At 35.3% G+C, this 57,671-nt stretch carries 53 protein-coding genes and 1 pseudogene (1 of these 54 running past the window's edge); 34 read left to right on the top strand and 20 right to left on the bottom strand.

Annotated elements, in window-relative coordinates; translation table 11 throughout:
* From rbsB to AC1Q8M_RS25220, 5 genes are all read left to right on the top strand, one after another.
* Nucleotides 1-331 carry the 3' end of a ribose ABC transporter substrate-binding protein RbsB gene (gene rbsB, locus AC1Q8M_RS25240; protein ID WP_000758975.1) on the top strand. 596 nt of this gene lie to the left of the window's left edge, so 331 of the gene's 927 nt are visible here — the last part of the coding sequence; its start codon lies off the left edge, out of view; the stop codon is at nucleotides 329-331.
* A gap of 34 nt (nucleotides 332-365) precedes the next feature.
* Complete coding sequence (fsa, locus tag AC1Q8M_RS25235) at nucleotides 366-1,013, top strand: fructose-6-phosphate aldolase (RefSeq protein WP_098855741.1); 648 nt, start codon at nucleotides 366-368, stop codon at nucleotides 1,011-1,013.
* Nucleotides 1,014-1,395: 382 nt separating this feature from the next.
* Nucleotides 1,396-3,795: a M6 family metalloprotease immune inhibitor InhA2 gene (gene inhA2, locus AC1Q8M_RS25230; protein ID WP_098365810.1), complete on the top strand. Its 2,400-nt coding sequence runs from the start codon at nucleotides 1,396-1,398 to the stop codon at nucleotides 3,793-3,795.
* A gap of 318 nt (nucleotides 3,796-4,113) precedes the next feature.
* Entirely contained in the window at nucleotides 4,114-4,455 is a 342-nt protein-coding gene (locus AC1Q8M_RS25225) for a hypothetical protein (protein WP_000665754.1), read from the top strand.
* Nucleotides 4,456-4,476: 21 nt separating this feature from the next.
* Entirely contained in the window at nucleotides 4,477-4,806 is a 330-nt protein-coding gene (locus AC1Q8M_RS25220) for a hypothetical protein (protein WP_000964465.1), read from the top strand.
* 16 nt (nucleotides 4,807-4,822) lie between these two features.
* On the opposite strand, the gene AC1Q8M_RS25215 is transcribed toward AC1Q8M_RS25220, so the two are convergent.
* The gene (locus AC1Q8M_RS25215; protein ID WP_000873271.1) at nucleotides 4,823-5,977 is read right to left on the bottom strand and encodes an MFS transporter; all 1,155 of its coding nucleotides are present in this window, start codon (nucleotides 5,975-5,977) and stop codon (nucleotides 4,823-4,825) included.
* Between the two features lie 225 nt (nucleotides 5,978-6,202).
* On the opposite strand from AC1Q8M_RS25215, the gene bdhA reads away from it, so the two are divergent.
* The 6 genes from bdhA (at nucleotide 6,203) to AC1Q8M_RS25185 (ending at nucleotide 12,485) form a co-directional block, all read left to right on the top strand.
* Nucleotides 6,203-7,255, top strand: a complete 1,053-nt coding sequence (gene bdhA, locus AC1Q8M_RS25210) for a (R,R)-butanediol dehydrogenase (RefSeq protein ID WP_000645827.1) — start codon at nucleotides 6,203-6,205, stop codon at nucleotides 7,253-7,255.
* Nucleotides 7,256-7,373: 118 nt separating this feature from the next.
* Nucleotides 7,374-7,718 carry a potassium channel family protein gene (locus AC1Q8M_RS25205; RefSeq protein ID WP_000948035.1) on the top strand — a complete coding sequence of 115 codons (345 nt, stop codon included), beginning with the start codon at nucleotides 7,374-7,376 and terminating at the stop codon, nucleotides 7,716-7,718.
* A gap of 253 nt (nucleotides 7,719-7,971) precedes the next feature.
* A complete protein-coding gene (cerA, locus tag AC1Q8M_RS25200) occupies nucleotides 7,972-8,823 on the top strand; it encodes a phospholipase CerA (protein ID WP_000730997.1) in 852 nt (283 codons plus the stop codon).
* Nucleotides 8,824-8,899: 76 nt separating this feature from the next.
* Entirely contained in the window at nucleotides 8,900-9,901 is a 1,002-nt protein-coding gene (sph, locus tag AC1Q8M_RS25195) for a sphingomyelinase C (RefSeq protein WP_098365811.1), read from the top strand.
* 107 nt (nucleotides 9,902-10,008) lie between these two features.
* Nucleotides 10,009-11,181 (top strand): amino acid deaminase/aldolase, encoded by a 1,173-nt coding sequence (locus AC1Q8M_RS25190; RefSeq protein ID WP_000373758.1) that lies wholly within the window; start codon nucleotides 10,009-10,011, stop codon nucleotides 11,179-11,181.
* Nucleotides 11,169-12,485 (top strand): D-arabinono-1,4-lactone oxidase, encoded by a 1,317-nt coding sequence (locus AC1Q8M_RS25185; RefSeq protein ID WP_098365813.1) that lies wholly within the window; start codon nucleotides 11,169-11,171, stop codon nucleotides 12,483-12,485. The genes AC1Q8M_RS25190 and AC1Q8M_RS25185 overlap by 13 nt, the downstream gene beginning before the upstream one ends.
* 53 nt (nucleotides 12,486-12,538) lie before the next feature.
* On the opposite strand, the gene AC1Q8M_RS25180 is transcribed toward AC1Q8M_RS25185, so the two are convergent.
* A complete protein-coding gene (locus tag AC1Q8M_RS25180) occupies nucleotides 12,539-13,690 on the bottom strand; it encodes a VanZ family protein (protein ID WP_000128016.1) in 1,152 nt (383 codons plus the stop codon).
* A gap of 171 nt (nucleotides 13,691-13,861) precedes the next feature.
* Here AC1Q8M_RS25180 and AC1Q8M_RS25175 point away from each other — a divergent pair, with 171 nt between their 5' ends.
* A complete protein-coding gene (locus AC1Q8M_RS25175; RefSeq protein WP_001268332.1) occupies nucleotides 13,862-14,065 on the top strand; it encodes a hypothetical protein in 204 nt (67 codons plus the stop codon).
* 130 nt (nucleotides 14,066-14,195) lie between these two features.
* Here AC1Q8M_RS25175 and AC1Q8M_RS25170 read toward each other — a convergent pair whose 3' ends face one another.
* From AC1Q8M_RS25170 to AC1Q8M_RS25160, 3 genes and pseudogenes are all read right to left on the bottom strand, one after another.
* Nucleotides 14,196-14,483 carry an antibiotic biosynthesis monooxygenase gene (locus AC1Q8M_RS25170; RefSeq protein WP_000471253.1) on the bottom strand — a complete coding sequence of 96 codons (288 nt, stop codon included), beginning with the start codon at nucleotides 14,481-14,483 and terminating at the stop codon, nucleotides 14,196-14,198.
* Nucleotides 14,484-14,662: 179 nt separating this feature from the next.
* Entirely contained in the window at nucleotides 14,663-15,475 is an 813-nt protein-coding gene (locus AC1Q8M_RS25165; RefSeq protein ID WP_000434794.1) for an undecaprenyl-diphosphate phosphatase, read from the bottom strand.
* A gap of 136 nt (nucleotides 15,476-15,611) precedes the next feature.
* Nucleotides 15,612-16,142 (bottom strand): annotated as a pseudogene (locus AC1Q8M_RS25160) (methyl-accepting chemotaxis protein); the annotation flags it as partial.
* Nucleotides 16,143-16,773: 631 nt separating this feature from the next.
* On the opposite strand from AC1Q8M_RS25160, the gene AC1Q8M_RS25155 reads away from it, so the two are divergent.
* The 5 genes from AC1Q8M_RS25155 (at nucleotide 16,774) to AC1Q8M_RS25135 (ending at nucleotide 20,820) form a co-directional block, all read left to right on the top strand.
* The gene (locus tag AC1Q8M_RS25155; RefSeq protein WP_001105810.1) at nucleotides 16,774-18,054 is read left to right on the top strand and encodes a 3D domain-containing protein; all 1,281 of its coding nucleotides are present in this window, start codon (nucleotides 16,774-16,776) and stop codon (nucleotides 18,052-18,054) included.
* A gap of 112 nt (nucleotides 18,055-18,166) precedes the next feature.
* A complete protein-coding gene (locus AC1Q8M_RS25150; protein ID WP_000154019.1) occupies nucleotides 18,167-18,385 on the top strand; it encodes a helix-turn-helix transcriptional regulator in 219 nt (72 codons plus the stop codon).
* Entirely contained in the window at nucleotides 18,378-18,851 is a 474-nt protein-coding gene (locus AC1Q8M_RS25145; protein WP_001080041.1) for a DUF2178 domain-containing protein, read from the top strand. The genes AC1Q8M_RS25150 and AC1Q8M_RS25145 overlap by 8 nt, the downstream gene beginning before the upstream one ends.
* A 117-nt stretch (nucleotides 18,852-18,968) precedes the next feature.
* Nucleotides 18,969-19,601 carry a class A sortase gene (locus AC1Q8M_RS25140; RefSeq protein ID WP_001041728.1) on the top strand — a complete coding sequence of 211 codons (633 nt, stop codon included), beginning with the start codon at nucleotides 18,969-18,971 and terminating at the stop codon, nucleotides 19,599-19,601.
* Nucleotides 19,602-19,740: 139 nt separating this feature from the next.
* Nucleotides 19,741-20,820 (top strand): YHYH domain-containing protein, encoded by a 1,080-nt coding sequence (locus AC1Q8M_RS25135; RefSeq protein ID WP_001249804.1) that lies wholly within the window; start codon nucleotides 19,741-19,743, stop codon nucleotides 20,818-20,820.
* A gap of 30 nt (nucleotides 20,821-20,850) precedes the next feature.
* On the opposite strand, the gene AC1Q8M_RS25130 is transcribed toward AC1Q8M_RS25135, so the two are convergent.
* Complete coding sequence (locus AC1Q8M_RS25130; RefSeq protein ID WP_000443144.1) at nucleotides 20,851-22,236, bottom strand: peptide MFS transporter; 1,386 nt, start codon at nucleotides 22,234-22,236, stop codon at nucleotides 20,851-20,853.
* 253 nt (nucleotides 22,237-22,489) lie between these two features.
* Between AC1Q8M_RS25130 and brnQ1 the strand changes: the two genes are divergently transcribed.
* The gene (brnQ1, locus tag AC1Q8M_RS25125) at nucleotides 22,490-23,791 is read left to right on the top strand and encodes a branched-chain amino acid transport system II carrier protein BrnQ1 (protein WP_025118275.1); all 1,302 of its coding nucleotides are present in this window, start codon (nucleotides 22,490-22,492) and stop codon (nucleotides 23,789-23,791) included.
* A gap of 141 nt (nucleotides 23,792-23,932) precedes the next feature.
* Entirely contained in the window at nucleotides 23,933-25,654 is a 1,722-nt protein-coding gene (locus AC1Q8M_RS25120) for a DUF2339 domain-containing protein (protein WP_016513637.1), read from the top strand.
* 35 nt (nucleotides 25,655-25,689) lie between these two features.
* Here the strand turns inward: AC1Q8M_RS25120 and AC1Q8M_RS25115 are convergent, their stop codons facing one another.
* Together AC1Q8M_RS25115 and AC1Q8M_RS25110 are read right to left on the bottom strand one after the other, a co-directional pair.
* A complete protein-coding gene (locus tag AC1Q8M_RS25115) occupies nucleotides 25,690-27,237 on the bottom strand; it encodes a DNA-binding protein (RefSeq protein WP_000791513.1) in 1,548 nt (515 codons plus the stop codon).
* Between the two features lie 181 nt (nucleotides 27,238-27,418).
* Nucleotides 27,419-28,810, bottom strand: coding sequence for an amino acid permease (locus AC1Q8M_RS25110; RefSeq protein WP_001164892.1), 1,392 nt, complete (start codon nucleotides 28,808-28,810; stop codon nucleotides 27,419-27,421).
* Between the two features lie 280 nt (nucleotides 28,811-29,090).
* On the opposite strand from AC1Q8M_RS25110, the gene AC1Q8M_RS25105 reads away from it, so the two are divergent.
* The 3 genes from AC1Q8M_RS25105 (at nucleotide 29,091) to AC1Q8M_RS25095 (ending at nucleotide 31,220) form a co-directional block, all read left to right on the top strand.
* Nucleotides 29,091-30,383 carry an NCS2 family permease gene (locus AC1Q8M_RS25105; RefSeq protein WP_098855712.1) on the top strand — a complete coding sequence of 431 codons (1,293 nt, stop codon included), beginning with the start codon at nucleotides 29,091-29,093 and terminating at the stop codon, nucleotides 30,381-30,383.
* Nucleotides 30,384-30,586: 203 nt separating this feature from the next.
* Complete coding sequence (locus AC1Q8M_RS25100) at nucleotides 30,587-30,787, top strand: helix-turn-helix transcriptional regulator (RefSeq protein WP_000301184.1); 201 nt, start codon at nucleotides 30,587-30,589, stop codon at nucleotides 30,785-30,787.
* Between the two features lie 4 nt (nucleotides 30,788-30,791).
* Entirely contained in the window at nucleotides 30,792-31,220 is a 429-nt protein-coding gene (locus AC1Q8M_RS25095) for a hypothetical protein (protein WP_098361498.1), read from the top strand.
* Nucleotides 31,221-31,259: 39 nt separating this feature from the next.
* On the opposite strand, the gene AC1Q8M_RS25090 is transcribed toward AC1Q8M_RS25095, so the two are convergent.
* The 8 genes from AC1Q8M_RS25090 to AC1Q8M_RS25055 all read right to left on the bottom strand — a co-directional run bounded on the left by AC1Q8M_RS25090 (nucleotide 31,260) and on the right by AC1Q8M_RS25055 (nucleotide 39,542).
* The gene (locus AC1Q8M_RS25090; RefSeq protein WP_098284480.1) at nucleotides 31,260-31,697 is read right to left on the bottom strand and encodes a GNAT family N-acetyltransferase; all 438 of its coding nucleotides are present in this window, start codon (nucleotides 31,695-31,697) and stop codon (nucleotides 31,260-31,262) included.
* 14 nt (nucleotides 31,698-31,711) lie between these two features.
* Nucleotides 31,712-31,969, bottom strand: coding sequence for a DUF4022 family protein (locus AC1Q8M_RS25085; protein WP_141532441.1), 258 nt, complete (start codon nucleotides 31,967-31,969; stop codon nucleotides 31,712-31,714).
* Nucleotides 31,970-32,021: 52 nt separating this feature from the next.
* Nucleotides 32,022-33,851 (bottom strand): monovalent cation:proton antiporter family protein, encoded by a 1,830-nt coding sequence (locus AC1Q8M_RS25080; protein ID WP_492334207.1) that lies wholly within the window; start codon nucleotides 33,849-33,851, stop codon nucleotides 32,022-32,024.
* Between the two features lie 221 nt (nucleotides 33,852-34,072).
* Nucleotides 34,073-34,384: a cytochrome aa3 quinol oxidase subunit IV gene (gene qoxD, locus AC1Q8M_RS25075; protein WP_000068425.1), complete on the bottom strand. Its 312-nt coding sequence runs from the start codon at nucleotides 34,382-34,384 to the stop codon at nucleotides 34,073-34,075.
* Nucleotides 34,385-34,987, bottom strand: a complete 603-nt coding sequence (qoxC, locus tag AC1Q8M_RS25070) for a cytochrome aa3 quinol oxidase subunit III (protein WP_000729313.1) — start codon at nucleotides 34,985-34,987, stop codon at nucleotides 34,385-34,387. It lies immediately after the preceding gene.
* Between the two features lie 13 nt (nucleotides 34,988-35,000).
* Nucleotides 35,001-36,935: a cytochrome aa3 quinol oxidase subunit I gene (gene qoxB / locus AC1Q8M_RS25065; protein ID WP_000762374.1), complete on the bottom strand. Its 1,935-nt coding sequence runs from the start codon at nucleotides 36,933-36,935 to the stop codon at nucleotides 35,001-35,003.
* A 33-nt stretch (nucleotides 36,936-36,968) separates the two neighbouring features.
* Nucleotides 36,969-37,844, bottom strand: coding sequence for a cytochrome aa3 quinol oxidase subunit II (locus tag AC1Q8M_RS25060; RefSeq protein ID WP_001176166.1), 876 nt, complete (start codon nucleotides 37,842-37,844; stop codon nucleotides 36,969-36,971).
* 282 nt (nucleotides 37,845-38,126) lie between these two features.
* Nucleotides 38,127-39,542, bottom strand: coding sequence for an amino acid permease (locus AC1Q8M_RS25055; RefSeq protein WP_098361497.1), 1,416 nt, complete (start codon nucleotides 39,540-39,542; stop codon nucleotides 38,127-38,129).
* A 374-nt stretch (nucleotides 39,543-39,916) separates the two neighbouring features.
* On the opposite strand from AC1Q8M_RS25055, the gene AC1Q8M_RS25050 reads away from it, so the two are divergent.
* The 8 genes from AC1Q8M_RS25050 (at nucleotide 39,917) to AC1Q8M_RS25015 (ending at nucleotide 47,607) form a co-directional block, all read left to right on the top strand.
* Complete coding sequence (locus tag AC1Q8M_RS25050; protein WP_000734491.1) at nucleotides 39,917-40,627, top strand: C39 family peptidase; 711 nt, start codon at nucleotides 39,917-39,919, stop codon at nucleotides 40,625-40,627.
* Nucleotides 40,628-40,759: 132 nt separating this feature from the next.
* Nucleotides 40,760-41,935: an amidohydrolase gene (locus AC1Q8M_RS25045; RefSeq protein WP_097822392.1), complete on the top strand. Its 1,176-nt coding sequence runs from the start codon at nucleotides 40,760-40,762 to the stop codon at nucleotides 41,933-41,935.
* Between the two features lies 1 nt (nucleotide 41,936).
* The gene (locus AC1Q8M_RS25040; protein WP_097822391.1) at nucleotides 41,937-42,134 is read left to right on the top strand and encodes a DUF3311 domain-containing protein; all 198 of its coding nucleotides are present in this window, start codon (nucleotides 41,937-41,939) and stop codon (nucleotides 42,132-42,134) included.
* Nucleotides 42,131-43,603 carry a sodium:solute symporter family protein gene (locus tag AC1Q8M_RS25035; RefSeq protein ID WP_098361496.1) on the top strand — a complete coding sequence of 491 codons (1,473 nt, stop codon included), beginning with the start codon at nucleotides 42,131-42,133 and terminating at the stop codon, nucleotides 43,601-43,603. The genes AC1Q8M_RS25040 and AC1Q8M_RS25035 overlap by 4 nt, the downstream gene beginning before the upstream one ends.
* Before the next feature lie 101 nt (nucleotides 43,604-43,704).
* Entirely contained in the window at nucleotides 43,705-45,183 is a 1,479-nt protein-coding gene (gene gerLA, locus AC1Q8M_RS25030) for a spore germination protein GerLA (protein WP_002060757.1), read from the top strand.
* A complete protein-coding gene (gene gerLB, locus AC1Q8M_RS25025) occupies nucleotides 45,184-46,308 on the top strand; it encodes a spore germination protein GerLB (protein ID WP_000802008.1) in 1,125 nt (374 codons plus the stop codon).
* A complete protein-coding gene (gene gerLC, locus AC1Q8M_RS25020; RefSeq protein ID WP_141533098.1) occupies nucleotides 46,292-47,458 on the top strand; it encodes a spore germination protein GerLC in 1,167 nt (388 codons plus the stop codon). The genes gerLB and gerLC overlap by 17 nt, the downstream gene beginning before the upstream one ends.
* Nucleotides 47,459-47,469: 11 nt before the next feature.
* Complete coding sequence (locus tag AC1Q8M_RS25015; RefSeq protein ID WP_000493991.1) at nucleotides 47,470-47,607, top strand: hypothetical protein; 138 nt, start codon at nucleotides 47,470-47,472, stop codon at nucleotides 47,605-47,607.
* Between the two features lie 62 nt (nucleotides 47,608-47,669).
* On the opposite strand, the gene AC1Q8M_RS25010 is transcribed toward AC1Q8M_RS25015, so the two are convergent.
* Genes AC1Q8M_RS25010 through AC1Q8M_RS25000 form a run of 3 tightly spaced genes read right to left on the bottom strand, consistent with a single transcriptional unit; the run spans nucleotide 47,670 to nucleotide 50,024 of the window.
* Nucleotides 47,670-49,070 carry a nucleoside recognition domain-containing protein gene (locus tag AC1Q8M_RS25010; RefSeq protein ID WP_000443602.1) on the bottom strand — a complete coding sequence of 467 codons (1,401 nt, stop codon included), beginning with the start codon at nucleotides 49,068-49,070 and terminating at the stop codon, nucleotides 47,670-47,672.
* Nucleotides 49,048-49,770: a FeoB small GTPase domain-containing protein gene (locus tag AC1Q8M_RS25005; RefSeq protein WP_000033865.1), complete on the bottom strand. Its 723-nt coding sequence runs from the start codon at nucleotides 49,768-49,770 to the stop codon at nucleotides 49,048-49,050. Before AC1Q8M_RS25005 ends, AC1Q8M_RS25010 begins: the two co-directional genes overlap by 23 nt.
* The gene (locus tag AC1Q8M_RS25000; protein ID WP_000252989.1) at nucleotides 49,767-50,024 is read right to left on the bottom strand and encodes a FeoA family protein; all 258 of its coding nucleotides are present in this window, start codon (nucleotides 50,022-50,024) and stop codon (nucleotides 49,767-49,769) included. The genes AC1Q8M_RS25005 and AC1Q8M_RS25000 overlap by 4 nt, the downstream gene beginning before the upstream one ends.
* 509 nt (nucleotides 50,025-50,533) lie before the next feature.
* On the opposite strand from AC1Q8M_RS25000, the gene AC1Q8M_RS24995 reads away from it, so the two are divergent.
* The 4 genes from AC1Q8M_RS24995 to AC1Q8M_RS24980 all read left to right on the top strand — a co-directional run bounded on the left by AC1Q8M_RS24995 (nucleotide 50,534) and on the right by AC1Q8M_RS24980 (nucleotide 53,982).
* Nucleotides 50,534-51,436: a phosphate ABC transporter substrate-binding protein PstS family protein gene (locus AC1Q8M_RS24995; RefSeq protein ID WP_000245112.1), complete on the top strand. Its 903-nt coding sequence runs from the start codon at nucleotides 50,534-50,536 to the stop codon at nucleotides 51,434-51,436.
* 71 nt (nucleotides 51,437-51,507) lie between these two features.
* Nucleotides 51,508-52,398, top strand: coding sequence for a phosphate ABC transporter permease subunit PstC (gene pstC / locus AC1Q8M_RS24990; RefSeq protein ID WP_000676676.1), 891 nt, complete (start codon nucleotides 51,508-51,510; stop codon nucleotides 52,396-52,398).
* Between the two features lie 2 nt (nucleotides 52,399-52,400).
* A complete protein-coding gene (pstA, locus tag AC1Q8M_RS24985; protein ID WP_000994139.1) occupies nucleotides 52,401-53,321 on the top strand; it encodes a phosphate ABC transporter permease PstA in 921 nt (306 codons plus the stop codon).
* A 136-nt stretch (nucleotides 53,322-53,457) separates the two neighbouring features.
* Entirely contained in the window at nucleotides 53,458-53,982 is a 525-nt protein-coding gene (locus AC1Q8M_RS24980) for a P-loop nucleotide/nucleoside kinase family protein (protein WP_063546482.1), read from the top strand.
* A gap of 44 nt (nucleotides 53,983-54,026) precedes the next feature.
* On the opposite strand, the gene AC1Q8M_RS24975 is transcribed toward AC1Q8M_RS24980, so the two are convergent.
* Nucleotides 54,027-57,071 carry an efflux RND transporter permease subunit gene (locus AC1Q8M_RS24975; protein WP_492334206.1) on the bottom strand — a complete coding sequence of 1,015 codons (3,045 nt, stop codon included), beginning with the start codon at nucleotides 57,069-57,071 and terminating at the stop codon, nucleotides 54,027-54,029.
* Between the last annotated feature and the right edge of the window lie 600 nt (nucleotides 57,072-57,671).

Raw genomic sequence — 57,671 nt, 5'->3', positions numbered from 1 at the left:
TTTTGATAGAGCGAAAGGATTATCTGTTATGGAAAACATTTTGCAAGCAAATGGTGATATTAAAGCCGTGTTTGCGCATAACGACGAGATGGCATTAGGTGCACTTGAAGCATTGAAGTCTGCTGGAAAAACAGATGTAGTAGTTGTTGGATTTGATGCAACAGAAGATGCTGTGAAAGCGGTTAACGATGGGCGTATGGCTGCAACAGTCGCTCAAAAACCGGAATTAATCGGAGAGAAGGCGATGCAAACAGCAAAAGAGATAACACAAGGTAAAAAAGTGGACAAATCTATTCCGATTGAATTAGAGCTTATTAAGAAAAATAAATAAATATAAAATGAAAATTAGGAAGGAAGAATAACAAATGAAATTTTTTATTGATACAGCAAACATTAACGAAATTAAAGAGGCAAATGCATTAGGCGTAGTAGCTGGAGTAACGACAAACCCATCACTTGTAGCAAAAGAAGGCGTAGATTTCCATGAGCGTATTCGTGAAATTTGCAGCTTTATAGAAGGACCTGTAAGTGCAGAAGTAATTAGCTTAGAAGCTGATAAAATGATTGAAGAAGGAAAAGAATTAGCGAAGATTGCTCCAAACGTTGTTGTAAAAGTTCCAATGACAACAGAAGGTTTAAAAGCAGTAAAAGCATTCTCAGATTTAGGAATTCGTACAAACGTTACATTAGTATTCTCAGCAGTTCAAGCATTACTTGCAGCTCGCGCTGGTGCAACATATGTTTCACCATTCTTAGGTCGTTTAGATGATATCGGTCATAACGGTATGGATTTAATTCGTCAAATCGCAGAAATCTTTGCAATTCATGGCATCGAAACAGAAATCATTGCAGCATCTGTACGTCACAGCGTTCACGTAACTGACGCAGCATTAAACGGTGCACATATTGCAACAATCCCAGCAAACGTAATTGCTTCATTAGTGAAGCACCCATTAACAGATCAAGGAATTGAGAAATTCTTAGTTGATTGGGAAAAAACACAAGAGAAATAATAGAAAATCAAGAATCCTAGTTTAATTGACTAGGATTCTTTTTTATTTAAAAGAATTTTCATGCAATTTTGCATATTGTCTTTTAAATTTGTTATATAAGATATTTAATATATATCACATAACTCTTTATTTTTCATATTTCGATATAAAGTGAAACTTTAATCAGTGCGGGCTTTGTTCATCAGCACACTGATTATTAGTTGAACCAAGGGATAAACAGATAGAGGGTCTGACCAGAAAACTGGAGGGCATGATTCTATAACAGAAAGTTTAATGTTTATAGAATTATGTCTTTTTATATAGGGAGGGTAGTAAACAGAGATTTCGACAAAAACGCACCGATTTATCTGAATTTTAAGTTTTATAAAAGGAGAGAAATGGAATGAGAAGAAAAGCCCCATTTAAAGTGTTGTCATCATTAGCAATTGCAGCAATTATCGGATGCACATCTGTAATGAGTGCGCCGTTAGCATATGCAGAAACGCCAGCAAAAGAGAAAGAGAATGTGTCTACAACGCCAATTGATTACAATTTAATTCAAGAAGATCGTTTAGCGGAAGCTTTGAAAGAAAGAGGAACAATTAATCCAGCATCTTCTAAAGAAGAGACGAAAAAGGCTGTCGAGCAATATATTGAAAAGAAACAAGGAGATCAGGCGAACAAAGAAATTCTTCCAGATGCTCACTCACAAGAAACGTCTGATTTCACAAAAAAAGTAAAAGAGAAAAAGATGGAAGAAAAGGAAAATGTAAAAAAGACTGAAAAAAATATTAATCTTGAGCAAAAGCCAGAACCAAATAAAAAGCAATTAAATGGGCAAGTTCCAACTTCAAAAGCAAAGCAAGCTCCATATAAAGGATCTGTTCGATCGGATAAAGTATTAGTGCTACTCGTTGAATTTAGTGATTATAAACATAATAATATTGATCAAACACCAGGTTATATGTATTCGAAAGACTTTAGTAGAGAACATTATCAAAAGATGTTGTTCGGTAAGGAGCCTTATACATTATTTGATGGTTCAAAAGTAAAAACGTTTAAACAATACTATGAAGAGCAGTCTGGTGGTAGTTATACGACAGACGGATATGTAACGGAGTGGCTAACAGTTCCAGGAAAAGCATCTGATTATGGAGCTGATGGTAGCAGTGGTCACGATAATAAAGGTCCGAAAGGTGCACGTGATTTAGTGAAAGAAGCTTTGCATGCAGCTGCTGAGAGAGGACTAGATTTATCTCAGTTTGATCAGTTTGATAGATATGATACAAACGGGGATGGGAATCAAAATGAACCTGACGGTGTAATTGATCATTTAATGGTAATCCATGCTGGTGTTGGTCAAGAAGCAGGTGGTGGTAAATTAGGTGATGATGCGATCTGGTCACATCGTTCAAAATTAGCAGTAGATCCAGTAGCGATTGAAGGTACAAAATCAAAAGTAGATTACTTTGGTGGAAAAGTAGCAGCACATGATTACACAATTGAACCAGAAGATGGAGCTGTAGGTGTGTTTGCGCATGAATTTGGACATGATCTTGGATTACCAGATGAATATGACACGAAATATACTGGAAATGGTTCACCTGTCGAAGCTTGGTCGTTAATGAGTGGAGGTAGTTGGACAGGAAAAATCGCAGGAACGGAGCCGACAAGTTTTTCACCACAAAATAAAGACTTCTTACAAAAGAATATGGGTGGCAACTGGGCAAAAATATTAGAAGTAGATTACGATAAAATTAAGAGTGGTGTGGGAGTTCCTACCTATATTGATCAAAGTGTTACGAAATCAAATCGTCCAGGCGTTGTACGTGTTAACTTACCAGGTAAAAGTGTTGAAACGATTAAACCGGAGTTTGGAAAGCATGCATATTATAGTACAAGAGGCGATGATATGCATACAACGTTAGAGACACCTTTCTTTGATTTAACAAAAGGAACAAATGCAAAATTCGATTATAAAGCAAATTATGAGTTAGAAGCAGAGTGCGATTTCGTCGAAGTACATGCAGTAACAGAAGATGGAACGAAGACGTTAATTGATAGACTTGGAGAAAAAGTAGTCCAAGGAGATAAAGATACAACAGATGGGAAATGGATTGATAAATCATATGATTTAAGTCAATTTAAAGGCAAAAAAGTGAAACTACAATTAGACTATATTACAGATCCGGCTGTAACATATAAAGGTTTTGCGATGGACAATGTAAATGTAACTGTTGATGGACAAGTTGTATTTTCTGATGATGCAGAAGGACAGTCTAAAATGAATTTAAATGGTTTTGTTGTTTCTGATGGGACAGAGAAGAAAGCTCATTATTACTACTTAGAGTGGAGAAACTATGCGGGATCAGATAATGGTTTAAAAGCAGGAAAAGGTCCAGTGTATAATACAGGTCTTGTCGTTTGGTATGCAGATGATAGTTTCAAAGATAACTGGGTTGGGGTGCATCCAGGTGAAGGATTCCTTGGTGTTGTAGATTCTCATCCAGAAGCGCTAGTTGGTAATTTAAACGGAAAACCAGCATATGGTAATACGGGCATGCAAATTGCAGATGCTGCATTTTCATTTGATAAAACACCAGCATGGAGTGTAAATTCATTAACACGTGGTCAGTTTAACTATTCTGGATTACAAGGTGTTACAACTTTTGATGATTCAAAAGTATATAGTAACAAGCAAATTGCAGATGCAGGAAGAAAAGTTCCAAACCTTGGACTTAAATTCCAAGTTGTTGGACAGGCAGAAGATAAATCGGCAGGCGCTGTTTGGATTAAACGTTAATAACATAAAAGCACATTCTTCATATGAAGAGTGTGCTTTTTAATTTGTACAGTAAGTTATTATTTTAGTTTATGTAATACAAGTGTTTATTCATGTGTAGTGTATCAAATTATGTGGGGAAAGGAAATATTTCCGAGGAAATTGTCGAAGTATCGTCGGTATTTATAAACTTTCTTTTTAAAAGAAGCGATGTATTATTGCCTTTACGGCTCAATTTATTTACATTGTTATTTGGTTATACACAAAAGTAATATATTGGGCAAAAAAGAATTCTATTCAATAGGGCTCTTTTTATAGATAGAAAGGAGTAAGCGATAAATGAAAGAAGTTATTGAATGTCCACAGTGTGAAGGGGATATTACTGTACAGCATATTATTGATCTCCCGCATCCTTTTTCATTAAGGTGTCCACATTGTAAGGTGAAGTTGAAAGAAATCAGGGTAACACCATGTTTAATATTAGCGATGATTTGTATAATTCCATTGTTTATTATTATTGGAGAGAGTATTAAGGAATTACTAGTAAAATATTTTTCTATTGTAGACAATGTACCAACTGTACTTATTTTCTTTTTATTTTGTTATCCATTGTATTATTTCTATGAAAAATATAATGCTATATTGTTTATTAAATATGGTTTGCTGAAAGTTAAAAGTTAAATTGAATAGGAGATTATCATTATGCTTTGGAAAATATATTTAGTTATTGTAGCAATGTTAGCTATTATTTCGTTAGTAAGGGGTATGTTTCAAACACCAATTCAAAAGTTTGACTTTGTAGTATCTATTATTACGTGGATAGGGCTTTTTGGTTTTGTATTTGATATACAAATATTAACCTCAATTGTTTGGAAATGTATCTTCTTGTTTAGTGTCATTTGGACTTTAACTGCAGTTTTTGTTTTTCGTTTATATGAAGAGCGAGATGAGCCATTACCTTTTATATTTAAATTAATTGGCATTATTCCAACGCTTCCATTATATTACGGATTATATCAATATGCATTTTAAAAAAGACAACGATGGATTATCCCATCATTGTCTTTTTTACTTTGCTTCTTACATAAATCATCCCAGCAAATGTTAATAAAAATGCTGTCCCGATAATGAAGCTGATGCTAGGTGATGCTCCGATTGCGCCGACTGTAAAGGAGCCAGCAACAACTCCTAATGAGAAGAAGGCATAAAATAATCCGAATGCCTTTCCACGATTATCGTCTGTAGTATTTTCAACGAGTAAAGCGTTAATAGACGGAAAGAGGATTGCGAATCCAATTCCATAAATCATCATTACGATAAAGAGCATACCTTTTGTAGCAAATAATCCGAGTAAAGATAATGCGAATGCCATAACTGCAATTCCGATTAGCATTAGTTTCGAACGATTAAATCGATCGTAAATACGATTTGTTGGAAGCAAGAAGAAGAGGATAGCAGTTATACCGAATACACTTAACATCATGCCTGTTGTGGATGCTTTAAGCGCTAATGCCTCAACTTTTACTGGTAACATATAAGTGACAATTCCTTGTGAAAACATTAATGTGAAAGCACCAATATATGCTTGTAATAACGGTTCTGATTTTAAAAGTTCAACCATATCTTCTTTGTTCATCATTTGCGTTCTTGATGTATCTTTTCTTGATACGTTATTTGGTAAGAAGAATAAAGATACGATCGTACCAAGAGCCATTAAAATAGAAATAGTAATGAAGACCCACTCTACGCCAGCTGTTGCTTTCATAATACCGCTGAAAGCAGGTCCTACGATTGCGGCTGTTCCAACAGCAGCACCAGATAGAGCCATTGCTTTTCCTTGTCTTTTTGCATTTGTTTGTTTTGATAAAAATGTAAAGGCAGCAGGAATTAAAAAGCCATCACTAAATCCATGCATAAAGCGCACAACTAATAGTTGTTCACCACTTTGAACAACGGTGTATAACAAGACTATGAAACTCGTAATTCCCATGCTTATATAAAGGATTTTTTTTGCACCAAATTTATCGACAGCGGCTCCAGCAATAATATTACCGATCATATTAGCGAATGAGTACATACCGACAACTAGACCGATAATAAGAGGAGTTCCTCCAAGGCTTTGAGCGAAAGTACTCATAATAGGTAATTGTGAAAATGTATCTAAAAATGCCACGATAACGATAAAGTAAATAAAATATTTCAAGCGATATTCACCTCTCCTATGCTATTATGGCACAATGCTAATTTCACCTGCAATGAAATTGAATTAACAGATGTGGAAAAAAGTACAAAGTGACAAAATATTGAACGTTATTTGTAAAAAATTAGTGGGAACGTGATTGTTTTTTTGAAATATATGGATAGAAGTATTATAATAGAGTTGTAAACTTCACCAGGTTAAGTATATACATAGAGAGGGATGTATAAAATGAAAGCACTACTTTGGCATAATCAACGTGATGTACGAGTAGAAGAAGTACCAGAACCAACAGTAAAACCAGGAACAGTGAAAATCAAAGTTAAATGGTGTGGTATTTGTGGGACAGACTTGCATGAATATTTAGCAGGGCCTATTTTTATTCCAACAGAAGAACATCCATTAACACATGTGAAAGCACCTGTTATTTTAGGTCATGAGTTTAGTGGTGAGGTAATAGAGATTGGTGAAGGAGTTACATCTCATAAAGTGGGAGACCGCGTTGTTGTAGAGCCAATTTATTCTTGTGGTAAATGTGAAGCTTGTAAACATGGACATTATAATGTTTGTGAACAACTTGTTTTCCACGGTCTTGGCGGAGAAGGCGGCGGTTTCTCTGAATATACAGTAGTACCAGAAGATATGGTTCATCACATTCCAGATGAAATGACGTATGAACAAGGTGCGCTTGTAGAACCAGCAGCAGTAGCAGTTCATGCAGTACGTCAAAGTAAATTAAAAGAAGGGGAAGCTGTAGCGGTATTTGGTTGCGGTCCAATTGGACTTCTTGTTATCCAAGCAGCTAAAGCAGCAGGAGCAACTCCTGTTATTGCAGTTGAACTTTCTAAAGAACGTCAAGAGTTAGCGAAATTAGCAGGTGCGGATTATGTATTAAACCCAGCAACTCAAGATGTGTTAGCTGAAATTCGTAACTTAACAAATGGTTTAGGTGTAAATGTTAGCTTTGAAGTAACAGGTGTTGAAGTTGTACTACGCCAAGCGATTGAAAGTACAAGCTTCGAAGGACAAACTGTAATTGTTAGTGTATGGGAAAAAGACGCAACAATTACTCCAAATAACTTAGTATTAAAAGAAAAAGAAGTTATTGGTATTTTAGGATACCGTCACATCTTCCCAGCTGTTATTAAATTAATTAGCTCTGGACAAATTCAAGCAGAGAAATTAATTACGAAAAAAATTACAGTGGATCAAGTTGTTGAAGAAGGATTTGAAGCACTTGTAAAAGATAAAACCCAAGTGAAAATTCTTGTTTCACCTAAATAAGATAGAATCGAAAAAAGTAGCCCTTTTCTAGAAATAGAAGAGGGCTACTTTTTTTCTGTACAGAAAGGTGATAGACTTTCCTGTAACTAAAGGTATTTTGTTTGGAAGGGGAAGTCTAATGCTTTCATTTATATTGACATTGAAACGGATGCTAAAAGCTTGTTTGCGAGCATGGAAAGATAAAGAATTTCAAGTGTTATTCGTATTAACAATTTTGACATTAATATCTGGTACAATCTTTTATAGTACAGTGGAGGGGTTACGTCCTCTGGATGCTTTATATTTTAGCGTTGTGACGCTGACTACTGTCGGTGATGGGCAATTTAGTCCCCAAACTGACTTCGGAAAGATATTTACGATATTATACATATTTATAGGGATCGGATTAGTGTTTGGATTTATACATAAGTTGGCAGTTAATGTACAATTGCCAAGTATATTATCGAATAGAAAAAAAGAGTAAAGCATGTGGGTGCTTTACTCTTTTTTTACATTAGTTTAGACAAGCCTTAATAATAGTTTATTAAAATGAAAGTGTATTCATTCATTATATTCACTATGTATAAAGTTATAATGATATGAACATTTGCATATTTTAATTTAGTGATAGAAATTTCGTGAAAGGTGGGATATTCTAGTCATAGGTTAACCGGACGACATCATAGGATCCTAACAAAATGTTTACAATAATTCAATTATAAAATGGAGGATTTTATATGAAAAAGAAAGTACTTGCTTTAGCGGCAGCTATTACATTAGTTGCTCCATTACAAAGTGTTGCATTTGCTCATGAAAATGATGGGGGACAGAGATTTGGAGTTATTCCGCGCTGGTCTGCTGAAGATAAACATAAAGAAGGCGTGAATTCTCATTTATGGATTGTAAACCGTGCAATTGATATTATGTCTCGTAATACAACACTTGTAAAACAAGATCGAGTTGCACTATTAAATGAATGGCGTACTGAGTTAGAGAACGGTATTTATGCTGCTGACTATGAAAATCCTTATTATGATAATAGCACATTTGCTTCACATTTCTATGACCCTGACAATGGGAAAACTTATATTCCATATGCAAAGCAGGCAAAGGAAACTGGAGCTAAATATTTTAAATTAGCTGGTGAGTCTTACAAAAATAAAGATATGAAACAAGCATTCTTCTATTTAGGATTATCTCTTCATTATTTAGGGGATGTAAACCAACCAATGCATGCTGCAAACTTTACGAACCTTTCGTATCCACAAGGATTCCATTCTAAATATGAAAACTTTGTAGATACGATAAAAGATAATTATAAAGTAACGGATGGAAATGGGTATTGGAACTGGAAAGGTACGAATCCAGAAGATTGGATTCATGGAGCGGCAGTAGTTGCGAAACAAGATTACGCTGGCATTGTAAATGATAATACGAAAGATTGGTTCGTAAGAGCAGCTGTATCACAAGAATATGCAGATAAATGGCGCGCTGAAGTTACACCAATGACAGGTAAGCGTTTAATGGATGCACAACGTGTTACTGCTGGATACATTCAGCTTTGGTTTGATACGTACGGAAATCGTTAAGTATTTGAAAAAGGTCAAATCTCAGAATAGAGTATTTGGCCTTTTTATTACTATACAATACATGGAGGTATGAAACGTGAAAGGTAAATTGCTAAAAGGTGTACTTAGCTTAGGGGTTGGTTTAGGAGCTTTATATAGCGGAACTTCAGCTCAAGCAGAAGCATCTACAAATCAAAATGATACATTAAAAGTGATGACGCATAATGTATATATGCTATCAACAAACTTATATCCGAACTGGGGACAAACTGAGCGTGCTGATTTAATCGGGGCGGCAGATTATATAAAGAATCAAGATGTTGTTATATTAAATGAAGTGTTTGATAATAGTGCTTCAGATCGTTTATTAGGCAATTTGAAGAAAGAATATCCAAATCAAACAGCAGTATTAGGTCGTAGTAGTGAAAGCGAATGGGATAAAACGTTAGGAAACTATTCATCTTCAACTCCTGAAGATGGTGGCGTTGCGATTGTGAGCAAATGGCCAATCGCTGAAAAGATTCAATATGTATTTGCAAAAGGATGCGGGCCAGATAATTTATCGAATAAAGGATTTGTATACACGAAAATTAAGAAAAATGATCGTTTCGTTCACGTGATTGGGACGCATTTGCAGGCTGAAGATAGTATGTGCGGAAAAACTTCACCAGCATCTGTACGTACGAACCAATTAAAAGAAATTCAAGATTTTATTAAAAATAAAAATATACCAAATAATGAGTATGTGTTAATTGGTGGTGATATGAACGTAAATAAGATAAATGCAGAGAACAATAATGATTCAGAGTATGCATCTATGTTTAAAACATTGAACGCTTCTGTACCATCTTATACTGGACATACAGCGACTTGGGATGCAACGACAAACAGTATTGCAAAATATAATTTCCCTGATAGTCCTGCCGAATATTTAGATTATATTATTGCAAGCAAAGACCATGCGAACCCATCGTATATAGAGAATAAGGTGTTACAGCCGAAATCTCCACAATGGACTGTTACATCGTGGTTCCAAAAATATACGTATAATGATTACTCTGATCATTATCCAGTAGAGGCGACTATTTCTATGAAGTAGTTTCAAAAAGTTTCTTCGTAAAGAAGAAACTTTTTTTATTTGCAAACAGGAAAATCATACTTTCTTTCCAATATGTATAAGACATATTGAAAAGAGGAGAGAAAAATGTGGATCGAGGAATTTTTAAAGAAGTTCCATTACCTTGTGCATTTTTGGATGAAGTGGCTTTAGATAGAAATATTCAATCGATTATAGAGTTAAGTGGAAATAAGAAGATTCGTATAGCGAGTAAATCGTTACGTTCTGTTCCGATTATGCAAAAGATTTTAGCTGCAAATGATCGATTTCAAGGTATTATGTGCTTTTCACCTAGAGAGGTTTTATTTTTAATAGAACAAGGATTTAATGATTTATTGCTCGGATATCCTGCTTATGATGAAAGAGCTTTGTGTGAAATTAGTTTGCTAACAAAGAAAGGTTTCATTATAACTTGTATGGTGGATTGTGAAGAGCATATTGTGTATTTAGAAAAAATTGCTGAGAAATCTAGAGGATGTTTTCGTGTTTGTTTGGATATTGATATGAGTAGTCGTTTCTTTCAATTTCATTTTGGTGTACAAAGATCCCCAGTAAAAAATGTGCAGGATGCGTTGAAAGTAGTAGAAAAGGTGAGAAGGTCATCATATTTAATGTTAGATGGTGTGATGGGTTATGAAGCTCAAATTGCTGGGGTGGGAGACCATATACCGAATCAATGGCTGAAGAGTAAAGTGATTTCGTATTTAAAGCAGAAATCAGTGCTAGAAGTGAAAGAAAGAAGAGAATATATTGTAAAAGCAATACAAAAACTTGGTATTGAGCTAAGGTTTGTAAATGGAGGCGGAACAGGAAGCATAAAAACAACTGAGAAAGATAATTCAGTTTCAGAGATTACAATAGGTTCTGCTTTTTATTCTCCGAAGCTGTTTGATTATTATAAAGAGGTGAAATTTCATCCAGCGGTCGGATTTGCTTTACCAGTTGTGCGTAAACCAGTCCCGTTTATTTACACTTGCCTAGGTGGTGGATATATTGCTTCAGGAGCAGTTGGAAAAGATAAAGAGCCTGAAGTTTGGAGACCGAAGGGTGCAAAACTATTAGCTTTAGAAGGTGCTGGCGAGGTACAAACGCCAATTTTTTATAGCGGCGAGGAACGAGTGGATATAGGAGAGTCCATTTTGTTTCGTCATAGTAAGGCTGGTGAATTATGTGAGCGCTTTCCTTTTTTGTATCGTGTTAAAAAAGGAGAGATTGTTGGGGAGTATTCAACATATCGGGGGGATGGCCAATGCTTTCTATAAAGGGACAAAAGTGGAGGAATTGGACAGGGAATGTAGAAGGAACGCCGCATTATACGATGTATCCAGAAAGTATACAAGATGTAGTAGAAGTAGTGGGGCTTGCACGAAAAAAGGGGCGGAAAATTCGTGTTGTTGGTTCAGGACACTCGTTTACACCCCTTGTGCAAACCGAAGAAGTTTTAGTTTCTTTAGATGAATTGAAGGGCATTGTGAATATTGATGAAGAGAAGATGGTCGCTGAAGTGTGGGCAGGAACAAAGTTATATGATTTAGGGAAGTTACTTGAGGAAAAAGGTTATGCGCAAGAAAATTTAGGGGATATTGATTCACAATCTATTGCAGGAGCGATTAGTACGGGGACTCATGGAACGGGTATTACCTTTGGGAGTTTATCAACACAAGTTATAGAGATTACGGCCGTTTTATCTAATGGTGAGAGTATAGTTTGTTCGGAAGCTGAGAACGTAGAATATTGGAGAGCGTTTCAGTTGTCACTTGGAATGTTAGGTATCATTGTAAAGATAAAATTGAAGGTTATTCTAGCGTATTCACTCGTTTATGAAAGTGAAAAACAGTCATTATCTACTGTAATGAACAAACTAGAAGAGTATAAGAAGCATCGTCACTTTGAATTTTTCGTTTTTCCTTATTCTGATGAAGTACAAGTAAAACTTACGAACGAAACAACGAATACAGGCAGTGATTTGAAATGGCATAAACTAAAGGTGGAGTTACTTGAAAATAGGATGTTCTCTTTGCTATCTAAAGGGTGTAAATGGTTTCCTTCTATAAGTAAAGGAGTGAGTCGATTATCAGCTAAGGCTGTACCAAACACAAAAATAATTGGCCCGAGCTATGAAGTATTTGCTACATCACGTACGGTACCATTTTATGAAATGGAGTATAGCATTCCTTCAAAGTATATGAGGACTGTGGTAGAAGAAATCTCAAATCTTATTGAAAAGAAAAAGTATAAGGTGCACTTCCCGATCGAATGCCGCTATGTGAAGGGTGATGATATATGGCTTAGTCCAGCCTATGGAAGAGATTCAGCGTATATCGCTGTTCATATGTATAAAGGTATGAAATATGCTGCTTACTTTGGCGAAGTGGAAAAAATTTTTCTGAAGTATGAAGGGCGTCCGCATTGGGGGAAAATGCATACATTATCGTATGAGCAATTACAAGATATATATCCAGAGTTTCATTCGTTTTTACAGGCGAGGAAGTCTCTAGATGAACTTGGAATGTTTTTTAATCCTTATGCAGAAAAGTTATTTATCCCGCTATTTGCCGGGCAGTAAGACCCCCACTGATTAAAGTTTCAAATTATGTATATGAAAAAGCTGACAAATAATTATTTGTCAGCTTTTTTTAGCGTAATTGCATTTCTTGTATGACTAATATGTTCATAAAATAGTAGTTTATCACGGCTAAATACATGCAGTAAAACATGAATAATAAATAGGCCGTTAATGATAAATAGGAATAACAATGTAACGAGTAATACTAAAGGCTCTGTATGATTTAACATAGAGCTACTAGAAAGAATATAATTGATTCCGCCTAACGCAAAATAAAATATACCGTAGCGAATAAATAGTTCTTTTAATGTAATACGATCTGATTTTCCTTTCAGATGAATGCGGAGCAATGCTTTCCCAATTGTTTTTCCATTTGTAAAGTATGGAATAAGAATAAAATAAATAAGGATTGAACACGTAATGAAAATGAGTTCATACATATTCGTGTAAGATTGCATATTAGAAACGAAGAAAGAATTTCCTTTGTTTTTAACGACAGGTACGACGATAGATAAGAAAATCCAATCAATTTGCATCGCGATAAGGCGACGAATGAATCCGACTGGTTTCGTTTCCAAATCAATATGACTATCTAACTCATTTGTCTTCGGAAGGAAGTACGTAAATATTGGGGCAATGATAAAACCAATTACGCCACCTAATGTATTTAAAAACAAATCATCGATATCAAATAATCGGTATGCACAATTGTATATACCGTATAATCCAGTCACTTGTGTTAGCTCGAAAAATAGTGAAAGGAAAAAGGAAATGCAAATTGTTTGTAAGAAACTACGTCGGAAATAATAACGTAAGTAAATACCGAATGGAATAGTTAATAGAACATTAAATGCAACTTGTAAAAACGCAGACTCTTTTAATAAGTAGAAATAAGTAGCTGGTTTCGTTAAAACTGCCGATGTATGACTACTAATCTCTTGTATGAAATAAAATGGTGAGAGTTGCATGTGTTGTGTATTAGCTGGTTGTAGGCTACAAGTATCAAACGTTTGTGGTAACGGCAAAATAACAAGAAAATAGGCATTTAATAAGTAAAGTAATAATGAGTATAAAATAAATGAGCGCCATTTATTTAAATAACCGTATTTTCGATAATTAAATATTAAAAAAGGGATTAAAAGAAACATTGCTAAAAAGGGAAATAAAATAAATGCTGTTTTTACTGGAAATAAATATGCAGTCAAAGTAAAACTCCTTTCAATGAAAATTCGTTTATCATTATAGCGCCAAAAATATTTAAATACAAAGTTAAAATCTTTCGAAATAGAAATAATTACTGATTTTATAGGAATTAAGTTATAATAAATTTAATATGAGGATATTATGATTATATAAGTTGAGAGAGGGTACAAGAGATGCGATATGAACTTTTTTCTGTAAGTGGGGATCATATTACGACTTTTGAAAGTGCATGGCGTTTTCAGGAGGGAGAACAGATTTTTGTTCATGATGATCAAACAAAAAGAAACTTTATTATTATTCGTCTGACGCATGATGTATTTCAACAAAATAAACATGTTATTCGTTTGTATTGTCAAGAGAAGAAAGTGTATGCATAAGAGAAGCCCTCTTACAGTATGAAAAGTAAGAGGGGCCTTATCTCGTTATTTGTGAACAGCCCGATTGATGAGAGCTGATTAAAGTTCCACTTTATCATTTTTCCCCTCGTAAGGAATAAAAAGAGAAGGGTTAATGTACATAGCTAGCATTTGATTTGGAAGAAAGGATATAGCCTTGTATTTTGTGTTTCAAAGTTACATTTCTTTCTCTTTGAGAAAGCCATGTATGGTAATCTTGTTGTGTTTTCCATAACATACGAATCATATATTCTGCCTTATCATTTGTAGGATGAACATGTGAAAACTCTATGTTAATACAACCGTTCGTTCCGGGAGAAGGATAATATTGTTTAAGCCCATAAAGAAGCTCACTTTCATATCCGTACTTAATATGAATGAGTTTAGTAACAATAAACATATAAACACCTCTTTTACGATAATAGTAGGAAAGATAGCTTTACTATAATAGTGAACTTAAATGATATCATACTATTCAGAAAATTCAAAGTAAATGATAGATTTTAACTTAATACAGGTATAAAAAAGCGAGTCATCTAGTGTAATAGAATGACTCGCTTTCAATTTGTAAGTTTCATTTTATAAGAAAATAAGAGTAAGTACACCTACGATAATACAATAGAAAGAGAAATATTTTAAATTTCCTTTTGCCATAATGTTCATAAACCATTTTAGTGAAATATACGTCATGATAAATGTTGCGATGAATGCAACAACATATGGCACGAATAATGTGTCTAGATTTGGATCATTTGCAATGTCTGTAATGCTTAACAATAAGCCACCTAAGCTAACAGGAATGTATAGTAAGAATGAAAAGCGAAGAGCTGTTTCTTGCTTCATACCAAGTAACATTGCTGCTACGATTGTGGCACCAGATCGGCTTATTCCGGGAATCAGTGCGCAAGCTTGTGCTAATCCGACGATGATTGCATCTTTCATAGAAAGGTCGCCATCATTTTTACGACCGCGTAAATTTCTAATAATCCAAAGGCCGACAGCAGTAATAAGAAGGGAAATCCCAACCATCTTCACACCTTTTAAGTACTGATCGATGTAATCTTTAAATAAAACACCAATAACACCTGCTGGAATGGTTGCAATAACAAGATAAATAATAAAGAAGAAATCTGATTTTGCGTCTTCTGCTCTTGTAAATATATAAGAGAGACCATTCTTCGTTAGACGAATTAAATCATTTCTATAAATAAGTAATACAGCTAATAATGAAGCTGAATTAACAAGTAGTTCGAAGCTAAACCCTTCTATTTTTAGTCCTAGCAAATGTTGTGCTAAAACGAGATGACCACTTGAAGAAATTGGAATTGGTTCTGTTAGTCCTTGGAACAGACCGAGAATTAAATATTTTAAAACGTAGTAAAATTGTTCCATAATAACCTCCTTGTTTATTAGTTGAAAGAAACAACTTTTCCATTATAACAAAGATATGGATGAATATTGAAAAGAAATAAATATTCGAAATAAAATAAAAATCCCTTATAGCAGTATAAGGGATTTTTATTTTTAATTAAGAATTTACTGTTCCTTGAAGACTTTTAGACAATTGAACATCGACTTTTTCAGCATCATGAATATGATTCATAATAGTAGTATTTAATTTTTGGAACATTTGTTGTGTGTTAGCGAATTCTCGTAATATGTCATCATTACAAGATTTTTGGTTTTCAATAGCCTTAATAACATTTGTAGCACCATTTTGTAACGTTTGAATCATAACTAAAATATTTTCAATTCTAGCGTTTGTATCGGCGCTCATTTCTACACCTTCATCGACTAAATGTAAATTATCTTTTGTGTTATCGTATGCTTTTTCAATTTCTTCTTGAATTTTTTTCGTTAAGTTGCCTATGTTTTTTGTACTTTCTGCTGTACTTTCTGCTAGTTTTCTTACTTCATTGGCAACGACAGCGAATCCTTTACCGTGTTCTCCAGCACGTGCGGCTTCAATACTCGCATTTAAAGCAAGTAAATTTGTTTGTGCTGCAATGTTTTGAATGACTTCTACAATTTGCTCGATTTCCTTTGAGCGTTCGCTTAGATGATTCATACTATTAGACGTGCGTTGGGATTGTTCACCTAATTTATTAATTACAATAAGTAAGCGGTGAACGGATTCTTTTCCTTCATTAGAGCAGTCAATAATTTCTGCAATAGACTGAATTAAGCTTTGTTCCTTTTGTAACATTTCATTATTTAACTCATTGGAATGTGTCGTACGTGTTGAAACATTTTCGAAACATGAACTTAATTGTTGAACTAAATTTTGGAGTGTATTGTGTTGGTTATTTACAAGTTGGTGCTCTTGGACAACGCTTTGTACACGATCGTGGATAGTAGAAATAGTCTCTTGTTTTTCAATATCTTTTTGTTTTAATTCTGCTTCTAATTCTTGTATACGCTCTTCTAATTGAGCAATTGTATGTTGGAGTGATTTCTTTTGAGTAAACATGTATTTATTTCAACCGCCTTCGAAAGTTATATTTTCTCTATATTTGGATTTTAGCATCTTTTGTATTTTTTAAATATAGGAATTGTTAAATATTTAAGAATCTATTACATTTTATTCATAATTCTCTTTTTTTTGTCACGAAAAATAAACTGTATTTAATCGTTTTGTAAACAAACTGTAAAATAAATCATGTATAACTGTATAAGAAGGGAGTCGGATTATGAACTATTTTAAGCGAATCAGTAGTCTAGTATTAGCAGGAATTATCGGTCTTTCTAGTACAGTCGCTGTAAAAGCAGAGTCAAACGACGAGAAACTTAACAACATGCAACAGCAATTGCAACAAAACGATGCAGAAATGCAAAAGAAAGAGCAAGAGAAGCAAGCTGTTAGTAAAGAAATTAAAGGTATCGAAAACGAACTACATAATTTAAATAATACAATTGCAAAAAATAAAGAGGATCAAGCTGCTATTCAACGTAAAATCGATGAAACACATAAGCAGATTGAACAAAAAAAGGAAGAAATTGTCGTTTTAGAGGATAAAGTCCTTGCTCGTAAAGATATTATGAGAAAACGTATGGTTTCTGTTCAAAACAGCTCAAATACAAGTTTAGTAGTAGAAGTTGTAGTAGAGTCAAAAAACTTTGCAGACTTCTTACAACGTATGAACGCAGTTTCTACTATTCTAGAAGCTGATAAAGAAATTTTACGTCTACAAGAACAAGATCTTCGTCAAATTGAAGAAGATAAGAAAACAATTGACGAAAAAGAAGCATCTTTAGTAGTAGATAAACAAAAATTAGCAAAAGCACAAGCTGAACTGCAAGATAACTTGAAAAAACGTCAAGATAACTTACAAACAGTTCAAGCTAAATATAATGAGGTTGCAAGTCAACTTAATTTAGCAGCGGAAGAAAAAGCTAAAATTGAATCAAATATGAAGGCAGTACAAGAAACAATTGCTCGTGAACAAGAAGCAGCAAGAATTGCGGCGGAAGAGCGTGCAAAAGCAGAAGCGGCTGCAAAAGCAGAGCAAGAAGCTTTAGCGAAAGCACAAGCAGAAATTGCTGAAAAGCAAAAGCAAGAAAAAGCTAGTAAACCGGCTGAACCAGTTGCTAATAATAATTCGAAGGTAGAACCTGCAAAACCTGCACAACCTGAACCGTCTTCTAAGCCAACTGCTGGCGGGAAAGAACTTTATGTACATGCAACAGCTTATACAGCAGATCCAGGTGAAAATGGCTATGCACCAGGTCAACAAGTATATTCTGCATGGGGAGGCTATAATCTAACTGCAAACCCAGGAATGAAATTGATTGCGGTGGATCCATCTGTTATCCCATTAGGTTCTCGTGTATATGTTGAAGGATACGGAGAAGCAATTGCAGCAGATACTGGTGGCGCGATTAAAGGTCACAAAATTGATGTTTTAATGCCAGATAAAGCTTCGTCTAGTAAGTGGGGCAGAAAAAATGTTAAGCTTACAATTTTAAACTAAAACGTAATCCAACTTTACAATACGTAAAGTTGGATTTTTTTGTAAGAATAATGTTAAGTCGAGTTTACATTTTGTTAAGGATAGCATACAATAATGGTGAGAGGTGGTAAATTTGACCATTTTAAACAGAGTAAAAGAATTAAGAGCTCGTTTTAACTTTACACAAAGCGTATTAGCAGAAAAGGTTGGAGTAACGAGACAAACAATTGCAGCAATTGAAAAAGGGGATTACGTTCCTTCGTTGTTATTAGCACTTACGATTTGTGATGTGTTTCAGTTAAAGATGGAAGATGTGTTTGTTTTAAATAAGGAGGGGGAAGAGGATGAATAGAATTGTTTTTTCTTATATCATAAACGTGCTTTATACTGCTTTAGCATGCTGGACATTTGTTGAATTTTATAGTGTCATTACAGAGTTAGCAGATATAATTAAAAACGAGAAATTCCCATTTGAAGTATGGTTTAATGGAGTACCATTCATTTTATTATTTATTGGAGCAATTATAGTTACAATTTTTTATAGAATTCAAAAGAAAAAATATAAGAATTTATCTTTTTGGATGTATCCATTATTATTTCCACTAGAAGATGAACGTGAAAAAGCGATTACGGATAAAGCTTGCCGAACAACATTTGTATCGTTATGGTTTGTGTTACCTTGTGCAGTTGGATTTTTAACTTTTTCGCCTATTATTAATGAATATCTTCCTGGATACCCATTATATATTATATTTTCGATTTTCTTTATTCAAATGACAGTATTTCACGTATCACTATACAGAAATAAATTAGCTTAAAAAGAAACCTTCTTGCACCGGCAAGAAGGTTTCTTTTTAAGCTAATACTTGTACATATGGCGATATTATTTTATCATTTTATATAGAGTAAGATTTTGTAAGGGAAAGGAATTGTATATGAATAAGCAAAGAATTTATAGTATAGTAGCAATCCTTCTATTTGTTGTAGGTGGCGTGTTAATTGGAAAGCCATTTTATGATGGATATCAGGCTGAAAAGAAACAGACTGAAAATGTGCAGGCTGTTCAAAAGATGGATTATGAAAAGCATGAGACGGAATTTGTAGATGCTTCCAAAATTAATCAACCAGACTTGGCGGAAGTAGCGAATGCATCATTAGATAAGAAACAAGTAATCGGTCGTATTTCGATTCCAAGTGTTTCAGTAGAACTGCCTGTTTTGAAAGCTTCTACTGAAAAAAACTTATTATCAGGTGCAGCGACAGTAAAAGAGAATCAAGTTATGGGAAAAGGAAATTACGCACTAGCAGGACATAACATGTCTAAAAAAGGTGTTTTATTTAGTGATATAGCTTCTTTGAAAAGAGGCGATAAAATTTATTTGTATGACAATGAAAATGAATATGAGTATGCGGTTACTGGTGTATCTGAAGTAACTCCTGATAAGTGGGAAGTTGTAGAGGATCATGGGAAAGATGAGATAACGCTTATTACATGTGTATCTGTAAAGGATAATTCTAAGCGTTATGTTGTTGCTGGTGATTTAGTAGGAACGAAGGCGAAGAAGTAAAAAAGAAGGTGAACTCTTTAAAGAGTTCACCTTCTTTTTTACTAATGTTGAGAAATAATAGAATATTTTGATTGGTATTTAAGTATTCTTCTATTTATGTATAATAAAGTTAGAATTCTATATTTTGGGAGGAACAAGAGTGAGACAACAGGTGAAGAAACTTCTTTTAACAACGAGTATAGCGTTATTGGTAGCCCCAATTTCAGCTTATGCGCATCCAGGGCGTACAGATGCTAATGGCGGACATACGTGTCGTACAAATTGTGAGAAATGGGGATTACAGTACGGGGAATATCATTATCACAATAAACCAGCTTCTAGTAGTGGTGCAACGAGCCCAGCTCCTAGCCAGAATAATAATAGTGCTGTAGAAGCTGAGAGACAAGCAGAAGCCCAGCACAATACTGAGGTTGAAAAACAACGTGCTGCAGAAGCACAGCGTAAAGCTGAAGAAGAGAGACAACGTGTAGCCGAGGAACAAAGAAAAGCTGAAGAGGCACGTAAACAAGAGGAAGCGCAGCGCCAAGCTGATATTGAAAAAGGTCAACTTGAAGGTCAAAAGAATGGAGAAACTGATTTTAAAGCAGGAAAAAATGATGCAGAAGTGCATGTAGCTGGAAAATCTGATGCATATAAACAAGCGTTTAAAGCGACTTATGCAGCCGCATGGTCTTTAGAAGAGCAGAAGAAAACGCATTTTGAAAAAGGAAAAGAACAAGGTTTAGCGCAAGAGACGATGGACGATAGTCAAGTTGCTCCAGAGTTTAAGGTAAACTTTGCAGACGGGTTCAAAGTAGGGAATAAAGAAAGAGTAGAAAAAATTGAAAAAGAGCAAGCTGAATTAGGGGAAAAGACAGGGAAAGAATTAGCTGAAAAGAATCCTGGAAATAGAGAGAAAGAAGTATACGTGAAGGCATATGAAATAGCGTATGAAAAAGGCTATAAATCTACAAAAAAGGCAGTAGAAAAAGCTGGCTATAAGTATGCATTTGAAAACTATGATTTAAAAGTTCCTGCTAAGTATGAAAGAAATGAATTGTTAAAGAAATGGTTTACTGAAGGATTTAAATCGAATAAAAAAGCAGCGGAAATTCGAGAAGAAGGGTATAAAAAGGGAGACAGCTGGTTCTCATTCTTCTATAAGAGTTTCGTACCAAGTGAATATAAAGAACATAAAGAGCTGTACGAACAAGCAATCGAAAAAGGTAAAACAGCATAAAAAAAGATGAGGAGAAATTCCTCATCTTTTTTAATCCATCCATTTCACTAATTTCTTAGAAATTAATAATAAAACACAACCTAATACAATTGCCACAGCGCCAATAACTGTGAATACTTCAGCGTATCCAAGTGAAGTTGTGAAGCTTGCAAGTTGTCCGCCTAAAATGTTGGCGATACCTGAACTTGCTAGCCATACACCCATTAGTAAAGATGCTAATTTTACCGGAGCAAGCGCACTAACCATTGATAGTCCGACAGGTGATAAGAATAGCTCACCTAACGTATGGAAAAGATACGTAAAGACGATAAATAGTAAGTTTGCTTTTTCTGTAATGTTATGTTCATCACTACCTGTTTTTAATGTAGCGATAACGAGAATGATATAACCGATACCGAGCAAGATCATCCCAAGTCCCATTTTAGTTGGGATTTTTAAATCACCGCGCTTGCGAGTTGCAAGTTTTGCCCATAATGCAGAAATGACTGGAGCAAGCAAAATAATAAATAATGGATTGACCGATTGGAACCAAGATGTTGGAACTTCCCATCCGAACACAGAGCGGTCTACAAATTTGTTTGTATATAATGTTAATGAGCTACCAGCTTGTTCAAAGCCAGCCCAGAAGAAGACAACGAAGCATGTTAAAATGACGATAACTGCGGTACGTTGTTTTTCTTTTTTTGTTAATGGTGTATCTCCTACTGATGGTTGTCCAGCAGCTGTTTGTAAATCGCGAGTTGGTTTTTTACCGATATTACCAAGGAAGCGATTTGATAGTGTTGTAAATAAAATTTGTCCAATAATCATTCCGATTGAAGCGGCTAAGAAACCGTAACGGAATCCGTAATGTACAACGCCATCAACTGTTGTTTTGAATAAATTTTCTGATAAAAATCCGCAAACGAGTGGAGCTAAAAATGACCCGACGTTAATACCCATATAGAAAATGGTAAATGCACTATCACGTTTTGGATCGTTCTCTTCGTATAATTCCCCAACCAGTGTAGAGATGTTCGGTTTGAAGAATCCGTTACCGATAATAATAAGCGCTAATCCGAGGTATAGGCCTAATTGGTTTTGCAAGGCAAATAGTGTAAGGTTACCGATTGCCATTGTTATACCACCAATTGTGATCGCTTTTCGTCTACCTAGAAAACGATCTGTTAAGTATCCACCAATCATTGGTGTGAAATAACAGGCTCCAGTGTAAAATCCGTAAATAGAGAGTGCCCATGCGGGACTAAACCCAAGACCACCGCTTACTAAAGCTGTCGTTAAATATAATGTTAATAATCCTCGTAATCCATAGTAACTAAATCTTTCCCACATTTCTGTAAAGAAGAGTAAGTATAAACCTGGAGGATGTTTCTTTTTTCTTTGTTGTTCTCTTTCTAGTTGTATCGCTGATTCCATGTTATTTTCCTCCTGACACAAACAAAAACAAAGTTAATAATTTTGTACATTTAATATTTTACCTTATTAACTATTATAAGTCAATAAAGGTTGATTTTTCAGAAGAAATTGGAAAAAGGGAATAGCTATAGAAGGGGTGTTTCTTTTGTGATAGACTATGGACTATGTTTTCTTTGTAAGGAAGCGGGTTATTTTACTTTTTTTATATGTGGAATTGATTTCATAAGAGATGAAATTAAAGAAGGAGAAAGAAATGAAATTGTTACAGAAAAAAGAAATTTTACTTATTAGTCTTATGTTATTTTCGATGTTCTTTGGAGCAGGGAATCTTATATTCCCACCTTTTCTTGGATATGAAGCAGGAGAACATGTGTGGATTTCATTAGTAGGATTTATTATATCAGCAACAGGTCTTCCTATATTAGGTGTTATCTCTATTGCAAAAGCAGGAAGTTTTCAAACGTTAGCGTGTAGAGTTCATTCTTCATTTGCAATTATTTTTCCATGTATCGTGTATGTATTTATTGGACCTGGGCTTGGTATACCACGTGCGGGAAGTTTAGCCTTTGAAATGGGGCCAGGTCAGTTATTCCCTGAAGCAGGAAGCGGAGTATTATTGTTTTATACAGTTATTTTCTTTAGTATTGTTTACTGGTTAAGTTTATCACCATCTAAACTAATGGGGTTGTTTGGAAAAGTCTTGACGCCGTTATTATTATGTATGATTGCACTTATTTTTATAAAGAGTATGTTTACAACAGTAGGAGATATGAAAGAACCAATAGGGAACTATGGCCAAGCTCCTATGTTTCAAGGGTTTTTAGATGGATATTTAACAATGGATGCGTTAGCTGCTTTAATCTTTGGAATTGTTATTGCAAATGCATTACGTGCAAAGGGTATTGAAGATGATAAAGGTTTGGCGAAATATATGAGTATTGCTGGAATTGGGGCAGGACTATTATTATCTATTATTTATGTCATCCTTGGATATGTGGGGGCAATTAGTGGCTCATTAGGAACATTTGATAACGGTGCGAAAGTGTTAGCACAAGTTATGATTACATTATTTGGACAGGGCGGAGTCGTTTTATTAGGTCTTATTTTTACTATCGCTTGTTTATGTGTTTCAATTGGACTTGTTACGTCTTGTAGTCAATTTTTTGCGATTGCATTTCCGAAAGTATCTTATAAAGTGTGGGCATTTATAGTAAGCGTTGTTAGTATGATCTTAGCTAATTTAGGATTAACGCAAATTTTAAAAGTATCAGTACCAATTCTTGGATTTATTTATCCAATTGCATTAACGCTTATTATTCTAGGGTTATTCCATAAGTATATTGAGAGGTATGCATACGTATATGCAGTAACTGTTTGGGTTGTAGCGATATTTAGTGCAATTGATATTTTAAATAAAAATGTAATGATGAATCAGTGGACGTCAGTATTAAAATACATTCCATTTTATACAGAAGGTGTTGGGTGGATAGTTCCAGCTATTATAGGCGTGTGTGTTGGTGTCATCGTTAGCATTGTTCTAAATAAGAATAAATGAGTAAAAAGGTGTTTTCCTATTTTGGGAAGGCATCTTTCTTTTTTTGGAAAAAATACTATTGAAAATGAATAGACTAAGAGTATGATAAAGATAATTGGTAATATATAGGTTTAATGAGAGTTACGAATAAGGGGGTAGCGTATGAAGAAGGATTTGGATAAGAAAATAGAAGCACTCGAAACGGCAATTGAAACAATTCAAGAGGCACTTGCTGAATTAAAAGTGAAGCAAAGGGAAATAGAAGTAGAAAACGCTCAGCAACATGTTAGTAAGGAAAAGAAAGAATATATTGAAACGGTAATGGAGGAAAAGCCAAAAGAAGAAATAGTTACGATAAAAGAGCCTGTGCAAGAATATGAGGTAAAACAAGTAGATATATCTGTTTTTAAACCAGAGCCATTTAATATTATTAAGTTTTGTCAAACGTGGTTACCGCGTGTATTTGTCGGTATTATGTTGCTTGGAGTGATCTGGTTATTTAAAGCAGGAGTAGATGCTGGTTTATTAACACCAGCAATACGAATTGTGTTTGGTATCGCATTATCTATCGGTTTGTATTATATAGGAGATATTCAAATTAAAAGAGAGCGGCAGGCGTTAGGATTAGTATTGGTTGGAGGAAGTATTTCGGGGATTGTTTTAACGACGTTTGCAGCACATTATTTGTATGCATTTATTCCGGCAAGTATCGCGTTTCTCTTTAATATTGCATGGGTTATTTTAGGGATTTATTTAGCGAAAAGATATAACTCAGAATACCTTACTATCTTCGTAGCGGTAGGAGCGTTCTTCGTGCCATTCTTGTTAAATAGTACGACTCCTAATCCTTATATTTTCTTTGGATACGAGACGATATTAACACTTAGTTTATTATGGTATGGATTGAAAAATCGTTATAAATACTTATATATGATTTCTTACGCTGTCGCGGCCATTGTTCTTTTTGTCTTCTTTGCTGTTATGTCAATATTAGTAGAGAACTTGCAAATACAGTTAACGATTGTATATGGTTTGATTCATTTACTATTATTTTGGCATATGTTTACGGAGAGAAGTTTTATACCAGAACCACGTTTGGCGATATTTAGTGCGAATGCAGTTTTCTTTATACTAGCTATTGCCAAAATACCTGATTTTACAACATGGGGATTGATTATTAGTGCAATTGTGCACGCTGCTATGTTTGTGCTTGAGTATAGGAAGAATAGACATTCTACATTTACAAATCTCTTATTTGGTTTCGCAATGGGAGCATTTAGTTTAGCGATTTTATACGAGTATAGTTTAGTGAATGCAGCGATTGTACTATTATTACAAGGTTTCCTCGGCATGGTCACTTCTATTAAAGCAAAACAACAGATAAAATTGTATGTTAGTGCGACGGTTTACGCAATTGGAATGATACAGACGATTTTTAGCCCGTTTGATGAATTTATTTCGGCAGGTTTTGTTGCTCATCTTATTTTAATAGGAACGTTCTATTATTGCATGAGACAAGCGAAAGAAGTGTTAGCGAGTATGGGTAAGTATGTGTACTCTATAGTGCTCTACTGGTTAATGGTCATTGTATTTATTACAATCACTAGAATTGGTGAAGTTCTTTCTACAGATGGAAGTATAATTAGCGTATCTGTATCGTTATTATGGATGATATATGCGTTATTTGCAGTTTGGTTTGGCCGTTATAGACAGATGAATGAAATATTATATGCTGGATTAATCGTATTAGTAGTAACGGTAGGGAAGTTATTCCTACTTGACTTACCAGAGGTATCGATGATGATTAGGGCAGTGTTATTCCTAATCGTCGGTAGTATAGGTATCGTTATTTCAAGAATGTTTTTCTCGAAGGAAGAGAAGTGAGAAGAAGGCAATCCATGTATGGATTGCCTTTTTCATTATTTCTTATTAATCGTTACAGTTTCATTATATTTCGTTGTTGTATTTTGGCGTAGACGAAGAGTTGCTTGTCCAGTTGTATTTGAATCAATCTGTACATTTACAACTTTCTCAGCAGAGCCTAAGCTGTTTGTTGTGAAAGAGAAGGCACTACTATATCCAAAAGCAGATGGCCAAGTGCCGTTTGTATTTTGAATTTTTGCTACTTGTGTTCCACCAGTAGTGAATATACCTAAAGAATAGTTGTTATAAGTTGTATTAGGTAGTAAGTTGTTTACTTGAATCTTCATTTGGAAAATTTCATTGTTTGGTAGAATGCTAGGATGTGTAACGACGTAGTCGCTTGTTGTTACCGCACCGTTATAACCGTATGAACCTGGTTTAAAAGTATTTGTATTAAACCATTGATAACCCGCATTTGGTGCACTCCAAGGTTCAGGTTGTGGTTCTGTTGATAAGCTTGGCTGTTCAAATGTTTGTAGAGCTGTAGGTGAATCAAGTTGTAAACCATTTACTTGATCTAAACTTGTAAATGTCTCTTTATTCGATAACCAATTTACGATGTTTTCTAATAAAATCGCATCGTTTTCTTCTTTATAACCATCGTAAGTTTTCTTTGTTTGGCCAGAATCTTCACGAACGTACTTTGGCGTAGCATCTTCAACAGGAGAAGAGTCACCAATAAAGGCAGCTTTTCCAAGTCCTACTTTTGCAATTGCAGCATATGGGCCTTCTGCAATACCACCCCCATTATAAACGCCACTATCAACAGCGTTATTCCATTTTGATGGATTTTCTGGAAGGTAAACAAGTCCTTTTGCTAGTTTTGGGTTTGTAATTGCTAGAGTAGAACCAGCATGCATTGCTACAGAAGAAACACCTTTTGTAATTCCGAAAGATTGTTCAGGCGATACAATTGTTTTCGCTGAAACATCACCAAGTGCATTGTAGCGGAAGCGAATACCGAAGTTGTCAGATAGCCAATCAGAGCTTTCTACTCCTTGCATAGCTTGTGAATTTGCTTCTTCATTAGACATTCCTTTTGCTGGATTATCCCAAGCACCGCGTCTATATCCATTAAATACTTCAGAAGAGTCCCAGCGATTTTTATTACGATCCGCATTGTAATGATCGGCAATAAAGAAGATACTACCGCCATTTTTTACATATTGTAACATAGCGTCCTGCTCAGATTTTTTGTAAGGAATATTAGCTTCTGGAACGATAAATACATTGTAACCTTTTAAGTCTTCGTACGTAATAGGTGTTGATTTACGAAGTTCTTTTACGTGATAACCGTTTTTTGCAATGCCATTTCCGAAGTCAGAAAAGCCGCCGTCAATAACCCAGTCAGCTGTCCCAGCAGTTTGACCGTGTGTATTATCGAATAATACTTTCTTCCCATTGTTTTGATTTACAACTTTTGCAGCAATTTCAGGAGCTGGGTCTACAGAGCTTTCGGCATAAGTAGACGGTATGAACGAGGTCCCTATACTTAGTGTAATTGCTGTTGCTAAAGAAAATGTAATCCATTTTTTATTCTTCATAGAAGAATCCCCCTAATAATAAATATATGTGCTTTAATAATGTAATTTATTTTTCTGTAAAAATAAAGACGGAAAACATAAAAAATATTAAAAGATTGTAAAAATACCGTGAATTTTGTTGAGAAATATTTATATAGATATAAAAGCACCCCTTCCAAGTAATAAGGAAGGGATGCTTTGCTTAACTAATTTTTGAGTTAGGTGTTTCATCAATCTTATGAAACCCTTTCATGTAATATACGATTGCTAAGCCGATAAGCCAAATTGGGCCGACAATCAATGCAATTCGTGTATCTTCTGAATACGCCATTATACCTAGTACTAATACAAGGAAAACGAGTGAGAAATATGAGCTTAATGGGTATAAAGGCATTTTATACGATAACTTTTGTTTATTTTGAGTAGGTAAGCTTTTACGGAATTTAATTTGAGCAACTAATATAATGCCCCAAGTCCAAATTGCGCCGAAAGTTGAAATGCTAGTAAGCCATGTAAATACCTTTGCAGGTACGAGATAGTTTAATATAACACCAATGAGTAAAACGATAGCAGTTGCTACAATTCCTTGGCTTGGAATGCCATTTTTATTTAAACGACCAAATCTTTCAGGAGCTTTTTTCTGCTGAGCTAATGTAAATAGCATACGGCCTGTACTAAATAAACCACCGTTACAAGAAGAAAGAGCTGCTGTTAATACGACAAAGTTAATAATACCTGCTGCTTTTGCGATACCAATTTGCTGGAATGTTAATACGAATGGGCTTCCTTTCTCACCAAGTTCGTTCCATGGATAAATTGCCATCATAACGAATAGAGCTCCTACGTAGAACAGTAATATTCTCCAAAACACGTTATCAATTGCTTTTGCGAGTGTTTTCTTCGGATTTTGAGCTTCACCAGCTGTAACACCGATTAATTCAACGCCTAAATAAGCGAATAGTACCATCTGCATGGAGAGTAGTAATCCAGAAAAACCATTTGGGAACCAGCCACCATGTGACCAAAGATTTGAAATACCAGTAGCGATACCACCGTTTCCGAATCCGAATAAAATAATACCAGCGCCGACAACTATCATACAGATAATTGTGACAATTTTAATGAGAGCAAACCAAAACTCAAGTTCTCCAAATACTTTTACCGATAAGAAGTTAAAAGCGCTCATTAACAATAGAGCAAGTAACGCCCAAGTCCAGCGCGGGATATCTGGAAACCAGTACTGCATGTAAATGCCAGCTGCTGTAATTTCAGCCATACAAGTAACAACCCATAAGAACCAGTAATTCCAGCCAGTAATATAACCAGCGAGTGGGCCGATATAATCATATGCATATTTACTAAAAGAACCGGCAACAGGTTGTTCAATTGCCATTTCCCCGAGAGCTCGCATGATGAAAAAAATAACGAGTCCGGCAATCATATAGCCTAGTAAAATAGAAGGACCGGCTAGTTTAATAGCGGAAGCAGATCCTAAAAATAGCCCAACGCCAATAGCTGAGCCAAGTGACATTAAAGTAATATGTCGTTCTTTTAAACCACGATTTAAAGTTCCAGATTTGTTTGTGTGCTGCATAAGAAGAATCCCCCTTGTAGAGTGAACAATATTTGAATGCGTTTACTAAATATTTAACTATTTCAAATTATAAAACATTTCTATCTGTTATGCTACAAAAATAATCATAATGAACTGTACTACATCTGTACTTGTCAGACTTAAACTTAAAATTCGAACTATTAGGGAATATATTGACTCTTCTTTTTATTGATTGTTAAGATTAAGTATTATATTTTCTCACATACTAGTAAGAAAAGAATGTGTGATAATAATTCAGGTGTAGGAAGGGTACATAAGCATGTTTCAATTACAAAAATATAACACTTCTGTGAAGCAAGAGTTTTTAGCTGGCATCACAACTTTTTTTACATTTGCGTATATTCTTGTCATCAATCCAAAAATATTATCTGATGCAGGTGTACCATTTGACCAAGCGTTTACAGCAACAATTATTGCAACCGTTGTTGGAACAGTAGGTATGACAATTTTCGCGAATTACCCGATTGTTATTGCTCCAGCTATGGGAATGAATGCATATTTTGCTTATTCTGTTGTACAGAAGGCAGAAGGGATTACATATGTAGTTGCCTTTTCAGCTGTATTTGTAACGGGGATTATTTTTCTTTTATTATCTTTTACTTCGTTTAGGCAAAAGTTAATTTTAGCAATTCCTGATAGTTTAAAGCATGCAATTGCAGGTGGAATTGGACTATTTATTGCTTTTATTGGATTGCGCCTTTCTGGAATTATCGTGGATCATCCTTCTAATTTAGTTACGATTGGTGATTTTCATTCTCCAGCTGTTATTTTAACTTTAATTGGTTTAATATTAGCGGCGGTATTAATGGCATTACGTGTGAGTGGTGCATTATTTATTAGTATGATTGTGACAGGAGTTATCGCCTTCTTTACAGGGCAATTGAAGTTTGCTGATAAAATTGTGGCGATGCCTCATTTGCCAGAGGGTATTATCGTTTCAAACCCAATCAATGCATTTTCAGATGTAATTGAATACGGATTATATGGTGTTGTATTTTCATTTTTACTTGTACTTTTATTCGATACAACAGGTGCATTACTTGGTTTAATTAAACAAGCAGGTTTAATTACAGACAATACAGAGAAGCGTTTTGGTAAAGCGTTTATTGCAGATGCAATTGGCGGGACTACAGGTTCTATCTTTGGAACAAGCCCAACAGCAGCGACGATTGAATCGTCAGCAGGTATTGCTGCAGGTGGGAAAACTGGATTAACAGGGATTGTAGTTGTTGGTCTAACAATTATAACGGCATTTTTCAGTCCTGTTATTGCTTCTTTATCAAGTGTAGCCGCTATTACAGCTCCTTCATTAATTATAGTAGGTAGTTTAATGGCACAAAGCATTCGAGATATTAATTGGAATGAATTTGAAGATGCGTTACCAGCATTTTTGATTTTTATAGGTATTCCGTTAACGTCTAGTATTGCAAATGGAATTGCAATTGGATTTTTAGTATATCCAGTTTTGAAAATTGTGAAGGGTAAAGGAAAGGAAGTACATCCATTACTATACTTATTTACAATTTTATTTGGATGTCATTTATTCTTATAATATAGATATAGGAGAGGGAGCTTCTTATGAGAGGCTCCTTTTTTGTGTATAATAAAGTGAAACTATAGGCAGTAGTGGGGATTTATCCCCACTGTGTATTAGCCCGCATCAATCGGGATAATGTCGAAATTAAATTAATTTCGTAAAATATAAATTACCTAATGGAATATATATGTTACAATAAAGGTAGAGGAGGAACATGAATGGCTGTAAGTAAAATAAAAGTCGCGCGTGTTCAGTTAGATTTAACACAGCAACAATTAGCAGAAAAAGTAGGCGTTACAAGGCAAACGATTAGTTTAATTGAGAAGGGGAAATACAATCCATCTTTAGATTTATGTTTGAAAATTTGTTATGCAGTAGATAAAACGTTGAATGAGTTGTTTTGGGAGGAAAAGGAGTGATAGGGTGAAAATCGTGAAAGATGAACGTTTAATGATTGAGGGGTTAAAACACATTAGGTTAGTTTTCATCTTACAAAATATCATCATACTAGGCATTGTTTTTTACCGTTATGTTTTGCAAGGAGCAGGATATGAAAGTGTTTCGGATCTATTAATGGTATTTATGGGCGGGATCGTAGCCATTAACTTCTTAAATTTAAAACATTCTGTAGAGGCATATGAGCATACAGGTGGGGTATCACGTAGCTATTTCATGAAACTATTATTCATTCCGGTAGGTATTGTTATTGGACTGTTAGCTATTTGTATTATTGTAACACCGGATATTTCGATAAAAGCAATCAGTATAACAGCATTTATTATGTTTGCTTGTTTTTTAGTTCCTAGTTTATTTATCTACATATATATGAAAAAGATAAAAAGTGAAGATTGAAATATAAGAAAGGCTTTCCCGTATTGAGGAAAGCCTTTCTTATATCTTTTTATACAGTACTTTATGAAGGCCAATCGGTTCAATTTCAAAGATTTCACCATGCTCCTGAAAGTCTAATCGCTTGTAATAGTCAGTTACAGTAATACGGCCATTACACCATAGGATGTTTGCTTTCCGTTCTTTTAAAATTTGTTCTGCCTTCTGAATTAAGGAGCTTCCAGCTCTTTTGTTTCTAAAGTTAGGTAATGTTGCCATTCCTCGTAGTCTATAATGGATGCCATTTTGTAAACCAGGATATATTTCTTTTGAGAAGGAAGCGATGCTAATCAACTCATCATTTATAAAGGCACCTAAGTGGAATGTGTCTTTTTCGTAGTCAGAAGAGTATTTACAGTCTGCTAGGGACTGATTGGGACGCAACACCGCTTGGCGTAATAAGTGTGTCTCGGATGCTTCAATATACTGCACAGTAATCATATTATCATCCTTTCTTATAAACCCTTTTCTATAAGTTGTATAAAGAAGTATGCAGGTGCAGCGAGAAGGCCGAGTATACTAGCGACTCCGAGAAGGAGTGAAAGTAAAAGGCATGAGTATTTAACTCCATTTGATTTTTTCCAACCATAGCTGCAAATTTCAATGCTAACACCGATGAGAATAATGGCGACGAGTACTTCCGCTAATAATAAGAGAGCTAAAGTTACAATAGACATAATGTAATCCATCCTCATAATATGTGATAGTAACATTTTACCATATGAAATTAAAAAGATGCCCCTTAATTATGTGAGGGGCATCTTTTTACTCTAATATGTTTTTTAGTGTATCGATATGCTCTTTTGAGCCTGTTACAAGTAATGTATCGCCGTGTTGTAGTCTTGTATCACCATGTGGTATTAATGCTTTATTACCGCGGTAGATTTGAATGACAAGTACATCACCTAAAAACGGAAGGCGGCGAAGCGCAATGCCGTTATATTTATTGCTGCGTAGTTCAACTTCGCGTACTGTTTCGTTTGCTGTTGTAATTAAGCGAACGAGACTAGGTTTATCAATAAGTGCACGTAATAAAATACGTGTAGAGTTAATTGTTGAGAATACAGCGATATGTTCTTGCGTTGCTTTTTCTTGTAGAAGTGGATCTTCTACACTTGCAATAACATGTTCAACACCTAGCTCTTTTGCATGTTCTGCTAATAATAAGTTTTGTTCATCATCGCTTGTTGCAACAACGACGCGATCTGCATCAAATGCTGTTTGTTCAGTTAATGATGCGATTGTGATGTCATCTAATTTCACGATAGGGAAGTCATGCGATTTCGCTTCCTCATCATTTATTTTGTTTTGACGCATCATATATAGCGTTACGCCATAATCTTCTCGTTTTAAATCTAGTGATAACGGAAGGGTAATTCTGCTCGCGCCAATAATAGCTACTTTTGGTTTTGGTGTTTCTACTTTTGGGAACATTTTTTTAAACAATATAGGTGCAAAAATACAAGTAATAACTGCGCTTAAAATAAGAGAGGCAGATAAACTTGGACTGATGATCCCTAGTTTTTCACCAATTTGTGCAGCCGCAATAACTAAAGAAAGTGTCGATGTTAATAAGATTGCACTTCCAAGTACGATATTACGTGGATACCATTTTCGTAAGACGAGTGATGGTAAGAGTTTTGAAATAAAGAGTCCTACAATTAAGATTGGGATCATTAGCATGCTAGAAGGTTCTTTAAAAATAGACCATACCTCTAGATTTACACCAACCATTACGAAGAAAATAGGGATGAAGAAACCATAGCCGATAGAATCAAGTTTTTCCACCATATCTTCATTGGGTGATAATAACGATACAAGTACACCTGCTAAGAAGGCACCTAAAATATTTTCTGCTCCAACAGATTCCGATAACCCAACTAAGATTAAAATGAGTGCAAAAACAGCCCGTGTATCAATTTGTACACTACCAGCTTTTAAACTATCTAAGTATGGAATGTTTTTAAAGCGTTTTGCAATAAAGTAAATGACAATACCGGCACCGAATAGAAGAAGTAAGAGCCACATACTTTGGCCGCTTTCGGAATTTAATCCGACGAAAACGGCGAGTAAAATCATTGTAACTAAGTCTGCAATAACAGCAACTAATAAAATGATTTGTCCGATCGCAGTTTTTCCTAGGTTGTTCTCTTTTAGTGTTGGTACAACAACACCTAAAGAAATAGTTGAAATAATTAAAGTCATGAACATTGCATTATCTACAAATCCTAGCCATACGAATAGTAATGATAGGGCATAAGATAAGATGAAAATAAATAAGAAGATAATGCTTGCTGCTTGAAATGTATTTGGCTCGTTTGTCGTATTTTTTTTCCCTTTTTGTTTAAAGATAGAAAAATCAATTTCTAAACCGCTTAAGAACATGAGGAAGATAAATCCTAATGTTGATAAAACTTGAAGCCATATATCTGGCTCAATAATATTAAACCCACTTTTACCTACAAAGATTCCTGCAATAATTTCTGCAACGACAACAGGAAGTGCTTTTAATTTAAAGCGTTGTAACAAAAGGGGAACGAAAAACGCGATTGCAACGACAACCATAAGTGATAGAACAGAAGTATGATGTTCCATTGCGTTCTCTCCCTTCAAATAAATATAGTACCTATTTAGCCATATAATAGGTAGAAAAGCAACGCATATGGATTCGATTTCATAAAGAAAGACTTTTCTTAACATTTGTCATAATAAGTATATTTTTCATGATTCTGTTGTTAATTCCGTAATGTGGATGTAATGGGGGAGGAGAATAAAAAAAGACTGCTGAGATTCCTCAGCAGTCTTTTTCATGTACATTACATTGAGAAGAAAATCCATACAGTTAAACCAACTGTTGCAGTTGCAACGAAGAAACTGTATATCATTGTAAGAATTTGAACTCTTCCTTCTCCTTCTTTTAAATGCATGAACATAATTAATTGTAACAATGCTTGCGCAACAGCCATTATGATAATAGTTGTTAAGACTGTTGAAAGTGGCAATGTTGTGTAAAGTGCCACGTATAACGCTAGAAACGTTAATGCAAGCGATAAAATAAATCCGAAAACGTGTGACCAAGGGAATCCGCTATGCGCATGCCCGTTTGCTTGATTGTTGTTTTGAGCCATCTACGCCACCATCCCGTTCAAGTAAACTAGTGTGTAAATAAAGACCCAAACAAGATCAAGGAAATGCCAGTATAAGCTGATAATGAATACTTTACGAGCTGTAACTGGTGTTAAACCTCGTTTTAAAATTTGGATAATAACACAAATTGCCCAAATGATACCGCCTGTTACGTGGGCTCCATGCGTTCCAAGAAGAACGAAGAATGCAGATAGGAAAGCACTTGTTTGAATTGTTGCGCCTTCACCGATGTACATAATGAACTCTTCGATTTCAAAGAATAGGAAACCTGCACCTAAAAGTAATGTAAGGATGAACCATCCAAGCATTGCTTTTTGGTTGTGCTTACGCATTTCGTGAATTACGATACCACATGTGAAACTACTTGTTAAAAGTAGTAATGTTTGAATTAAAAGCGTTTTAAGTTCAAACAGTTGCGCTGGAGTTGGGCCATCTGCCGTACGACCAGCAAGGACTAGATAAGAGGCGAAAAGTGTTGCGAACAGCATAATTTCAGCCCCAAGAAAAATCCAGAATCCTAGGATATTCAATCTGCTTTGTTCGGATTGATATTCCAAAGGTAAGCTTTTATCTAAAGCCGCCATGTCATTTCACCTCTCATGCTATATGTTCTGTTTCTTTAATTTCATCAACACTTACGTAGTAGCCATCATCATAATCGAATGAACGATAGATTAAGCAAGCTAAAATACCAACGCCGCCGATTGCTGCAAGCCAGAACCAGCTAAATACTAATGCGAAACCTGCAAGACCGAAGAATAAAGACGCAATAATAGGCACACCAGAGTTACTTGGCATGTGAATTGGTTTGATATCTTCTGCTGCTGGTGTAACTGTTTCTCCGCGTTTTTTCATGTACCAGAAAGCATCAGCTTCTTTGATTTCTGGAAGTTTCGCGAAGTTGTAATGTTGTACAGGAGATTGAGTTGCCCATTCAAGTGTACGGCCATCCCATGGATCTCCAGTTGTGTCACGTTCACCGTGACGTGCACTCCAAATTACGTTGTAGCAAAGAAGTAGGAAGCCAATACCCATCATTACCGCACCAACAGATGCGATTTGGTTTAGCCATCCCCATCCAAGACTTTCAGAGTAAGTGTACATACGACGAGTCATACCGTCTAAACCTAAGAAGTACATTGGGAAGAAACAGATGTTGAATCCGCTCATAAAGATCCAGAATGTCCATTTACCTAGGCGTTCATTTAACATATGACCAGTCATTTTTGGATACCAGAATGTGAATCCAGCAAGCATAGCGAATACTGTACCTGCAATTAATACGTAGTGGAAGTGAGCGATTAGGAAGTAGCTGTTATGGTATTGATAATCAGCTGCTGCCATTCCAAGCATAACCCCTGTAACCCCACCGACTACGAAGTTTGGAATAAATGCCAATGACCAAAGCATTGGAACTGTAAAACGGATACGTCCTTTATACAGTGTAAACAACCAGTTAAAGATCTTAACACCGGTTGGAATCGAAATCGCCATTGTCGAAATCGAGAAGAATGAGTTAACCGCTGGACCTGCACCCATCGTGAAGAAGTGGTGAAGCCATACGACGAAACTTAGTAAAGAAATTGCAACCATTGAGTATACCATCGCACTGTAACCGAATAGACGCTTACGTGAGAATGTACTAATGATTTCAGAGAAAATACCGAATGCCGGTAAAATAACGATATATACTTCAGGATGACCCCATACCCAGAACAGGTTGGCCCATAACATCGGCATACCGCCGCTCGCCATCGTAAAGAAGTGAGCATCGAATAGACGGTCAAATGTCATTAATGCAAGAGCAACTGTTAATACTGGGAAAGCAAAAATAATGATAATTGTTGTAATTAAGATTGACCAAGTAAACATTGGCATTCTCATTAAAGTCATACCAGGTGTACGCATTTTTAAGATAGTAACAAGGAAGTTAATACCGGTCATTAGCGTACCGAGACCTGAAATCTGTAATGCAATTGCGTAGTAGTTATTTCCTACGCCTGAAGTAAACTCTGTACCTGCCATTGGGAAGTAAGAAGTCCACCCAGCGTCTGGAGAACCACCGATTACGAAAGCGATGTTGAATAACATTGCTCCGACAAAGAATAACCAGAAACTTAAAGCATTTAAGAACGGATATGCAACATCACGAGCACCAATTTGTAATGGTACTACAAGGTTCATTAATCCCATAACGAATGGCATTGCCATGAAAAGAATCATTACTGTACCATGCGTTGTAAAGATTCCGTTATAGTGTTCAGCGTTTAAATAAGTTGTTTCTGGGAATGTTAACTGTGCACGGATCATTAAACCATCCATACCACCACGGAATAACATGATAACCGCAGAAATAATATACATGGCTCCGATTTTTTTATGGTCAACAGTTGTCAACCATTCGTCCCAAAGCCATTTCCATTTTTTATACTTTGTTAGTACGAAAATGATTGCTAATGTCACAAGAACGATAGAAGCGTCTGCACCGTAAATAATCGGGTCACCTGTGACAAAGAATTCATCAAGCTTCACTGTGTTCACTCCAATCTGTTGGAATAATAGCTATTATTTTTTGTTTTTGTAGTAGTTGTAATCACAATATTCAAGTGATTTTGGATCTACATAACTTAAGTGGTGACTAGAGAACGTCATGCGTCCAACTACACCAGGTTTAATAATTTCGTTGTATTTCTGTTCTGTTAACTTATCAGCAGTTTGTTGTACTTCTTTAACCCACTTGTCATATTTCTCTTTAGTTTTCGCTTCAACTTCGAACTCCATGTGAGTGAATCCTTCACCAGAGAAGTTCGCACTACGACCTAGGTAAGAACCTGGTTTATCAGCTTGTAAATAAAGATCCATAATCATGCCATCCATTGTGTACTTCATACCACCAAGTTCTGGTACCCAGAAAGCATTCATTGGGCCGACAGAAGTCAGTTTGAATTGAATTGGTACACCAGCTGGGATGTTTAAATAGTTAACGGTTTCAATTTTTTCCTCTGGGTAACTGAATAACCATTTCCAGTTTGCAGATGTAACATAAATTTCAACTGGTTTAATATGTTTGGACTCTTTCGGAACCTCTTCCGAAGCATAAGTTGCTTTTACTGTTGGAATCGATAATGCGATAACGATAATAACAGGAACAAGCGTCCAAATAATTTCTAGTAATGTGTTACCGTGTTGTTCAGGTGGCTCATAGTCCATATTCTCTGGTTTTTCACGATAACGAATCAAGATGACTGTAAACAGAATGAATACAATTGCGATAATTAATGACATAAGCAAGAATGACCAAACAATTAAATCATACTGTGCTTTTGCAACAGGTCCTTGCGGATTTAATACTGCGAGTTTTTTATCACAGCCACCGAGGAACAGAAGTAATGATAACGGAAGAAGCGAAGCCAACTTCCAAAACGCTTTCTTTAGTTGCACGATTGAAAATCTCCTTTCTCCTTGGATTGAAACTATGCCAATAAAACAATATAAACCTATTAATTTATAGAAGGCAATAGTTTTTGATATATTGTTAAAAAATAGACACAAATGCACACTTTTTAAGGTGAATATCATTTGTAACTTGATTACATTGTAAACTATTTTCCAGAGAAAAACGTGATTGTGAAAATTTTAAGATAAATAAAGTTATACCAGGATATCCAAGAAATAGAAAAAAGCTATCTTATGATAAGAAAGATAGCTGAATATTTTGTATATTTAGTTTATTTCTTGTGTGACAGTTCGTGGCTGTTCAAGTTTGACAATTTTTTTATATTTAACTTGGTATAAAATGTAACAAATAATCATGAATGGAATGCCACAATAAAGAGCAATTCTTTGATCTGGAATGAAAGCCAAACTAACAAATGTAATGAAATTGAGCGAGAACGCTACGATTGGAACTAGTGGATAGAGCGGTGTACGATATTTTAAATCATTTATGTCGCCACCATTTTTCACGAAATTTCTACGGAAGAAAAACTGTGAAGCGGCGATTGACATCCACACGACAACAGCAGCCATTGCTGCAATAGATGTTAAAACTAGAAAGACAGTATCTGCCGCAAATACACTTGTTAATAAGGAAAGGCTAGCGAAAATTAGGCTGAAAATTAATGCATTTAGCGGTACACCTTTTTTAGTTAATTTCGTAAATGCTGGACTTGCCATTCCTTGTTTTGCCATCGCCCACAGCATACGAGAATTTGCGTATAGACCAGAGTTAGCAACGGATAATACAGCTGTAATAATAACAAAGTTCATAATGTCTGCTGCATATGGGACACCGGCTACATCAAATACAAGTACAAAGGGACTTTCGACTAGATTAGCCTCTTGCCACGGGAGTAAACCTACAACAACTGATATCGCTAAGACGAAGAAGAAGAGAGTTCGCCAAATTGTATTTTTGATTGCTTTTGGAATTGTTTTTTCAGGATTTTCACTTTCTCCTGAAGCGATTCCGATTAATTCTGTTCCTTGGAAGGAGTAATTTACCGTAATCATCGTAAGAAGAACAGCTAATGCACCGTTTGGAAATAGCCCGCCATTTTCAGTGAAATTATGAAGCATTGGAGCTGGCTTTCCATTAAAGTCTAGTAGACCGAACATAACAGCGCCACCAAGTACGATGAAAATAACAATTGTTGCGACTTTTACACTTGCGAACCAAAACTCTGCTTCTGCATATGCTTTTGCTGATAAAGCGTTTACGAGAAAGAGCGCTGCTGCAAATGTAACGCACCAAATCCATGAAGAAACGTCTGGAAACCAGCGTTTCATTAAAATACTTACAGTTGTTAACTCTACGCCAACTGTAACAGCCCAATTTAGCCAATACATCCAACCGACAACAAATCCAAAACCAGGTGAAATGAATTTGCTTGCATAGCTTTGGAATGAACCTGCTTCTGGCATAGCAACGGATAATTCACCAAGACATAACATCGTTAAATACATAACAAATCCACCGACTAAAAATGCAAGAATAGCACCACCAGGTCCGGCATTATGGACAATTTGACCAGATCCCATAAATAGCCCGGTTCCGATAACACCGCCGAGTGCAATCATAAATAGGTGTCTACTTTTCATTGTTCGTTTTAAATCTGTTTGTTCAATTTGTTGATTCATATGCCCCTCACCCCGTATTTTCTTGAATGTGTGAACTTCGTTTTATTCTGAGTTTTTAATCATTAGTGGGGGATGCAACACACTCGGTTTATTTACTATGAAATGAATGGAGTATGTAAATAAACGAACTATGACTAAATACTCTAAGAATGTTTGTTAACATGGTGATATCTTCACTATGTTAACAATTTTGATTTTAGCAAAATATTCTGGAAATGTATATTTATTTTTCTTTTTATTAAAAATAATTAGAATTTTTATAATTAATTCTATGAGCGATAATTCACATGATCTTTCTAGCAAACTAGTAAGAAGAAGGGTACAATGATAAGAGTTGTGTCTGTAAAATAATAATTAATGGAGTTTTGTTTATAATGAAAAAGTTAAAATATCTTTTTGTTTTTGGGATTATACTTGCTGCTGCATTTTTTATAGGGAAAGATAAAATCATGCAAAAGGCGCAAGTTCTACGCTTAGAGTTTCTATCTGAAATGAAAGAAGCAGCTATGATTGAGGATGTTCCGTTTATTAAACAATTACCAGAATTACCCCGAGGATGTGAAGTGACAAGTTTAGCTATGTTGTTGCAATATAAAGGTGTACAAGTAGATAAGATGCAACTTGCTAGCGAAATTCATCGCGTTCCATTCGAACAAAATGGCGTACGGGGAAATCCTTACGAAGGGTTTGTTGGAAATATTTATACAAAGGCAGAGCCTGGATATGGTGTATATAATCAACCGATTTTTAATTTGGCAGAAAAATATGTTCCTGAAAAAGTAATTAATTTAACAGGTAGAGACATGCAAGATATATATAAAGTAATTAGTTCTGGTTCTCCAGTATGGGTCATTATTAATACGACGTTTAAGCCGCTAGCTGAAAGTAGTTTTGAAACATGGAATACGAGTTCAGGTGAAGTGAAAATTACATATTATGAGCATAGTGCAGTAGTAATTGGATATGATCAAAACTTTGTATATGTAAATGATCCTCTTAAAAATAATCCGCGTTTGGCTGTTCCGCGAGCAGAATTTGAGAAAGCTTGGGAGCAAATGGGAAAACAAGCAATTACTATTTTATAATAATGAAAAAGTCATCTTTTGGGTGGCTTTTTCTTTTTGAGTTATTATTACGGAAAATTCAGAAGATTCTTTTAAAAGTTAACAATTCACGTTATAATAACATTTAACTTGGTGAAGAAGGAGTGAAGGGGTATGGATGTTGCAAAAGAATTTGTTTTGTCAAAAAATCAGTTAGTTGAGTGGAGAAGGCATTTTCATAAGTATCCAGAGTTATCTTTTCAAGAAGAAAAAACATCGCAGTTTGTGTTCGATATACTTCGGAAATTCCCATATTTAGAAGTGTCACGGCCGACTAAATATAGTGTGATGGCAAAGTTAGTAGGTAAACATCCGGGCAAAACAGTTGCGGTTCGAGCTGATATGGATGCTCTTCCTATTCATGAAGAAAATGAGTTTGATTTTATTTCTACATACAAAGGTGTAATGCATGCATGTGGTCATGATGGACATATAGCGATATTACTTGGGGTTGTACATAAGTTAGTAGAAGAAAGAGAGAAGATTAAAGGGGAGATTCGTTTTCTATTCCAACATGCTGAAGAAAATTTTCCTGGTGGTGCAGAGGAGATGGTTGCTGCAGGTGTAATGGAAGGTGTGGATTATATTATTGGTGCTCACCTTTGGGCGTCGTTAGAGGTTGGGAAAATAGGTGTTATTTATGGTCCTGCAATGGCTGCACCGGATGTTTTTAAAATTAAGATAGAGGGAAAAGGTGGACATGCTGGAATCCCTCATGAAACGGTGGATAGTATCGCAATCGGAACACAATTCGTTTCGCAACTTCAGCAAATTGTATCTCGCCTCACGAATCCATTAGATTCGCTCGTAATATCTGTTACGCAATTTCATGCGGGGACAACTCATAATGTAATACCAGAGCAAGCCGAGATTGAAGGGACAGTGAGAAGTTTAAGACATGAATTACGAGGTGAAACAGAGAAGAAGATTGAGCGGATTGTGAAGTATATTACGGAATCTTACGGAGCGAAATATACATTTTCATATGAATATGGATATCGACCAGTTGTAAATGACTATGAAGCTACAGAGCTTATTGAACAAACGGCATTACAACTTTATGGAAGGGATAGAGTTGTTCGTTTACAGCCAACGATGGCTGGAGAAGATTTTTCAGCGTTTTTACAAAAGGCACCGGGGACATTCTTTTTTATCGGAGCAGGAAATAAAGAGAAAGGTATTATATATCCTCACCATCACCCTCGTTTTACGATTGACGAAGATGCATTACCGATTGGAGTGGAAGTCTTTGTATCAGCCATTATGAACTTTATAAGTAAAGGAGAATGAGATGAAGAAAATACACATCCTAGCGCTTATTCCAGTTCTTTGTTTAGTAGCTGGGCCAATATTTGCGAATTCAGTTACTCCTTACGTATTAGGGATGCCCTTTTTATTATTTTGGGTATTATTATCAGTGTTTATTACATCTCTTTGTATGGGGCTTGTGTACGTGTTTGATCCTGCTAATAAGGAGGATGTAAAATGACTGCATTACTTATCATTATTTTATTTTTGTTTCTCGCACTATTTTTAGGGATTCGGGCACAACATGGAAAAGATATGAATTTAGAGCAATGGTCAGTTGGAGGAAGAGGGTTTGGCACTATTTTTGTTTTTCTCCTTATGGCAGGTGAAATTTATACGACGTTTACATTTTTAGGAGGAAGCGGCTGGGCATATAGTAAAGGCGCACCTACCTTTTATATTTTAGGTTATGGTGCTTTAGCTTATCTTTTATCGTATTTTTTATTGCCACCGATTTGGAAGTATGCAAAAGAGCATAACCTTGTTTCGCAGTCGGATTTTTTTGCGAAGAAATACAGAAGTAAGGCGCTTGGACTTATTGTTTCAATTGTTGGTGTTGTTTCCATCATCCCATATCTTGTTTTACAGTTAAAGGGACTGGGAATTATCGTTTCAGAAGCGTCTTACGGAAGGGTATCACCTGTTGTTGCGGTTTGGATTGGTGCTATTGTTATAACTATATATGTAATGGTTTCAGGTATACATGGTTCGGCTTGGACGGCCGCTTTGAAGGATATTATGATACTGTTTATCGTTATGTTTTTAGGTATATATTTACCTTATCATTATTATGGAGGATTTCAGCCGATGTTTGAGGCTGTAGAGGCAGCGAAACCGGGATTTTTATCTTTACCTGAAGAAGGAATGAGTATTTCTTGGTTTGTTTCTACTATTATATTAACGGCCCTCGGTTTCTATATGTGGCCTCATACATTTGCTTCTGCTTTTTCTGCAAAAAATGAAAAAGTATTTCGTAAAAATGCAGCAATTATGCCACTGTATTCTTTAGTGTTACTTTTCGTATTTTTCGCAGGGTTTGCTGCTATATTGCAAGTTCCTGGGTTAAAGGGAGCGGATGTAGATCTTTCGTTAGTCCGTCTTGCTTTACAAACTTTTGATCCTTGGTTTATTGGGATTATTGGTAGTGCGGGAGTATTAACGGCATTGGTTCCAGGCTCTATGCTTGTTATGGCGGCTTCTACACTGTTAGCAAAAAATATTTATCGAACGATCGTTCCGTATGCTTCAGATAGACAAGTTGCTAAGATGGCAAAATTATTTGTGCCTGTAGTAACGCTCGTGGCAGTTTTATTTACATTTAAAGGAGGGGAAACAATAGGAGCACTTCTCTTAATGGGGTACAGTATCGTTACGCAACTTTTCCCTGCACTTGTATGTAGCTTGTTTCCGCGCCAAATTGTTACGAAGCAAGGAGCGATTGCAGGAATGGGAGTTGGGCTGTCAGTGGTCGCATATATTACCTTATCTGGCTCAACTATAGCTACGATGTTTCCGAGTTTTCCGCAGTATATAAAAGATTTGAATGTGGGCATAGTCGCATTGTTAATTAATATGATTGTGATGTTTGTAGTTAGTGGATTTACAAAAGGTGTATTTATAAAGAAAAACACTACAATAGTAGAAAAGTAATTCGTTTATTGGAGCTATCTTTGAAAAGAGATAGCTCTTTTTTGTATATATTTTCTTCAATTAGCGGAATCTAACTAAAAACTTGTTGAAAAGGAAGTTAGGTGGGGAAATTGTTAGAGCTTGAAGGTAACTTATTTGAAGTTATGAAAGAAATTAGGGATGAGTTAGGTTCACCTAATGATTTAACAATTAGAGAAGTTGTTCTTGCTGGGAGTTTTACACGTTGTGCGGTTGTGTTTTTATGTGGGTTAACAGACAAGGATAATGTTTATAAATATGTAGTTCGTACTCTTCAATATGAAGAAGTGCAAAATGAAGCGGCTGTCGTTCAGACGTTATTGGATCGTTTTATTTCTATTGCGGAAGTGGGTAAGAAGACAACGTTTCCGGATATTATAAATGCGATTTTAGCGGGAGATACAGTTATATTAATTGATAATATTCAAACTGCTATCGTTATTAATAGTAGGGCTTGGGAGAAGAGAAGTTTAGAGCCACCAGTGACAGAAGATTTAATACGCGGACCGAGAGTTGGATTAAATGAAGATATTAATGTGAATAAAATGTTAATCCGACGCAGTTTACGCGATCCAAAGTTGAGGTTCCAATCTTATATTATGGGGAAGCGATCGCAGAAAGAAGTAACCCTAGTATATATAGAAGATATTATTAATCCTCACATTGTAAAAGAGTTAGATCGCCGTCTTCAATCAATAGTGACAGATATTATTTTGGAAACAGGTACGATTGAACAATTAATTCAGGATAATAATTTATCTCCATTTCCACAGTTTTTGAATACAGAGAGGCCAGATAATATTATAGCGTCATTAGCGAAGGGAAAAGCGGCCATTTTAGTAGACGGATCTCCGTTTGCTCTTATTGCACCGCTTGTGTTTGTTGATATTTTTCAATCTGTAGAAGATCATTACGAGCGCTGGGTGATTGGAACGTTACTAAGATTTTTACGTATGGGTTCAGGTATAATCGCGGTTTTGTTACCAGCTATGTATGTAGCACTTGTATCTTATCATCAAGGACTTATTCCTTCTAAACTGGCTTATTCAATTGCAGGTGCGAGGGAAGGTGTTCCGTTCCCAGCATATATTGAAACGTTAATGATGGCCTTGACTATGGAATTAATACGAGAAGCTGGAATCCGATTGCCCAAACCAATGGGACAAACGATAGGGATTGTAGGAGGTCTTGTAATTGGAGAAGCTGCGGTAAATGCAGGGATTGTAAATCCGTTTTTAGTTATTATTATTGCAGTTACTGCGATTGCTACGTTCTCGCTTCCTGTATATAGTATTACGATTACGTTCCGGATTTTACTTTTCGTCTTTGTATTAGCTGCAACTGCTTTTGGGTTGTATGGGATCATTCTAGCTCTGATTGCACTTGCTGTTCATATTACAAATTTAACAAGTGTTGGTATACCGTATACAACTCCAATTGCTCCTGCATTTTATAAAGATTGGAAAGAAGAATTTATTCGCATACCAAAAGCGATGTTGAAAGATAGACCGGAGTACTTACAAACAAAAGATTCTACAATACGTCCAAAGGAGCGAAAATAATTGAAACCATTTGAGTATGGCGATGAAGAGATTGGATCTCGGGAAATTGGGTTTGCGGTATCATCGACCATTATTGGTATAGGGGCATTGTCTATGCCAAGAGATATTGCTAACCAAACTTTATTTTCGGACGGTTGGATTATCTTGCTTTTGGGTGGACTGATTTGCGCAGTTTTAGGCTGGTTTGTGACGAGAGTGGCTATCTTATTTCCAAAACAAAATTTTGTTCAATATACGAGTGCGCATTTGACGAAGCCTGTTGCATACACAATTAGTAGTATTTTAGTATTAACGTTTGCTGCTTTGACAGCGTATGAATCGCGAATGATTTCAGTTATTTCTCAAACGTATTTATTTAGTGATACACCAATACAACTACTGTCTTTTTTCTTCTTATTAGTTGTTATTTATGGAATAGCAGGATCAAGAGCAGCCTTATTAAGGTTAAATGTTTTATTCTTGCCTATTGTTTTAATTGCGATAGTACTTCTTTCTTTATTGAATATAAATTTAATGGAAATAAATAATTTACTACCAGCTTTTCAAACGAAAGTAAGTCAATATGCTGTTGGAGTTAAAAATTCTATTTTTACGTTTATTGGATTTGAAGTAGCTTTATTTTATGCGGTGTTGCTGAATGATAAGACAGCGAAAAAAGCGCCAATGGCAGTCGCGAAAGCGGTGATGGTAAACGTGCTGTCATACATTTTAATTTATGTAACTTGTATTAGTGTTTTTACGTATATGACAACACGTGGATTGACATATCCAACAATTGAATTAGGGAAAGAAATTGAAATTGGTGGAGGATTTTTAGAAAGGTTTGATGCGATTTTTTTTACAACTTGGATTATTACTATTTATAACACTACAGCAATGTATTATGACGTCGCATCTTTATTGTTTTGTGCTATGTTTCCGAAAGTGAAGAAACAAATTTTTATTTTCATAAGTGCCCCTATTATTTTTATGGTGAATATGATACCTAGTAGTTTAAATACTTTATCAAGTTATGGGACTTATTTAGCTTGGATAGATATGGGGTTTGTTGTGTTAGCTCCTTTGCTCGTTTTAATTGTATATAAAATAAAAAGAAGGAATGGTGGAAATGAAACACCTTCTTAAAATTATAATGGTTATGGCTTTAACTGGATTTATGAGTGGGTGTTCTGAGTTAGAAGAGATAGAAGAAAGAGGATTTGTAGTAGGAGCGGCTTACGATATTGTGAAGGAGAAGAAAGCGAATCCAATTATGAAAGGGACCTATCAGATGGTACTCCCCAGTAAATTGTCTCAACAGGGTGGACAAGGGGGTGGGGATAGCGAAAATTATATTAATGTTAGTGCAAAAGCAGATAGTGTATTTGAACAAATAAGAATAATCGCCAAAAAAATTAGTCGTACATTATTTTTCCCTCATATACAGGTGATTATTTTCTCTGAAGAATTACTTTCACATCCATACATTTTACAAAATACGTTAGATGTATATATTCGCGATCATGAGATGAGAAGAAATATTCGTTTGTTCGTTTCTAATAAAAATGCCGAAGCTATTTTAAAACAAAGTGCCAAGCCTGAAAATTTACCGGCGCAGTATATTGATATGTTAGCTGAACACCCTCCGAAAAATGCCCAAATGATTGAGGCTGCAAGAATTGGTGAGGTGCAGGAAAAGATGATCTCTAACCGAAGTTTTGTATTACCTATTCTGGAACTAACAAAACAAGGAGTACAAATGAACGGTGCAGCATTGTTTCGTGGAAAGGATAATAAATGTGTAGGCAATTTGAGTGGGGAAGAAACAGTAGGGATGAATTATATAATAGGCAAAAAAATTGGAGGTTTTTTTACCATCCGTAAAAAGAATCAACTTATTACATATGAAATTCATAAGTTACGTCGAAAAATTAAAGTATCCACAACGAATGCTACAAAACCGAAATTTAATATTCATTTATCTCTGGAAGGCACATTGGCTGAGTTGCATTTCAGTGATCATAAAAAGGTTTTGAATGAAAAGCGTTTAGAGAAGGATATATCGGAAGAAATGGAGAAGCGTATTCAAAAATCAATTAAACTTGTTCAAAAAAAATATAAGGTAGATGTACTAGAGTTAGGGGAAGTGTATAAGCGACATAATTATAAAGAGTGGAAAAAGGTAAGTAAGAATTGGGATCAAGGCGAAAATTACTTTAGTAATGCTGAAATTACTGTTCATGTTCATCCAACAATTGAACATTCAGGTTCAGCTTTACCGAAAAGAGTGAAATAAGGTGATGAAAGTTGTTTACTGGATTAGGAATTAGTTGCACGATATTAATGGCAGTGCTGCCGGGGGCTATTTATTTCATTCATAAAAAACTCACAACGTATGGAGCACAGCCGTGGAATACTGATGTACAAAAAAAGAAACCTGAATAATTTTCAGGTTTCTTTCGTGCAAAGCATATGTGAAGGGGGATGCCTTCTATGTATGCTTTGCTTTATACAAGCCCTAACCAATGTACCAATTGTGTAGAGAGGAATGTAACAACAATGGCGATAACGGTAGGGATTGCAAACGATAAGAATGTCCATTTTGCACTTTTTGTTTCTTTGTATATATTAACAAGTGTTGTTCCGCACGGGAAATGAAGAAGTGAGAACAACATTGTGTTTAACGCTGTTAACCAAGTCCAACCATTTTCTAGGAATAGATTTTTAATTTGATTAAAATCATCTATTTCAGTTAAAGCCCCAGTTGATAAGTAAGACATTAATAAAATTGGGATTACAATTTCATTAGCGGGTAGTCCAAGAATGAATGCAGCTAGAATAAAGCCGTCAAGTCCTAACATTTTAGCAAATGGATCTAGAAAGTTTACAAAATACATAAGTAAGCTTGTGTCACCAATAAAAATATTAGCAAGTAACCAAGTTAATGCAGCTGCAGGGGCAGCAACAACTATAGCTCGTTTTAAAACGTAGATTGATTTATCGAGTGTTGCGCGAACAATTGTATTCCAAACTTTTGGCTTGCGGTACGGAGGTAACTCCAGTGTGTAGTGAGTTGGAACCCCTTTTAAGGCTGTTTTTGATAGTACCCAAGAAACAGTTAATGTCATAATAACACCAATTACAACCATTCCAACTACAACGCCAGCAGTAACCAATGTTTGCATACTGCCTGTATAACCAGCAGCCATAAATAGTGAAGCCATTAAAATTAACATAGGCCAGCGACCGTTACAAGGAACGAAGTTGTTCGTTAAAATTGCTAGCATACGTTCACGTGGTGATTCAATGATACGTGTTGACATAATGGCTGCTGCATTACAACCAAATCCCATTGCCATTGTTAAAGATTGTTTCCCGTGTGCGCCGGATCGTTTGAATAAGCGGTCCATATTAAACGCGACACGTGGTAAGTATCCGTAGTTTTCTAATAGCGCGAACATAGGGAAAAAGATTGCCATAGGTGGTAACATAACGCTAATAACAGCACCGATACCACGGAACAAACCAAGTATTAAAATGCCATGTAACCATTCAGGTGCATGCGCTGCTTGGAACCAAGATGTTAAATATCCTTCGGCCCATCCGAAGAATTCGGCAATCATATCAGATGGTACGTTAGCGCCTGCAATTGTAAGATAAAAAATAATAGATAAAATACCGAGCATAATTGGAAATCCCCAGATTGGAGATGTGAAAATTTTATCTAGTTTTTCGGAACGATATAATTTATCAGTATTTGTATATTGGACAGATTCTTTACATATGCTTGCAGATGTTCGGTAAATATCTCCGACTATATCATCTCGTATATCTTCTTTTGAAAGTGTTTGTGCATGTTGAATAATATAGTCTAATGGAAGAGCTTTACTGGCTGAGTGAGATTCCATTAATTACGACCTCCCTTACAAGTGGTTCATTATGGTGTTTTTGAAGTGTAGTTAAGAAATTTTTATCTCCATCTAATATACGTAACGCAATCCAACGTGCTGGATACGTATCACCGAACACTTTATAAATTTGTGGTTCTAATTCCTGAATCATATTTTCGATTTTTTCGCTGTAAGTAATTTTAATTGGTGTTGGAATTAGTTTTTTATTTGCTACTTTTGCAATAACATTTAGCAAATGACCAATGCCTACTCGGTTACGTGCTGAAATTTTAACGACAGGTACACCAAGTGATTTTGCTAATTTCTTTTCATCGATAACAATCCCTTTTTTCTCGGCTTCATCAATTAAGTTAATGCAAATGACTACATTATTTGTCATCTCCATCACCTGGAGTGCTAAATTTAAATTTCTTTCCATAGCAGTTGCGTCTATGACAACTACAGTTACTTCTGGTTTTTCAAATATAATATAATCCCTCGCTACTTCTTCGTCTGCGGAATTTGAGTATAGTGAGTAAGTTCCAGGTAAATCTATTAATGTATAATTACTTCCGTTATGTTCATATTCTCCTTCAGCTTTTAAAACAGTTTTTCCCGTCCAGTTTCCAGTATGTTGTTTTAAACCTGTTAAAGTATTAAATAATGTACTTTTCCCGGTATTCGGGTTACCAGCTAAAGCAATACGATGTTTGCTCATCTGAAATCATCTCCTATTAATACCCCGAAAATAAGGGAGCTTTCTTCTTTGCGCAGTGCAATAGTTGTGTTGCTCACTTGATAAGCGACCGGATCTCCAAGTGGACTGCGTTGCAATACTTTAATCGTTGCCCCTGGGATAAATCCCAAATCTAATAAACGTCGTTTCATAGTTCCTTCTAATTGTATCTTCTCAATTTGTACAAACTCCCCTGTTTTAAACTCGGAAAGGGGTTTAGTATTAGCCGATACCATAAAAGTTACCTCTTCTCTATATTTTTAGTGTTAGTTTAAAAAGTTTCCTTAGGTAAACTTTTTGTTAGTAATATAGTAGACTACATTGGATGATGCTGTCAATTAGTACTTTAAAAATATTCATTTAATTTTAGAATTGTTCCAATTTATTTAGTTGTACTAAAAAATATTACTGAAATTCTTTTTAATGTGCATAAATTAGGCGTGAAAAAGTTACAAAATACAGCGGAATTGTAAATGTAACTTTAACTAAAAGGGAAAAAGAGAGAAAAACATTTACATTGAATTTACATTGTTAAGAATAAATTTACATTACAGCATAGTTAGTGTGGTTTTTGTTTGCTTCTTTAACTACAAATGTTGGGATTCCTAGCTTTTGAGGATGATTATCGTCATTTACTTAAAATTAAAAATTGCTTAACACTCACATAATATTGTTGTCCTACAATGAATTTGTGTTCGAAAGAAAATGAATTCGAAAAGTGATAATCCAAATGGGGGTACAAGACATGGTTATGAAAAAAGGTATTAAATTTTCTTTAGCAGCTTTAGTGGTAGCAGGAGCATTAGTTGGGTGTGGGAAAGCAGAAGATACAACTAGTAAAGAAACTGCTAAAGGAAGCGATAATACAAAACAAGAATTATCAGGTACGATTGCAGCAGCTGGTTCTACAGCTCTTCTACCTCTTGCGGAGGAAGCTGGAAAGAAATTCATGGAGAAAAATTCAAAAGTTTCTATTCAAGTTCAAGGTGGCGGTAGTGGAACTGGGATTAACCAAGTAGCATCTGGTGCAGTACAAATTGGTAATTCAGATGTTCCGTCTGGAGATAAAATAAAAGATGCTGAAAAGGCGAAAGAATTAGTAGATAACAAGGTAGCGGGGATTGCATTCGCTCTTGTCGTAAATAAAGATGTAAAAGTTGATAACTTAACAGTGCAACAAGTACAAGATATCTTCACTGGAAAAGTAACAAACTGGAAAGAAGTAGGCGGAAAAGATGAAAAAATCAACGTAATTAATCGTCCGGCTTCATCTGGTACACGTGCTACATTTGAAAAAACGATTATGAAAGACGCGAAAATTAATGATGGAACTGGTACAACACAAGATTCTAACGGTGCAGTAGAGCAAGCTATCAATTCTACTCCAGGTTCAGTAAGCTATTTAGCGATGTCTTACATGGTTGGAGATAAAAAAGGTGCACTACAAACAGTGAAAATTGATGGTGCTGAACCGAAAGTTGAAAACATTGCGTCTGGTAAATATCCATTCTGGTCTTACGAGTATATGGTAACAAAAGGTGAAGCGAAAGAAGCAACAAAAGCTTACATCGATTATGTAAAAGGTAAAGACTTTGAAAAGCAAGTAGAAGATATGGGCTACATTCCAATGTCTAAATTAAATAAGTAATAAAGTTTTATGGGGCTGGCTGCAAGGCCAGTCCTGTTCATTTCAATCTGTGAAGTGGGGTCTGTCCTGTGATGAAGGGGAAAAAACAAATTAATTACGTGAAAAGTGAATATATAGGAAGATCACTTGTTACGTTTTGTGGTATTTTTATTGTTTTAATTACATTAGCTATTATTGCGTTTATTTGTGGTAAAGGTATTCAATCTTTTACACAAAGTGGTATCTCATTTACTGAGATGTTAACATCGACAAAATGGAATCCAAATGCTGATCAAGGATCCTTCGGGGCTTTAATTTTCATTGTAGGTTCAACGGTGGTTTCGTTAGGTGCGGTTATTATTAGTGCACCAATTGCTATAGCTCTTGCTATATTCATGAATTTAATTTCGCCAAAGTTTGGAAATAAAGTATTGAAGCCTGTTCTAGAATTGTTAGTTGGTATTCCTTCGGTTGTATACGGATTATTAGGGGTTACGATTTTAGTACCACTATTACGTGATTCGTTTGGGGGAGTAGGCTTTAGTTTAATTGCGGGTATTGTTGTATTAAGTATTATGATTTTACCTACTATTGCTAGTATCGCTTCTGATGCAATACGTTCTGTTCCATTTGATTATTTAGAAGCTTCTTATGGTCTAGGATCAACAAAATGGCAAGCGATTAGCCGAGTGATTGTTCCTGCTGCGAAAAAAGGGATTTTAACAGGTGTTGTTTTAGGCTTAGCGCGTGCTTTCGGTGAAGCGTTAGCGGTTCAGATGGTAATCGGGAATACGATTAAATTACCAGAAGGAATATATAGTCCGACAGCGACGTTAACTGGTATTTTAACAATGGACATGACGAATACATTGAACGGAACTGCTTGGAACAATGCGCTATGGACTTTAGCGATGATTTTACTTGTTATTTCATTCCTGTTTATTTTAGTAATTCGAGCGATTGGGCAAAGAGGTGAGCGATAATAATGAATGCAAGAACGGTAAATAAAGTTTGGACGGGTATCTTTTATGCGGTTGCGGCTTTAGTTGTAGCTTTGCTAGTGTTCTTAGTATTTGAGATTTTACAAAAGGGATGGGGATTTTGGGATCCTAATTTCTTGTTTGGAGAACCAAGCAATACAAGAGCTGGTGGTGGGATTGGTCCGCAGTTATTCAATTCCTTCTACATGCTTGTTATAACGCTTATTATATCTATTCCTCTTGGATTAGGTGCTGGAATATATTTAGCAGAGTACGCAAAACAAGGACGTTTTTTAAATTTTGTTCGTCTATGTATAGAGACGATGGCGTCTTTACCTTCTATTGTTGTTGGTTTATTTGGTTTGTTAGTGTTCGTTACAATGACAGGTTGGGGATACACAGTAATGGGTGGTGCTCTTGCTTTAACTATTTTAAATTTACCAGGTTTAACGCGTGTTTGTGAAAATGCGATTTCAGAAGTTCCTCATAATGTAAAAGAGGCAAGTCTTGGATTAGGTGCAACGAAGTGGCAAACAATCGCTCGTATTATTATCCCATCGTCATTACCACAAATTATTACAGGGATTATTTTAGCGGCGGGTCGTATATTTGGGGAAGCGGCAGCATTAATTTACACAGCGGGTTTAACATCCCCGATTTTAAATTCAGCAGCGGATTTCTCAAGTCCTGCGCATCCTTTAAATCCGTTTAGACCAGCTGAAACATTAGCGGTTCACATTTGGAAATTAAATTCTGAAGGAGTTATTCCAGATGCGAAGTTGATTGCGACAAAATCTGCAGCTGTATTAATTATTATGGTATTACTATTCAATGTTATTTCACGCTTGATAGCATCTATATTACACAAGCGCTTTACAGGAACGAAAAGAAAAAGTAAAGCAACGAAAAAGGTAAAAGCGGCATAAATTATAAAGAAGAACTCGCTATTTTATAAGTAGGGGGTTCTTTTGTATTTTAATATAGAAGGAATGGATGTAATGATTGTTGAATTTGTGATTAATTATAAAGAAGAACAGATGTAATTTAGAGAGGAGTTTTAATTTGTTTTTTCTGCAAATGTCAGGTTTTCCTGGGTCAGGAAAATCGACAGTTTCTAAGTATATAGCGAAATTAACAGGTGCTGTAATTATAGATCATGATGTTTTGAAATCCGCGTTGTTAAAATCATTAAAAGTAAAAGGAATTGAATCAACGATTGTTGGTGGGCTTGCGTATGATGCCGAATGGGTATTGATTGATTCTTATTTAGAACAAGGGCATAGTGTTATATTGGATAGTCCGTGTTTATATGAGGGAATGGTTGAAAAAGGAATTAAATTATCAACTAAACATGGTGTGAAATATAAATATATTGAGTGTTATCTTAATGATATGGAAGAGATTAATAGGAGACTGCAAACACGTAAGCGTATGATCAGTCAAATTGAAAAGGTGGAGTCGGAAGTAGGTTTTGAAAAGTGGTTAAATGGTAGTCAAAGACCTTTAAATAATGAATACCTTATTGTGGATTCTAGTAAGCCTATAGAGCAATATGTGGAAAAAATGATGGATTATATGACTAAGTAGAGAAAAGACGTTATCTTCATTTGTGAAGATAACGTCTTTTGTTTTTAAATATCAGGTGTTTCTGTAGAAGTGCTTATTTTCCTACGGGAGCGTCTTTTTCTCCCGATTTTATCTAATAGTTCATACATAACTGGAACGACTACTAATGTAAGAACAGTCGAGACTGCCAAACCGCCGATGACAACGACGGCTAAACTTTTTGATACCATACTTCCTGCTTGGGATTGGCCAAATAGGAGCGGGAGCATAGCAACGATTGTTGTAATAGCTGTCATAATAATTGGGCGTAGTCTAGTAGAACCTGCTTCAAGTAAGGCTTCTCTAGTTTCCATTCCGTGTTCCCGATTTTGTTGGACTCTTTCTATTAATACAATAGCGTTTGTAACGACAATCCCGATTAACATTAATGCGCCAATCAAGGAATTTACATCAACAGGTGTTCGTGAAATGATTAATCCTAAAATACCACCGACAGCAGCTAACGGTAAGGAGAATAGGATTGCAAAAGGAGCGCGTGCTTGCCCGAAGGTGATAACCATAATTAAATATACAATCCCGATTGCAATCCCCATAATTTTGAATAAATCTGTAAAATTCTCTTGCATAGATTCAGTAGCTCCTGCGATATTTACTTTTGAACCGCTAGGTAAATCTAAGTCAGTTATCGCTTTATTTACTGCTGTGTTTACTTTACTCAAATCTTCATTTGAAGCTTCGGCGGTAATTTGAATTGTTTCTTTTCCGTCTTTATGGAAAATTTCTGTTTGCGTTTGTTTTTCTGAAATAGTTGCGATGTCTTTTAAAGGAATTGGTCCATTAGTAGGTGATAGTATGTTTGTATTTAAAATATCTTCTTGTTTAGTAATGTTTTCCTTTTTATGTTCTATCATAATAGTAGTTTTTTCATTATTAATTGTAATTTCGCCAATAGGTGATTTCTTCATAAGGAATGATACTTGTTGCGCAGCTATTTCTGGTGTTAAACCTAGTTGTTCAGCCTTTGTTTGATCAATATGAATTTGCCATTCTTTCTTAGAGTCTTCTAAATTCGTTTTTACTTTAGAAAGATCATCCATGCTTTTTAGTTTTGTTTCGACGATAGTAGCCGCCTCTTTTAAATCCGCTTCGTTAGTAGCTGTTACGTTAAATTGTAAGTTGTTGCCGCCGCCAGAGCTTGAATAACTTGTTTTTATATAATCAAGTTCAGCAGGCTCAAAAGTTTTATTTTCCTTTTTTAGCTCTTTAATATATTGATCAATATCAGAACCTTTTTTAAAGACTACAAATATACTAGCAAGGTTATTTTTAGTTGTTTGCCCCCATTGTGCATCTTCTGCGCTAGATCCCATTCGTAAAATAACGTCTGTTACATATGAATTAGAAAGTAATTTCTTTTCGAAATCGAATGCTTTTTGTTTTTGAGCTTCAGCATTATAATCGGCTGGAAATGTCATGTTAATAGATAACATTGTGTCATCCTCAGATTTTATGTTTGCTTTCGGTAGTAATATATAGACTGCAATCGATCCTGCAAATAATAAAAATGCAGTAAGTAGAATAATGAATTTATGAGAAAGAGACCACTTTAACGTAGCGACATATCGTGATGAAGAACTTGACTTTCGATGCTTTGTTTTTTTGAGTAGTAAAAAAGCCATAAGTGGAACGACTGTGAGTGCAACGATTAAGGATGATAGAATAGAATATACAACTGCTAATACCATAGGTAACATTAATTTTCCGATTGCTCCTGATACGAGGCCGATAGGTAAAAAAACAGCGACCGTTGTTAAAGTAGAAGAAGTAATTGCGACGGCGACTTCTTTCGTTGCATCAAGAATAATATTTTTAGAGAAAGAATCTTTTTGTAAACGGCGGAAAATAATCTCGATGACAACGATACTATCATCGACGAGACGTCCAACCGCAACAGCTAAACCACCAAGGGTTAAAATGTTAAGTGTGATGTTAGATTGATGTAGTAAAAAGAGTGTTAATAAAATAGATAATGGAATACTGACAACAGCGATGAGTGTTGTTCGGAAGTTACGTAAAAAGATTAAGATAATTAGAGTTGCAGCGATTGCTCCAAGTATTACTTCTTTTCCCATGCTAGTAACAGCATTTTCAACTTGTTCATGGGTTGAAGCCAAAAGTTTAATAGAAAATTGATCTTTATATTCCTTATCTATCTCTTTAACTTTTTTATCAATCTCTTTTCCAATGGCAACTGCATTTTTACTTGGTTCTTTCATGATGATTAATCCTGTGCCTTCTTCTCCGTTTATATGTGAGATTGTATCGTAGTGTTGTTTAATTTCAATTTGAGCAATGTCTTGCAATTTCACTTGGGGTGCCACAGTGATGTTTTTAATGTCATTTACATTTTTTATGTCCCCAATGACGCGGAGGTTGTATTCTTCTTGATTAACAGTAATTGCCCCAGCTGGAGTAGAAGTTTCTTTTCCTTGTAAAACAGTGAGTACCTGCTGTGATGTTACGTTTTTGTTTTTTAATTGGTTCGGATCAAGTACGATAGATAATTCAGAGGTGGATTTTCCGAAAAACATAACATTAGCAACACCATCAATGTTTTCGAGTTGTGGTACGATTTCTTTTTCAATTTGTTTTTCATCTGCTTTTGAAAACCCGTTTTGTTTCTGGATAGTAATTTGGGCGAGTGGAATCATAGAAGTGTTTAGTTGACTAACTACGGGCTTGGTTACATCTTTAGGTAATTTAATTGTATTGACGGCTTTTTCGACTTCGCGTGCTGCATCTTTCATGTTTGCTTTTGATGTATACGCAATGTCGATACGTGATAATCCCTCGTATGTAGAAGAAGTAATGGTGTCGATGTGTTCTAAATTGCGAAATTGTTTTTCGAGAGGATCAGTTACATCCTTTGTCATCGTTTCAGCGTCGAGTCCTTGAGATAAGGTTGTGACGGTAATTGCTGGATTGTCGATACTTGGTAAAAATTCCATAGGTAATTTAGAGCCGGAATAAACACCGAGTATGGAAATGAGAAAAATCATGATGATAATGGCAGCTCGGTTTTTTAATGAAAACTTTGTTAACCTATCCATAAAATAATTCCTCCATTGGTTTATTTATAGTTGAGTACATCCTTCCTTACTATATAACAAAAAATGGATATTTTTCATTAATTAAATGTAAAAAAACTCTAATAATATTCTTAAGTTTATATTTGCATTGGAATTGTTTAATGTGGATGGGATTTTTTCTTACGGCTAAGTTATATCGTTATTCTATAGAAGGATAATTATTATAAACTTTAATATAGAAGAGAATGAAAACCTGGGAAGGTATTGTGAAATGCAATTTGGTTGAATGAAGTGTAGTAGTATACAATCAGAATAACTATTTTTAGTAGGAAGGATAATAATTCTTTCTATAGAAGAAAGTAGGATAGATAATTTTTTTGTGTTTTTTATAAAAAACACTTGTTATTTAAAAATCATGATGGTATATTAATAAACGTCGCTGATGCGGAAACGCAGAAAACGACAAAAAAGAAATTTATAAACTTAGTTGACATCGAAAAATGAAGATGTTAATATGATGAAGTCGCTTCTGAAGCGGCGGACAAGTTCTTTGAAAACTGAACGAAACAAACAACGTGAAACGTCAATTTTTATTTTTAGATGCTAGACAAACTAACTTTA

The sequence above is a fragment of the Bacillus sp. GW823-FHT06A10 genome (assembly GCF_058795375.1).
The sequence above is the reverse complement of the archived record's forward strand: the minus strand, read 5'-3'. Positions and strand labels throughout refer to the sequence as shown.

Bases quoted from the DNA above. Each gene is read 5' to 3' on its own strand.
- fsa (WP_098855741.1), top strand. From the start codon at position 366: ATGAAATTTTTTATTGATACAGCAAACATTAACGAAATTAAAGAGGCA.
- inhA2 (WP_098365810.1), top strand. From the start codon at position 1,396: ATGAGAAGAAAAGCCCCATTTAAAGTGTTGTCATCATTAGCAATTGCA.
- AC1Q8M_RS25225 (WP_000665754.1), top strand. From the start codon at position 4,114: ATGAAAGAAGTTATTGAATGTCCACAGTGTGAAGGGGATATTACTGTA.
- AC1Q8M_RS25220 (WP_000964465.1), top strand. From the start codon at position 4,477: ATGCTTTGGAAAATATATTTAGTTATTGTAGCAATGTTAGCTATTATT.
- bdhA (WP_000645827.1), top strand. From the start codon at position 6,203: ATGAAAGCACTACTTTGGCATAATCAACGTGATGTACGAGTAGAAGAA.
- AC1Q8M_RS25205 (WP_000948035.1), top strand. From the start codon at position 7,374: ATGCTTTCATTTATATTGACATTGAAACGGATGCTAAAAGCTTGTTTG.
- cerA (WP_000730997.1), top strand. From the start codon at position 7,972: ATGAAAAAGAAAGTACTTGCTTTAGCGGCAGCTATTACATTAGTTGCT.
- AC1Q8M_RS25185 (WP_098365813.1), top strand. From the start codon at position 11,169: ATGCTTTCTATAAAGGGACAAAAGTGGAGGAATTGGACAGGGAATGTA.
- AC1Q8M_RS25175 (WP_001268332.1), top strand. From the start codon at position 13,862: ATGCGATATGAACTTTTTTCTGTAAGTGGGGATCATATTACGACTTTT.
- AC1Q8M_RS25170 (WP_000471253.1), bottom strand. From the start codon at position 14,483: ATGTTTATTGTTACTAAACTCATTCATATTAAGTACGGATATGAAAGT.
- AC1Q8M_RS25165 (WP_000434794.1), bottom strand. From the start codon at position 15,475: ATGGAACAATTTTACTACGTTTTAAAATATTTAATTCTCGGTCTGTTC.
- AC1Q8M_RS25155 (WP_001105810.1), top strand. From the start codon at position 16,774: ATGAACTATTTTAAGCGAATCAGTAGTCTAGTATTAGCAGGAATTATC.
- AC1Q8M_RS25145 (WP_001080041.1), top strand. From the start codon at position 18,378: ATGAATAGAATTGTTTTTTCTTATATCATAAACGTGCTTTATACTGCT.
- AC1Q8M_RS25140 (WP_001041728.1), top strand. From the start codon at position 18,969: ATGAATAAGCAAAGAATTTATAGTATAGTAGCAATCCTTCTATTTGTT.
- AC1Q8M_RS25130 (WP_000443144.1), bottom strand. From the start codon at position 22,236: ATGGAATCAGCGATACAACTAGAAAGAGAACAACAAAGAAAAAAGAAA.
- brnQ1 (WP_025118275.1), top strand. From the start codon at position 22,490: ATGAAATTGTTACAGAAAAAAGAAATTTTACTTATTAGTCTTATGTTA.
- AC1Q8M_RS25120 (WP_016513637.1), top strand. From the start codon at position 23,933: ATGAAGAAGGATTTGGATAAGAAAATAGAAGCACTCGAAACGGCAATT.
- AC1Q8M_RS25115 (WP_000791513.1), bottom strand. From the start codon at position 27,237: ATGAAGAATAAAAAATGGATTACATTTTCTTTAGCAACAGCAATTACA.
- AC1Q8M_RS25110 (WP_001164892.1), bottom strand. From the start codon at position 28,810: ATGCAGCACACAAACAAATCTGGAACTTTAAATCGTGGTTTAAAAGAA.
- AC1Q8M_RS25105 (WP_098855712.1), top strand. From the start codon at position 29,091: ATGTTTCAATTACAAAAATATAACACTTCTGTGAAGCAAGAGTTTTTA.
- AC1Q8M_RS25100 (WP_000301184.1), top strand. From the start codon at position 30,587: ATGGCTGTAAGTAAAATAAAAGTCGCGCGTGTTCAGTTAGATTTAACA.
- AC1Q8M_RS25090 (WP_098284480.1), bottom strand. From the start codon at position 31,697: ATGATTACTGTGCAGTATATTGAAGCATCCGAGACACACTTATTACGC.
- AC1Q8M_RS25085 (WP_141532441.1), bottom strand. From the start codon at position 31,969: ATGTTACTATCACATATTATGAGGATGGATTACATTATGTCTATTGTA.
- AC1Q8M_RS25080 (WP_492334207.1), bottom strand. From the start codon at position 33,851: ATGGAACATCATACTTCTGTTCTATCACTTATGGTTGTCGTTGCAATC.
- qoxD (WP_000068425.1), bottom strand. From the start codon at position 34,384: ATGGCTCAAAACAACAATCAAGCAAACGGGCATGCGCATAGCGGATTC.
- qoxC (WP_000729313.1), bottom strand. From the start codon at position 34,987: ATGGCGGCTTTAGATAAAAGCTTACCTTTGGAATATCAATCCGAACAA.
- AC1Q8M_RS25055 (WP_098361497.1), bottom strand. From the start codon at position 39,542: ATGAATCAACAAATTGAACAAACAGATTTAAAACGAACAATGAAAAGT.
- AC1Q8M_RS25050 (WP_000734491.1), top strand. From the start codon at position 39,917: ATGAAAAAGTTAAAATATCTTTTTGTTTTTGGGATTATACTTGCTGCT.
- AC1Q8M_RS25045 (WP_097822392.1), top strand. From the start codon at position 40,760: ATGGATGTTGCAAAAGAATTTGTTTTGTCAAAAAATCAGTTAGTTGAG.
- AC1Q8M_RS25040 (WP_097822391.1), top strand. From the start codon at position 41,937: ATGAAGAAAATACACATCCTAGCGCTTATTCCAGTTCTTTGTTTAGTA.
- AC1Q8M_RS25035 (WP_098361496.1), top strand. From the start codon at position 42,131: ATGACTGCATTACTTATCATTATTTTATTTTTGTTTCTCGCACTATTT.
- gerLC (WP_141533098.1), top strand. From the start codon at position 46,292: ATGAAACACCTTCTTAAAATTATAATGGTTATGGCTTTAACTGGATTT.
- AC1Q8M_RS25010 (WP_000443602.1), bottom strand. From the start codon at position 49,070: ATGGAATCTCACTCAGCCAGTAAAGCTCTTCCATTAGACTATATTATT.
- AC1Q8M_RS25005 (WP_000033865.1), bottom strand. From the start codon at position 49,770: ATGAGCAAACATCGTATTGCTTTAGCTGGTAACCCGAATACCGGGAAA.
- AC1Q8M_RS25000 (WP_000252989.1), bottom strand. From the start codon at position 50,024: ATGGTATCGGCTAATACTAAACCCCTTTCCGAGTTTAAAACAGGGGAG.
- AC1Q8M_RS24995 (WP_000245112.1), top strand. From the start codon at position 50,534: ATGGTTATGAAAAAAGGTATTAAATTTTCTTTAGCAGCTTTAGTGGTA.
- pstC (WP_000676676.1), top strand. From the start codon at position 51,508: ATGAAGGGGAAAAAACAAATTAATTACGTGAAAAGTGAATATATAGGA.
- pstA (WP_000994139.1), top strand. From the start codon at position 52,401: ATGAATGCAAGAACGGTAAATAAAGTTTGGACGGGTATCTTTTATGCG.
- AC1Q8M_RS24975 (WP_492334206.1), bottom strand. From the start codon at position 57,071: ATGGATAGGTTAACAAAGTTTTCATTAAAAAACCGAGCTGCCATTATC.